52 protein-coding genes and 3 tRNA genes (2 of these 55 cut by a window edge) are annotated in these 57,671 nt (G+C 72.3%); 41 read left to right on the forward strand and 14 right to left on the reverse strand.

Annotated elements, in window-relative coordinates; translation table 11 throughout:
* Together SRB5_RS11680 and SRB5_RS11685 are read right to left on the reverse strand one after the other, a co-directional pair.
* Positions 1-119, reverse strand: the 5' portion of a protein-coding gene (locus SRB5_RS11680; RefSeq protein ID WP_323377747.1) for a GNAT family N-acetyltransferase. 2,449 nt of this gene lie to the left of the window's left edge; only the first 119 of its 2,568 coding nucleotides appear in the window; its start codon is at positions 117-119; its stop codon lies beyond the left edge, outside the window.
* A gap of 64 nt (positions 120-183) precedes the next feature.
* Positions 184-2,115: a TerD family protein gene (locus SRB5_RS11685; RefSeq protein WP_153451725.1), complete on the reverse strand. Its 1,932-nt coding sequence runs from the start codon at positions 2,113-2,115 to the stop codon at positions 184-186.
* Between the two features lie 219 nt (positions 2,116-2,334).
* On the opposite strand from SRB5_RS11685, the gene SRB5_RS11690 reads away from it, so the two are divergent.
* Positions 2,335-3,207, forward strand: coding sequence for a universal stress protein (locus SRB5_RS11690; protein ID WP_153451562.1), 873 nt, complete (start codon positions 2,335-2,337; stop codon positions 3,205-3,207).
* 67 nt (positions 3,208-3,274) lie between these two features.
* Here the strand turns inward: SRB5_RS11690 and SRB5_RS11695 are convergent.
* From SRB5_RS11695 to SRB5_RS11720, 6 genes are all read right to left on the reverse strand, one after another.
* Positions 3,275-3,347: transfer RNA gene (locus SRB5_RS11695), tRNA-Glu, on the reverse strand.
* A 66-nt stretch (positions 3,348-3,413) separates the two neighbouring features.
* Positions 3,414-3,486 (reverse strand) — tRNA-Glu (locus SRB5_RS11700).
* Positions 3,487-3,520: 34 nt separating this feature from the next.
* Positions 3,521-3,592: transfer RNA gene (locus SRB5_RS11705), tRNA-Gln, on the reverse strand.
* A 203-nt stretch (positions 3,593-3,795) separates the two neighbouring features.
* Positions 3,796-5,313 carry a glutamate--tRNA ligase gene (gene gltX, locus SRB5_RS11710; protein WP_323377748.1) on the reverse strand — a complete coding sequence of 506 codons (1,518 nt, stop codon included), beginning with the start codon at positions 5,311-5,313 and terminating at the stop codon, positions 3,796-3,798.
* Positions 5,306-6,067, reverse strand: coding sequence for a fumarylacetoacetate hydrolase family protein (locus SRB5_RS11715; protein WP_323377750.1), 762 nt, complete (start codon positions 6,065-6,067; stop codon positions 5,306-5,308). Before SRB5_RS11715 ends, gltX begins: the two co-directional genes overlap by 8 nt.
* 120 nt (positions 6,068-6,187) lie before the next feature.
* Positions 6,188-6,361, reverse strand: a complete 174-nt coding sequence (locus tag SRB5_RS11720; RefSeq protein ID WP_194292901.1) for a hypothetical protein — start codon at positions 6,359-6,361, stop codon at positions 6,188-6,190.
* Between the two features lie 581 nt (positions 6,362-6,942).
* On the opposite strand from SRB5_RS11720, the gene SRB5_RS11725 reads away from it, so the two are divergent.
* From SRB5_RS11725 to SRB5_RS11760, 8 genes are all read left to right on the forward strand, one after another.
* Positions 6,943-10,506, forward strand: coding sequence for a sensor histidine kinase (locus tag SRB5_RS11725; RefSeq protein WP_153451565.1), 3,564 nt, complete (start codon positions 6,943-6,945; stop codon positions 10,504-10,506).
* 9 nt (positions 10,507-10,515) lie between these two features.
* A complete protein-coding gene (locus tag SRB5_RS11730; RefSeq protein WP_165239165.1) occupies positions 10,516-10,929 on the forward strand; it encodes a roadblock/LC7 domain-containing protein in 414 nt (137 codons plus the stop codon).
* Between the two features lie 25 nt (positions 10,930-10,954).
* Complete coding sequence (locus SRB5_RS11735) at positions 10,955-11,362, forward strand: DUF742 domain-containing protein (RefSeq protein ID WP_153451569.1); 408 nt, start codon at positions 10,955-10,957, stop codon at positions 11,360-11,362.
* Positions 11,343-11,951, forward strand: a complete 609-nt coding sequence (locus SRB5_RS11740) for a GTP-binding protein (RefSeq protein WP_323377751.1) — start codon at positions 11,343-11,345, stop codon at positions 11,949-11,951. Before SRB5_RS11735 ends, SRB5_RS11740 begins: the two co-directional genes overlap by 20 nt.
* A 303-nt stretch (positions 11,952-12,254) precedes the next feature.
* Positions 12,255-15,245 (forward strand): sensor histidine kinase, encoded by a 2,991-nt coding sequence (locus SRB5_RS11745; RefSeq protein ID WP_323377752.1) that lies wholly within the window; start codon positions 12,255-12,257, stop codon positions 15,243-15,245.
* Between the two features lie 10 nt (positions 15,246-15,255).
* Positions 15,256-15,669, forward strand: coding sequence for a roadblock/LC7 domain-containing protein (locus SRB5_RS11750; protein WP_153451728.1), 414 nt, complete (start codon positions 15,256-15,258; stop codon positions 15,667-15,669).
* Between the two features lie 92 nt (positions 15,670-15,761).
* Positions 15,762-16,376, forward strand: coding sequence for a DUF742 domain-containing protein (locus SRB5_RS37475; RefSeq protein WP_323377753.1), 615 nt, complete (start codon positions 15,762-15,764; stop codon positions 16,374-16,376).
* The gene (locus SRB5_RS11760) at positions 16,357-16,953 is read left to right on the forward strand and encodes a GTP-binding protein (protein WP_323377754.1); all 597 of its coding nucleotides are present in this window, start codon (positions 16,357-16,359) and stop codon (positions 16,951-16,953) included. The genes SRB5_RS37475 and SRB5_RS11760 overlap by 20 nt, the downstream gene beginning before the upstream one ends.
* Positions 16,954-17,096: 143 nt before the next feature.
* Here the strand turns inward: SRB5_RS11760 and rpmB are convergent, their stop codons facing one another.
* Entirely contained in the window at positions 17,097-17,282 is a 186-nt protein-coding gene (gene rpmB, locus SRB5_RS11765; RefSeq protein ID WP_323377755.1) for a 50S ribosomal protein L28, read from the reverse strand.
* A 224-nt stretch (positions 17,283-17,506) separates the two neighbouring features.
* On the opposite strand from rpmB, the gene SRB5_RS11770 reads away from it, so the two are divergent.
* Complete coding sequence (locus SRB5_RS11770) at positions 17,507-19,129, forward strand: DAK2 domain-containing protein (protein ID WP_323377756.1); 1,623 nt, start codon at positions 17,507-17,509, stop codon at positions 19,127-19,129.
* 6 nt (positions 19,130-19,135) lie between these two features.
* On the opposite strand, the gene SRB5_RS11775 is transcribed toward SRB5_RS11770, so the two are convergent.
* Together SRB5_RS11775 and SRB5_RS11780 are read right to left on the reverse strand one after the other, a co-directional pair.
* Complete coding sequence (locus SRB5_RS11775) at positions 19,136-21,931, reverse strand: tetratricopeptide repeat protein (protein WP_153451573.1); 2,796 nt, start codon at positions 21,929-21,931, stop codon at positions 19,136-19,138.
* A complete protein-coding gene (locus tag SRB5_RS11780; protein WP_153451575.1) occupies positions 21,924-23,744 on the reverse strand; it encodes an HSP90 family protein in 1,821 nt (606 codons plus the stop codon). Before SRB5_RS11780 ends, SRB5_RS11775 begins: the two co-directional genes overlap by 8 nt.
* 198 nt (positions 23,745-23,942) lie before the next feature.
* Between SRB5_RS11780 and recG the strand changes: the two genes are divergently transcribed.
* The 8 genes from recG to mutM all read left to right on the forward strand — a co-directional run bounded on the left by recG (position 23,943) and on the right by mutM (position 30,995).
* A complete protein-coding gene (gene recG / locus SRB5_RS11785) occupies positions 23,943-26,138 on the forward strand; it encodes an ATP-dependent DNA helicase RecG (RefSeq protein ID WP_153451577.1) in 2,196 nt (731 codons plus the stop codon).
* 27 nt (positions 26,139-26,165) lie between these two features.
* The gene (gene rsmD, locus SRB5_RS11790) at positions 26,166-26,732 is read left to right on the forward strand and encodes a 16S rRNA (guanine(966)-N(2))-methyltransferase RsmD (RefSeq protein ID WP_153451579.1); all 567 of its coding nucleotides are present in this window, start codon (positions 26,166-26,168) and stop codon (positions 26,730-26,732) included.
* A 50-nt stretch (positions 26,733-26,782) separates the two neighbouring features.
* Positions 26,783-27,262, forward strand: coding sequence for a pantetheine-phosphate adenylyltransferase (gene coaD, locus SRB5_RS11795; RefSeq protein WP_323377757.1), 480 nt, complete (start codon positions 26,783-26,785; stop codon positions 27,260-27,262).
* Positions 27,263-27,326: 64 nt separating this feature from the next.
* Positions 27,327-28,397, forward strand: a complete 1,071-nt coding sequence (locus tag SRB5_RS11800) for an ATP synthase F0 subunit B (protein WP_153451583.1) — start codon at positions 27,327-27,329, stop codon at positions 28,395-28,397.
* A gap of 127 nt (positions 28,398-28,524) precedes the next feature.
* Entirely contained in the window at positions 28,525-29,130 is a 606-nt protein-coding gene (locus tag SRB5_RS11805) for a YceD family protein (protein WP_194292903.1), read from the forward strand.
* A gap of 2 nt (positions 29,131-29,132) precedes the next feature.
* Positions 29,133-29,306, forward strand: coding sequence for a 50S ribosomal protein L32 (gene rpmF, locus SRB5_RS11810; RefSeq protein ID WP_003951102.1), 174 nt, complete (start codon positions 29,133-29,135; stop codon positions 29,304-29,306).
* A 22-nt stretch (positions 29,307-29,328) separates the two neighbouring features.
* Positions 29,329-30,066, forward strand: coding sequence for a ribonuclease III (gene rnc, locus SRB5_RS11815; protein WP_153451584.1), 738 nt, complete (start codon positions 29,329-29,331; stop codon positions 30,064-30,066).
* A 71-nt stretch (positions 30,067-30,137) separates the two neighbouring features.
* Positions 30,138-30,995 carry a bifunctional DNA-formamidopyrimidine glycosylase/DNA-(apurinic or apyrimidinic site) lyase gene (mutM, locus tag SRB5_RS11820; protein ID WP_323377758.1) on the forward strand — a complete coding sequence of 286 codons (858 nt, stop codon included), beginning with the start codon at positions 30,138-30,140 and terminating at the stop codon, positions 30,993-30,995.
* Between the two features lie 32 nt (positions 30,996-31,027).
* On the opposite strand, the gene SRB5_RS11825 is transcribed toward mutM, so the two are convergent.
* Positions 31,028-31,888, reverse strand: a complete 861-nt coding sequence (locus SRB5_RS11825) for a CAP domain-containing protein (RefSeq protein ID WP_153451586.1) — start codon at positions 31,886-31,888, stop codon at positions 31,028-31,030.
* A gap of 142 nt (positions 31,889-32,030) precedes the next feature.
* Here SRB5_RS11825 and SRB5_RS11830 point away from each other — a divergent pair, with 142 nt between their 5' ends.
* The 4 genes from SRB5_RS11830 to ftsY all read left to right on the forward strand — a co-directional run bounded on the left by SRB5_RS11830 (position 32,031) and on the right by ftsY (position 37,968).
* On the forward strand, positions 32,031-32,330 hold the full coding sequence (locus SRB5_RS11830; protein ID WP_323377759.1) for an acylphosphatase: 300 nt from the start codon (positions 32,031-32,033) through the stop codon (positions 32,328-32,330).
* 326 nt (positions 32,331-32,656) lie between these two features.
* Positions 32,657-32,863, forward strand: coding sequence for a hypothetical protein (locus SRB5_RS11835; RefSeq protein ID WP_153451733.1), 207 nt, complete (start codon positions 32,657-32,659; stop codon positions 32,861-32,863).
* Between the two features lie 255 nt (positions 32,864-33,118).
* Positions 33,119-36,676: a chromosome segregation protein SMC gene (gene smc / locus SRB5_RS11840; RefSeq protein ID WP_323377760.1), complete on the forward strand. Its 3,558-nt coding sequence runs from the start codon at positions 33,119-33,121 to the stop codon at positions 36,674-36,676.
* A gap of 71 nt (positions 36,677-36,747) precedes the next feature.
* The gene (gene ftsY, locus SRB5_RS11845) at positions 36,748-37,968 is read left to right on the forward strand and encodes a signal recognition particle-docking protein FtsY (RefSeq protein ID WP_153451590.1); all 1,221 of its coding nucleotides are present in this window, start codon (positions 36,748-36,750) and stop codon (positions 37,966-37,968) included.
* Between the two features lie 33 nt (positions 37,969-38,001).
* On the opposite strand, the gene SRB5_RS11850 is transcribed toward ftsY, so the two are convergent.
* Complete coding sequence (locus tag SRB5_RS11850; protein WP_153451591.1) at positions 38,002-38,658, reverse strand: bifunctional DNA primase/polymerase; 657 nt, start codon at positions 38,656-38,658, stop codon at positions 38,002-38,004.
* Positions 38,659-39,049: 391 nt separating this feature from the next.
* Between SRB5_RS11850 and nsdA the strand changes: the two genes are divergently transcribed.
* The 5 genes from nsdA (at position 39,050) to ffh (ending at position 46,671) form a co-directional block, all read left to right on the forward strand.
* Entirely contained in the window at positions 39,050-40,516 is a 1,467-nt protein-coding gene (gene nsdA, locus SRB5_RS11855; RefSeq protein ID WP_323377761.1) for a transcriptional repressor NsdA, read from the forward strand.
* 198 nt (positions 40,517-40,714) lie between these two features.
* A complete protein-coding gene (locus SRB5_RS11860; protein WP_153451593.1) occupies positions 40,715-42,076 on the forward strand; it encodes an ammonium transporter in 1,362 nt (453 codons plus the stop codon).
* On the forward strand, positions 42,073-42,411 hold the full coding sequence (locus tag SRB5_RS11865) for a P-II family nitrogen regulator (RefSeq protein ID WP_153451594.1): 339 nt from the start codon (positions 42,073-42,075) through the stop codon (positions 42,409-42,411). The genes SRB5_RS11860 and SRB5_RS11865 overlap by 4 nt, the downstream gene beginning before the upstream one ends.
* Positions 42,412-42,449: 38 nt before the next feature.
* Entirely contained in the window at positions 42,450-44,933 is a 2,484-nt protein-coding gene (locus SRB5_RS11870; RefSeq protein ID WP_323377763.1) for a [protein-PII] uridylyltransferase, read from the forward strand.
* A 190-nt stretch (positions 44,934-45,123) separates the two neighbouring features.
* The gene (gene ffh / locus SRB5_RS11875; protein ID WP_323377764.1) at positions 45,124-46,671 is read left to right on the forward strand and encodes a signal recognition particle protein; all 1,548 of its coding nucleotides are present in this window, start codon (positions 45,124-45,126) and stop codon (positions 46,669-46,671) included.
* 55 nt (positions 46,672-46,726) lie between these two features.
* Here ffh and SRB5_RS11880 read toward each other — a convergent pair whose 3' ends face one another.
* Positions 46,727-47,515 (reverse strand): class I SAM-dependent methyltransferase, encoded by a 789-nt coding sequence (locus tag SRB5_RS11880; RefSeq protein WP_153451596.1) that lies wholly within the window; start codon positions 47,513-47,515, stop codon positions 46,727-46,729.
* Positions 47,516-47,653: 138 nt separating this feature from the next.
* Here SRB5_RS11880 and proS point away from each other — a divergent pair, with 138 nt between their 5' ends.
* From proS to SRB5_RS11950, 14 genes are all read left to right on the forward strand, one after another.
* Entirely contained in the window at positions 47,654-49,069 is a 1,416-nt protein-coding gene (gene proS, locus SRB5_RS11885; RefSeq protein WP_153451597.1) for a proline--tRNA ligase, read from the forward strand.
* Positions 49,070-49,341: 272 nt separating this feature from the next.
* Entirely contained in the window at positions 49,342-49,932 is a 591-nt protein-coding gene (locus tag SRB5_RS11890) for a hypothetical protein (protein WP_323377765.1), read from the forward strand.
* A gap of 439 nt (positions 49,933-50,371) precedes the next feature.
* The gene (rpsP, locus tag SRB5_RS11895; protein ID WP_323377766.1) at positions 50,372-50,809 is read left to right on the forward strand and encodes a 30S ribosomal protein S16; all 438 of its coding nucleotides are present in this window, start codon (positions 50,372-50,374) and stop codon (positions 50,807-50,809) included.
* 2 nt (positions 50,810-50,811) lie between these two features.
* Positions 50,812-51,051 (forward strand): RNA-binding protein, encoded by a 240-nt coding sequence (locus tag SRB5_RS11900; RefSeq protein ID WP_153451599.1) that lies wholly within the window; start codon positions 50,812-50,814, stop codon positions 51,049-51,051.
* Positions 51,052-51,156: 105 nt separating this feature from the next.
* On the forward strand, positions 51,157-51,696 hold the full coding sequence (gene rimM, locus SRB5_RS11905; RefSeq protein ID WP_323377767.1) for a ribosome maturation factor RimM: 540 nt from the start codon (positions 51,157-51,159) through the stop codon (positions 51,694-51,696).
* Complete coding sequence (trmD, locus tag SRB5_RS11910) at positions 51,693-52,526, forward strand: tRNA (guanosine(37)-N1)-methyltransferase TrmD (RefSeq protein ID WP_323377768.1); 834 nt, start codon at positions 51,693-51,695, stop codon at positions 52,524-52,526. The genes rimM and trmD overlap by 4 nt, the downstream gene beginning before the upstream one ends.
* 159 nt (positions 52,527-52,685) lie before the next feature.
* Positions 52,686-53,036, forward strand: coding sequence for a 50S ribosomal protein L19 (gene rplS / locus SRB5_RS11915; protein ID WP_153451603.1), 351 nt, complete (start codon positions 52,686-52,688; stop codon positions 53,034-53,036).
* A gap of 46 nt (positions 53,037-53,082) precedes the next feature.
* A complete protein-coding gene (lepB, locus tag SRB5_RS11920) occupies positions 53,083-53,817 on the forward strand; it encodes a signal peptidase I (protein WP_153451605.1) in 735 nt (244 codons plus the stop codon).
* A complete protein-coding gene (gene lepB, locus SRB5_RS11925) occupies positions 53,810-54,853 on the forward strand; it encodes a signal peptidase I (RefSeq protein WP_153451606.1) in 1,044 nt (347 codons plus the stop codon). Before lepB (SRB5_RS11920) ends, lepB (SRB5_RS11925) begins: the two co-directional genes overlap by 8 nt.
* The gene (lepB, locus tag SRB5_RS11930; RefSeq protein ID WP_323377770.1) at positions 54,786-55,745 is read left to right on the forward strand and encodes a signal peptidase I; all 960 of its coding nucleotides are present in this window, start codon (positions 54,786-54,788) and stop codon (positions 55,743-55,745) included. Before lepB (SRB5_RS11925) ends, lepB (SRB5_RS11930) begins: the two co-directional genes overlap by 68 nt.
* Before the next feature lie 153 nt (positions 55,746-55,898).
* Positions 55,899-56,609, forward strand: coding sequence for a signal peptidase I (gene lepB / locus SRB5_RS11935; RefSeq protein ID WP_153451608.1), 711 nt, complete (start codon positions 55,899-55,901; stop codon positions 56,607-56,609).
* Positions 56,602-57,111 carry an NUDIX hydrolase gene (locus SRB5_RS11940; RefSeq protein ID WP_323377772.1) on the forward strand — a complete coding sequence of 170 codons (510 nt, stop codon included), beginning with the start codon at positions 56,602-56,604 and terminating at the stop codon, positions 57,109-57,111. Before lepB (SRB5_RS11935) ends, SRB5_RS11940 begins: the two co-directional genes overlap by 8 nt.
* 37 nt (positions 57,112-57,148) lie before the next feature.
* Complete coding sequence (locus tag SRB5_RS11945; protein WP_153451610.1) at positions 57,149-57,469, forward strand: DUF2469 domain-containing protein; 321 nt, start codon at positions 57,149-57,151, stop codon at positions 57,467-57,469.
* A 100-nt stretch (positions 57,470-57,569) separates the two neighbouring features.
* Positions 57,570-57,671 carry the start of a YraN family protein gene (locus SRB5_RS11950; protein WP_323377773.1) on the forward strand. 261 nt of this gene lie beyond the right edge of the window, so the window shows 102 of its 363 coding nt (coding positions 1-102); the start codon lies at positions 57,570-57,572; its stop codon lies beyond the right edge, outside the window.

Here is a 57,671-nt window from a genome sequence, read left to right on the forward strand (position 1 = left end):
TCGAGCTGCCAGGCCCGGTCGAGGGCGGCGTCACGCCCCTGCGCGAACACCAGCGCGTGCGGATCCGCGGCCCGCAGATGGGGGATGCCCCAGGCGTCCCGGTAGACGTCGGCTGCCACCCGCGCCTCCTTGCTTCACGTAGAGATTAGGTAAGGCTGCCCTAACCTAATCTCCGCGCCCGTGCTACGCAATCTCCAGCTGGGCGACGACCCCGGTGTAGAAGCGGTTCACCGCGTCATCGACGCTGCGGATGAACCCGCTGTCCGCGTTGCCCCGCGAGCTGCCCATCCCCTTGAGCAGCGACAGCCGGAACCCCGTGATCCGCGCCCCGCCGCGCGGCAGCAGATCCCCCGGTTCGGGCCGCAGCCGCTCCAGGGTGCCCCGCGGGCCCGCCCCGGAGTCGACGAGCGTCTCGACGTGCAGATCGGCCGGGGCCTGGGCCAGCCGCCGGATCAGCCGTTTGGCCCACGTCAGCGGATACCCCTGGTCCGGGGCGGGCACCTCGACGGAGGTCCGCAGCCGGCCCGTACGCAGATCGGCGCTGATCGCGAGCACCCCCGGCAGGCTCTCGATCCTCAGCTCCGCCTGCAGCCGCCCGTCGGCGCACAACCGGTCGGCGAATTGCCGGCGCCGGTCGCCGGGGTCCTCCCCGCGCCTGCTGCGCTGTACGGGCAGCACCTTGCGCCCGAGCTCGCCGCCGAGCCGCAGACAGACCTGGCGGATGAGCCGCTCCCAGCTCTCGACGACCTCCAGGGCGCGCGGATCGCCCTGGCAGAGGGTCTCGTCGTCGATGCCGTTGCGTACGGGGACCCAGGACCGGCCCATGTTCTGGAAGCCGTGGCAGCCGGAGTTCTCGTGCTGCAGATAGTGCAGGAGCTCGTGCAGCAGCCAGGCGTGGGCGGCGTTGCCCACCCCCTCGTGCCGGATCAGCAGCTGGGCCTGATGGGTGACCTCGGCCCAGGACAGATGCCACAGCGCCACCTTGTTCCGGCGCCGGCCGTCGGTCTTGACGTCGACGAGCGGACTGCCCTCGAGGGCCACGTCGTTCGTCAGCGTGACGACCGCCTCGTACCCGCGGCGCGCGGCGATGTCCAGATACGCCTGCACCTGCTCGGCCCGCAGCGGGTTGGCGTTGGTCTTGGTCTCGACGAGCGCCGTCCACAGCTTGCCCGCCCGCTCGACCCGGATCACCCCGTCCGGCCGCCGCGGCCGGTCCCCGAACGGCAGGGAGACCTCGGTGAACGTCTCCATCCGCCCGGCGGGCGCCCCGAACCCGGCGGTCAGCCGCCGGCCGAACTCGGGCACCTGCGCCATCACCGACAGCAGCACGGACGTCGCCCGCGTCTCGCGCTCGCGGTCGCTCTTGAGCGCCGGGACGGGGAAGAGCCGGGCGCCCTTCCACGACTCGTGGTCCGCCAGGGACTTCCGCGCGGCCGCCGGCAGCGTGATCTTCTTCTTGGCGGTCCGGGGCCGCTTCGGTACGGGGGCCGCCTCGGCCGGCGCGGCGGGCGCCGGTACCCGCGCCGCCTCCCCGGGCGGGTCGTCCGGGGCCGCCGCCACCGCCTCCTCCGTGGCCGCGTCGTCGTCGACGTCGACCCCGAAGTCCGTCGCCAGGCCCGCCAGCCCCGAGTCGTACCCCTGGCCGACGGCGCGGAACTTCCACCGGTCGTCCCGGCGGTAGAGCTCGCCGAAGATGACGGCGCTCACCGGCCCCGGGTCCTCGATGACATACCGCAGCAGATCCTCCCCGACGGCGTCGGTCAGCGTGACCCGCAGATCCTCCAGCTCCCCGAACCCCGCCCCGTCGTACCTGCTCGCCGCGACCACGATCCGGTCCACGGCGTCCGGCACGGCCGTCAGGTCGAAGCCGATGCGGTCCTCGCTGCCGTCCCGCGCCGGGGCCTTGCCGAGCAGCTGCACGCTGCCGTCGGCGGCGACGGGGTGGTTGTAGAAGTAGAAGTCGCCGTCGTCGCGCACCTTGCCGTCCGCGTCCAGGAGCAGCACCGACACGTCCGCGTCCCCGTCACCGGCCGGACTGCTCCAGCCCAGGTTGACGATCAGCGAACCGGTGTTCTCGCTCATGGACGCCAGCGCCACGTTGGCGCCCTTCACCATCTCGTACACGAAATCCCCCAAGACCCGTACCCGTTCGTGGCGCGGAACTGTAGTGCCGGATCCGGGCCGTACGGATGGGGCCGTACGGGACAACATCACGTCCGGTGGGGGGCGCGCGGGCGCACCCGTGTCACCCGCGTGCGGGCGGACCGCTGGCGGGGGGCGGGGGCGTGACCGAGGCTCGGGGGGAGGTTCGCGGCGTGGAGGAGGAGCGTGGTGATGGAGACCGGACCGGTTTTGGTGGGCGTGGACGGTTCCGAGGCCGGACTGGAGGCGGTCACCGTCGCCGCGCACGAGGCACGGCTGCGCGGCTGCCCGCTGCGCGTGGTGCACGCGTTCCTGTGGCCGCCCTCGGGCGTTTATCTCGGCGCCACCATGGTCGGCACGGAGTACACGGTGTTCCGGGAGCAGGCGGACAAGCTGGTCAAGGACTCCGTGCAGCACGCGCACGAGGCGGAGCCGGGGATCGAGATCGAGGGGATCGTCGTCACCGGCGAGTCCCTGCCGGTCATGGTCCAGGAGACGGAGAGCGCCCGGCTGGCGGTCGTCGGCAGCCGGGGCCACGGCGCGTTCGCCCGGCTGCTGCTGGGCTCCACGGCGACCCATCTGAGCGCCCATGCCCGGTGCCCGGTGCTGGTCGTACGGGGCAGGCCCGACCCGGGCGGTCCCGTCCTGCTGGCCGTCGACGGCTCGGCCGCCGGCGAGGCGGCGGTGGACTACGCCTTCGCCGAGGCGGACCGCCGGGGCACCGGCGTCGTCGCCGTCCACATCTGGAGCGCCTGGGACAGCCAGGCCCCGCGCCCCTCGGACGCCGCGCTCCCGGAGGGCGCCAACCCGGGCGAACTCGTCCTGGCGGAGGCTCTCGCCGGCCCCCTGGAGCAGTACCCGGATGTGTCGGTCGAACGCCGCTCGATCAAGGGCTCGGCCCGCGAGTTGCTCATCGACGCGAGCGGGAGCGCCGGCCTCGTGGTCGTCGGCGCCCGCGGCCACGGCGGCTTCACGGGCATGCTCCTCGGCTCGGTGAGCCAGGCCCTGCTGAACCACGCCCACTGCCCGGTGATCGTGGTCCGCGGCACGGACCCGGACGCCTGACGGCGGCGGACATACGTCTGAGGCCCGACCCTCGGAAGGGTCGGGCCTCAGACGATGTTCCGTGACGTACCCCCGACCGGATTCGAACCGGCGCTACCGCCTTGAGAGGGCGGCGTGCTAGGCCGCTACACAACGGGGGCCTTTGGCGATCCTCTACGTCGCTGCCTCTGGGTGCGACCCAGATGGAAACGGAAGGAAAGGATCTGTACCCCCGACCGGATTCGAACCGGCGCTACTGCCTTGAGAGGGCAGCGTGCTAGGCCGCTACACAACGGGGGCTTCGATCTTTCGATCTGATCACTGAAGTGATCTGCTGGGGTACCAGGACTCGAACCTAGACTAACTGAACCAGAATCAGTCGTGCTGCCAATTACACCATACCCCACCAAAACGCAACCCCCTGGGGGGTCTTCGTTCGGGTGATCGCCTCGCTCCGGGCTTCTGCCCCGCTCGGCGACAGACAGAACATTACCTGATCGTGGGCAGTGCACCAAAACCAGTTTGGCCGTTGGGGCGTCACCCGGCCGTCAACCCCCCAAGGACGCAGTCCCCGGGCCCTCGCCCGAGGACCCGGGGACGAGTGAGCCGTCAGCCCTCGGCGGCGAGCCGCGACAGGGCGGCGTCCACCCGGGCCAGGGTGCGCTCGCGCCCCAGCACCTCCAGCGACTCAAAGAGCGGCAGCCCGACGGTGCGGCCCGTGACGGCCACCCGGACCGGCGCCTGGGCCTTGCCCAGCTTCAGCCCGTGCGCCTCGCCCGCGGCCAGCACGGCCTCCTTCAGCGGCTCCGCCGTCCAGTCCGCCGTCGCCGCCAGCTTCTCGCGGGCGGTGCGCAGCAGCTCGTCCGCGCCCGGCTTCATGGCCTTCGCCCACGACGCCTCGTCGGAGACCGGCTCGGGCAGGAAGAGGAAGTCGACGTTCGCGGTGATGTCGGAGAGCACCGTCAGCCGGCTCTGCGCCTGCGGGGCGATGGCCTCCCACGCCGCCCGGTCGAACGCCTCGGGGGCCCAGGGGGCGTGCGGGGCGGCCAGCCACGGCGTACAGGCCTCGGTGAAGGCCGCGACGTCCAGCCGGCGGATGTGGTCGGCGTTGATCGCCTCGGCCTTCTTCAGGTCGAAGCGCGCCGGGTTCGCCACCACGTCGCCGATGTCGAACGCCGCCACCATCTCGTCCATGGTGAAGACGTCCTGGTCGGCGGAGAGCGACCAGCCCAGCAGGGAGAGGTAGTTGAGCAGGCCCCCGGGGAGGAAGCCGCGCTCGCGGTAGAGGTTCAGCGAGGACTGCGGGTCGCGCTTGGACAGCTTCTTGTTGCCCTCGCCCATCACGTACGGCAGATGCCCGAACTCCGGGACCGTGCCGTTGCCCACACCGATGGAGGCCAGCGCCCGGTAGAGGGCGATCTGCCGCGGGGTGGAGGACAGCAGGTCCTCGCCGCGCAGTACGTGCGTGATCTCCATCAGGGCGTCGTCGACCGGGTTGACCAGCGTGTACAGCGGGGCGCCGTTGGCCCGGACGATCCCGTAGTCCGTCACGTTCTCCGGCCGGAAGGTCAGCTCGCCGCGGACCACGTCGGTGAACGTGATCGTCTCGTCCGGCATCCGGAAGCGGACGATGGAGTCCCGCCCCTCCGCCTCGTACCCGGCGATCCGCTCGGGCGACAGGTCGCGGCAGTGGCCGTCGTAGCCGGACGGCTTCCCGGCGGCGCGGGCGGCCTCGCGGCGCTCCTCGAGCTCCGCGGCGGTGCAGTAGCAGCGGTACGCGTGCCCGGCGGCCTGCAGCTTCGCGGCCACGTCGGCGTAGATGTCCATGCGCTGCGACTGGCGGTACGGGGCGTGCGGGCCGGGCGCGGCGGACGCGGCGGGGTCGAAGGGGGCCGGGCCCTCGTCCCAGTCCAGGCCGAGCCAGCGCATCGAGTCCAGGAGCGCCTCGTACGACTCCTCGGAGTCGCGCGCGGAGTCCGTGTCCTCGATCCGGAAGACCAGGGTGCCGCCGTGGTGGCGGGCGAAGGCCCAGTTGAACAGGGCGGTGCGGATCAGACCGACATGCGGATTGCCGGTGGGGGAGGGGCAGAAACGGACGCGGACGTCCTTCAGGGGTGCGCTAGCCACGCTTGATCACCTTGTTGGTGAGAGTGCCGATGCCTTCGATGGTGACGGCGACCTCGTCGCCGACGTTCACGGGTCCGACACCCGCGGGGGTGCCGGTGAGGATGACGTCCCCGGGGAGGAGCGTCATCGCCTCGGTGATGTGCGCGATCAGCTCGGGGACCGTGCGGATCATGTCGGCCGTACGGCCGAGCTGGCGCTGTTCACCGTTGACGGTGCACTGGATGCCGAGGTCGGCGGGGTCCAGCTCCGTCTCGATCCACGGGCCCAGGGGGCAGGCGGAGTCGAAGCCCTTCGCCCGCGCCCACTGTCCCTCGCTGCGCTGGATGTCGCGGGCGGTGAGGTCGTTGGCGCAGGTGTAGCCGAGGATCACCTCGGCGGCGCGCTCCACGGGGACCTCGCGGCACAGCCGGCCGATCACGACGGCCAGCTCGGCCTCGTGGTGCACGTCGGAGGAGAACGCGGGGTAGGTCACCGGGTCGGCCGGGCCGACGACGGACGTGGAGGGCTTGAAGAAGGTGAGGGGTGCCGCGGGCACCTCGTTGCCCAGCTCGGCGGCGTGTTCGGCGTAGTTGCGGCCGACCGCGACGATCTTGCTGGGGAGGGCCGGGGGCAGGAGCCGCACCTGGGCCAGGGGGATCAGCCGTCCCGACCGTTCGACCTCGCCGAAGGGGTGGCCGACGATGATGTCGATCTGGTCGCGCTCTAGGACGCCGAAAGCGACGTTCCCCTCGAGGGAGAACCTGACGATGCGCACGGGATGCCGCTGCCTTTGCTAGCCGGGGATCTGGTCACTCCAGGCTATCGGCCCCGGACACGAAGAAAGGCGCCCCCGGCGGGGGCGCCTTTCTTCGTGGTGCCGGGCGGCGGGGGCGGCTCAGGCCTGCGGCGCGTCCACCAGCACCGTGCGGCGCGGGTTCGCCGTCTGCTCCGGAAGGGTCAGCGGGTGCTCCGCCGGCGCCGGGCGCAGCTCGTCCGCGCTCCCGAGGTCCTCGAGATGGGCCAGGGTGGTCCGGCGCGGGTTGGCGGTGCTGGCTATGTTCCGGAACATCGGGCTGCTCTCCCTATGCATGTGTACGGCGGCTGCAATCGTGTAAAGCACCAGGCTAGCCCGCCCTTCCCCGGCCTCGAACGCGTCATCCGCCACTGCAGTGTGAAGTTGGTCACTCTCTGGAGATCAAACCATGTGAATTCGACCCCATTCTCGATCGCCGAAATCGGTCATTCCGCCTCCCATTGGTCTATTCCACACCTGAGAGGCGGTGCCGAAGTGTCGTGCGGGGTTCATTGATTAGTCAGCAAATGTCCGAAATCTCGACGGCGTAATTGAACCCCCCGTACCTGCCGCATCACACAGGGTCATGCTCGTCACACTGTTACCCCCGGGCCTTGTTGGAGATCCGGCACTGTGCTGGAATTCCACGGACCGTCGCTGGACTGCAGCCGGCTGCGGGCGCAAAGGGGCGCCATGTTGGTGGGCTGCACGGGGAAGATGCGCCGGTTACGAAGGACACACCGACAGCGGGGCTTTGCGGTTCCCGCACGACTTGATCGTCGTTTCCGGCATCCAGGTGCCGGGGACCTGGTCCAGAGGTTGCGACGCCAGTGCAGGGACGTTTCAAGAGGGATGGCATGGGGCATCCCCAGGGGCCCGGTGCCCGTGGGGACGTTTCGGGCGAGCCGGAACCGCGTGGGATGACCACCCGCGACGGCGCCTCCGGACCCCAGGGCACGCCCGCGGCCGGCCCCGCGCCGCGCCCCGGCGGCCAGGCCGAACCCGCGCCGCGGATACCCACGCCCGAGGCCGGCGGTTATGCCGCCCCCAGACTGCCGGCCGGCGCCCACGTCAAACCCGGTTCCCGGATAGCCCTGCGCAACTGGCGGATCTCGACCCGCCTGGTGTCCCTCCTCGCCCTGCCCGTGGTCGCCGCCACGACGCTGGGCGCGCTGCGTATCGAGTCCTCCTGGAAGGACATGCAGCAGCAGGAGGACATGAAGCTCCTCACCGAGATGACGCGGCAGGCCACCCAGCTGGCCACGCAGATCCAGGAGGAGCGCGACCTCTCCGCCGGTGTCGTCATCGTCGAGGGCGCCAAGGACCTCGAGGTCGTCGACAGCCGGGACAAGACCACCGACGTGGTCAAGCGGTTCGAGAACGCCACCCGCAAGATCGAGGCCACCAACGCCGGCTCCCTGCAGGGTGTGCGAAGCAGCCTCGTGCGGATCTCGGAGAAGCTGCGGGACCTCGACGACATCCGCCAGGACGCGTACACCGGCAAGGGCGCCAACGCCCTGCAGACGGTGCAGCGCTACGGCGAGGTCATCGACGCGCTGATCGCCCTGTCCGGCGACATGGCCGCCGCGACCAACAACTCCGACATGATCGAGGCCACCCGCGCCCTGGCGATCTTCTCCTCCGCCAAGGAGAACGCCTCGATCCAGCGCGCGGTGGTCACCGCGGCGCTCGCGAGCAAGAACAAGCTCTCCCCGGACGAGGTGTCCATGGTGGAGAGCGCGCGGGAGTCCGAGAAGGACGACATCAAGCAGTTCACCAACCTCTACGGCTCGGACGCGGCCGAGGAGAAGCTCCAGGCGCTGGACACCAACAACGCGATCCAGCAGGCCAACGAGACCGTCAAGGGACTGCTCGACCATCCCACCGATCCCAAGCGGGCGCACGTCTCCTCGCACCAGAACTGGTACGAGACGTACGAGCCCCGGATCGACGAGATGATCAAGATCGAGTCGTCGCTCCTGCAGGGTCTGCAGCAGAAGTCCCGCCAGCTGGCCGCCGAGGCCGAGCAGGACGCGCTGATCTCCGGTGCCCTGATCGTGCTGGTCCTCGGTATCTCGCTGGCCGGCGCGTTCGTCGTGGCCCGCTCCATGGTGCGCTCGCTGCGCCGGCTGCAGGACACGGCCGAGATCGTCGCCCAGAAGCGGCTGCCCGAGCTGGTCAAGCAGCTCTCGGAGACCGACCCGCAGGACGTCGACACCTCCGTGGAGTCCGTGGGCATCCACAGCCGGGACGAGATCGGCAAGGTGGCCGCGGCCTTCGACGACGTTCACCGCGAGGCGGTCCGGCTGGCCGCCGAGCAGGCCCTCCTGCGAGGGAACGTCAACGCGATGTTCACCAACCTCTCGCGCCGTTCCCAGGGTCTGATCCAGCGCCAGCTGTCCCTGATCTCCGAGCTCGAGTCCCGTGAGGCCGACCCGGACCAGCTGGCCTCGCTCTTCAAGCTCGACCACCTCGCCACCCGCATGCGCCGTAACGGCGAGAACCTGCTGGTCCTCGCCGGTGAGGAGCCGGGCCGCCGGTGGACCCGCCCCGTCCCGCTGGTCGACGTGCTCCGTGCCGCCGCCTCCGAGGTGGAGCAGTACGAGCGCATCGAACTCAGCGCGGTGCCCGCGACCCAGGTCGCCGGCCGCGTCGTCAACGACCTCGTCCACCTGCTGGCCGAGCTGCTCGAGAACGCCACGTCGTTCTCGTCGCCGCAGACCAAGGTCAAGGTCACCGGTCACGCCCTGCCCGACGGCCGGGTGCTGATCGAGATCCACGACACCGGTATCGGCCTGTCGCCCGAGGACCTCGCGGCGATCAACGAGCGCCTCGCGTCGCCGCCCACCGTGGACGTCTCGGTCTCCCGCCGCATGGGTCTGTTCGTGGTCGGCCGGCTGTCCCTGCGGCACGGCATCCGCATCCAGCTCCGCCCCTCCGACTCCGGTGGTACGACGGCGCTGGTCATGCTGCCCGTCGACGTCACCCAGAACGGCCAGGCCGGCGGCAAGCAGGCCCCGGCGGCGAGCGGTCCCACCAAGGGCTCCGCCACCAGCCGGCTCTCCGCCGCCCAGCAGCGCGGTCAGCTCGGCCGCGGCGCCGGCGACCAGCCCCGGCCGGCCCTGCCGAGCCGCGGCGAGGGTCCCGGCCAGCCCGGCCAGCCGTCCCTGACGAGCCGCCCGAGCATGGGCCCCGGCCCCGGTGCCGCGCCCGACGTCCAGCACGGATCGCAGGACGACCGCCCCGCGCGGATGGGCGACACCGGCCGGATGCCCCCCGTGACGGACGGTCCGCGCGGCCACGAGGAGCCCGTGGAGTCCACGGCGCAGTTCTCGCGCCCCGACTTCTCCGGCCCGCCGCCGCAGGACAAGCCGCGCGGTGCGCACGGCCGCCCCTCCGCGCCGCAGGGCCTGCCGGCCGGTTCGCCGCAGACCCCGGTGCCCGGACAGTCCGCGTCGTACGGCGGCCCCCAGGACACCGGGCAGTTCCCGGTGCCGGGTCCGCAGGACACCGGCGCGTTCCCGGTCCCGCCGCGGCAGCAGCCGCAGGACACGGGCGCGTTCCCGCGTCCGCCGCAGCCGCAGGACACCGGGCAGTTCCCGGTGCCGGGTCCCCAGGACACCGGCCAGTTCCCGGCACAGCACACGGGCCAGTTCCCGGTCCCGCAGGACACCGGCCAGTTCCCGGTGCCGCAGCCGACCGGCGAGTACCCGCGCCCGCAGCAGCCGCAGGACACGGGGAGCTTCCCCGCCGCGCCGCAGCTGCAGCCGCAGGCCACCGGTGAGTACGAACTTCCGCAGGACACCGGGCAGTTCCCGGCGTACCCGCAGTCGCAGCCGGCGGGCGCGCCCGCCGCGCCCCGCGGCAACGAACGGACCCCGATCTTCGAGGAGATGGAGTCCGACTGGTTCCGCGGTACCCGCGGCGGCCGGGTGCCGCCGCCGGCCGGAGCGCCGGCGGCCCCCCCGCCGCCGTCCCGGGCACCGCGTGTTCCCGAGCCCGCCCAGCAGCGCGTCGCCACCGCGGCGCCCGCCATCCCGCCCCGCCCCAGCCGCGGTCCGTCACCGATCACGACGGCCGGCCAGAACGGGCAGCGGCAGGCAAGCGACGGGCAGGACAGCGCGCCGTGGCGCCAGTCCCCGAACGACGCCGTGTGGCGCCGTGCGGAGCAGCTGCGCTCCGGCCCGACCGCGGGCGGTATCACCACGTCCGGTCTGCCGCGCCGGGTACCCCGGGCGAACCTCGTCGAGGGTGCCGCGCAGCAGCAGACGAACCAGAGCGGTCCCCAGGTCTCCCGCGCCCCCGACCAGGTGCGCGGGCGTCTGACCAGCCTGCGACGGGGCATTCAGCAGGGCAGGCAGGCAGGCGGTACAGGTAGTGACAACAGCGGCTACGGCCCCACCTACAGCCAGGAGCGTTAGTTGAGTCCGATGAGCCAGGCGGCGCAGAATCTGAACTGGTTGATCACCAATTTCGTGGACAACACCCCCGGGGTGTCGCACACGGTGGTGGTCTCCGCGGACGGACTCCTCCTCGCGATGTCCGAGGGCTTCCCGCGCGACCGCGCGGACCAGCTCGCCGCGGTGGCCTCGGGGCTGACGTCCCTGACGGCCGGTGCCTCCCGCATCTTCGAGGGCGGCAGCGTGAACCAGACCGTGGTGGAGATGGAACGGGGGTTCCTGTTCATCATGTCGATCTCCGACGGCTCCTCGCTGGCCGTACTCGCCCACCCCGAGTGCGACATCGGCCTCGTTGGCTACGAAATGGCGCTGCTGGTCGACCGGGCGGGCGCGGTGCTCACCCCGGACCTGCGCGCCGAACTGCAAGGCAGTCTGCTCAACTGAAGATCGATTCCGCTTCGGAGGATCCATGACCCCGCCACCCGCCTCACCCGATGCATACGGCGGTGCGCATGCACCGTACGAGGGTGATGGCGACCAGCCCCTGGTCAGGCCGTATGCGATGACAGGCGGCCGGACCCGGCCCCGCTATCAGCTCGCCATCGAGGCGCTGGTCAGCACCACGGCCGACCCGATGCGGCTGCAGGGTCTGCTCCCTGAGCACCAGCGGATCTGCCATCTCTGCCGTGAGATCAAGTCGGTGGCCGAGGTGTCGGCACTGCTCGCCATCCCCCTCGGTGTGGCGCGCATCCTCGTGGCCGATCTCGCCGAGGCCGGACTGGTGGCGATCCACCAGCCGGGCGGCGGCAGCGAGGCGGACGGAACCCCAGATGTGACTTTGCTCGAAAGGGTGCTCAGTGGACTTCGCAAGCTCTAACGCCGGATACGGGGGAGGCCCGGGACCAGCCGGCCCCACCCGTTCCACGACCTCCGCGAAGATCGTGGTGGCGGGTGGCTTCGGCGTGGGCAAGACCACGTTCGTCGGTTCCGTGTCGGAGATCAATCCGCTGCGGACGGAGGCGGTGATGACGTCGGCGTCGGCGGGGATCGACGATCTGTCGCAGGTGGCGGACAAGACCACGACGACGGTGGCGATGGACTTCGGCCGTATCACGCTGGACCAGGATCTGATCCTGTATCTGTTCGGTACGCCGGGTCAGGACCGTTTCTGGTTCATGTGGGACGACCTGGTGCGTGGTGCGATCGGTGCCGTGGTGCTGGTGGACACCCGCCGGCTCGCGGACTGCTTCCCGGCGGTGGACTACTTCGAGAACTCCGGGCTGCCGTTCATCATCGCGCTCAACGGGTTCGACGGTAACCAGCCGTATCAGCCGGAAGAGGTGCGTGAGGCGCTGCAGATCGGCCCCGAGACGCCGATCATCACCACCGACGCCCGTCAGCGGGCCGAGGCGAAGTCCTCGCTGATCACCCTGGTCGAGCACGCCCTCATGGCGCGGCTCAAGTAAGCGTTCACTGTCTGTAGTCGAGTTGGGCGGATCGTGCGGTTCAGCACGGTCCGCCCTTCGCGTTTCCGGGAGATGTTCATAACGTTTCGAACGAGAATTGCAGGTCGGGCACAACATTGTGTTGGCGGACGGTTCCGTTCTGCTCATCCACGGGCAGGCATATGGAGGCCCATGACCACAATGTCCTGTTTTTTACGGAGCGTGATGCGGAGGATCCGCTTCCGCGAGACGTTTGTTAACCGTGGCGGACCGTGCTGGAATTCCCTGAACTGACTGCAGAGTAGGCCGGAAGGTTGTTGGTCCGTGAGGCGCACTAAGGGCACCCCGCACCAGGAGCGGGGCAACTTCACCCCGCCACCGCGTGCGGCAGCGGCTTCCCCCGTGAGCGCGGTCGCCCCCGTGGCCGAGCCGCTTCCGGCGAGCGGGAGCGCGCTCTCGCCCCGCAACTGGCGGGTGCGTACCCGGCTGAACGCGATCCTGCTCATCCCCGTGGTGATCGCCCTGGTCTTCGGCGGTCTGCGGGTCAACTCCTCCATCGACACCTGGCAGCAGGCGCAGGACGCCGAACGCGTCGCCCATGTCGTGCAGGCGGCCAACACCTACGCGTTCGCCATCATGAACGAGCGCGACGCCAGCGCCGCCCCGCTGCTGGCAGGCAAGGGCGACAAGAACGACACCGTCGTCAAGGCCCGCGCCGCCACCGACGAGGCGGCCGAGGCCTTCCGCGCCGAGCTGCACGACATCCCGGACACCGAGGCCCTGCGCCGCCGCGTCACCGCCATCGACGAGGCCGAGGCCAAGCTGCCCAAGCTCCGCCAGGCCGCGTACACGGCGGCGCTCAAGGGCGTGGACACCGAGGACGGTTACGCCCTCATCTACCGCCCGCTGCTGGCGCTCACCAACGAGCTGGGCCTGGGCACGTCGAACATCACCGGCTTCGGCAAGTCCCTGTACGCCATCACCCTGACGGAGTCCGCCGCCTCCCTCGACCGCGCGATCGGCATGCACCTGCTGCTCGCCGACCCGGTCAAGGACGAGAAGCAGCTGCCCGCGATCCGGATGGCCTTCGCCTCGTACGCCCGGCTCGAGGCCATCGCCTCCGAGGAGTTCAACTTCGGCAGCCGGCCCAAGGACGGCGAGCGCCTGCAGCAGCTGCTGCAGGAGGCCCAGGCCGAGGGCGAGCGGCAGATCAAGGAAGCCGCCGCGAAGGCGCAGCAGCGCAACCAGCTGTTCGTCGCCCCGCCCGAGTTCACGATGATGGTCGGCGACATGGTGTCCCCGCTGGCCACCCCGGACAACCTGTCGGCCAAGGGCATCACCCCGCAGAGCTGGTGGGCGTCCTCGACCTCCAAGGTCGACGTCTACCGCCAGGCGGAGAAGGAACTCGCCCAGGAGGCCGTCGACGAGGCGAACCGCATCGCCGACAACGCCCGCACCGACGCCTTCGTCAACTCCGGCGTCGCCGTCGGCGCCCTCTTCGTCGCCTTCCTCATCGCCGCGCTGATGGCCCGCCAGATGGCCCGCAGCCTGCGCCGCCTGCGCAACGCCGCCTTCGGCGTCGCCGAGCAGCGCCTGCCGATGCTGGTCGACCAGCTCTCCCGTACCGACCCCGGACAGGTCGACACCCGCGTCAAGCCCATCCCCGTCACCTCCCGCGACGAGGTCGGCGAGGTCGCCCGCGCCTTCGACCAGGTCCACCGCGAGGCCGTCCGGCTCGCCGCCGAGCAGGCCCTGCTGCGGGGCAACCTGAACGCGATCTTCACCAACCTCTCGCACCGCAACCAGGGCCTCGTCGAGCGCCAGCTGGAGCTCATCTCCACCCTGGAGGAGGGCGAGGCGGACCCGGACCAGCTGGAGAACCTCTTCCAGATGGACCACCTGGCCACCCGTATGCGCCGCAACGGCGAGAACCTGCTGGTCCTCGCCGGCGAGGAGATCGGCCGCAGCTGGGACTCGCCCGTCCCGCTGCTCGACGTGGTGCGCGCCGCCACCTCCGAGGTGGAGCAGTACGAGCGCATCGAGGTCACCGGCGTACCGGACTGCCAGATCCACGGCACCGCCGTCACCGACCTCGTCCACCTCCTCGCCGAGCTGCTGGAGAACGCCACCACGTTCTCCTCCCCGCAGACCAAGGTCCGCGTCACCGCGACCCGGCTGCCCGACCGCCGCGTGATGATCGAGATCCACGACAAGGGCATCGGCCTCACCGCCGAGGACTTCGCGGACATCAACCACCGCCTCGCCAACCCGCCCGCCGTGGACGCCGCGATCTCCCAGCGCATGGGCCTGTTCGTGGTCGGCCGGCTCTCCGACCGGCACGGCATCCGGGTCCAGCTGCGCCCCTCCGGCGAGCAGTCCGGTACGACCTCGCTGGTCATGCTGCCCGAGGCGATCACCTTCGGCGGCGCCCCGGAGGCGATGACGCCGGAGGAGGAGTTCACGGTGTCCCGCATCATCGACAACCGGCCCGCCTTCCAGCCCCGGCACGCCGCGGGCCAGACCCCGGCCGCCGACCTCGGCTTCGACGACTCCCGCTACGGGGCCGGCTACGGCCAGGCCCCGGCGCCCCAGAGCCCGCCCGCCCCCGGTCACGGCCTCGCCGGCCGGGACCAGGACACCGAGATCCTCGACCCCGTCAGCCGCTCGCTGGCCCGCGAGGAGCGCCGCCAGGCGCTGGAGGCGCGGGTCGGCCGCCCGAACCGGCCCCTGTTCCGCGACGAGGCGCCCGCGCCCGACGGCCTGGCCCCGGCGGATCCCGCCGCCGCGCTGCCCCCGGCCGGCGGCCCCCAGCAGGCCCTGCCGCAGCAGCCGGTGCCGCAGCCCGGCCAGCAGCCCCCGTACGACGACGGCGGCCGCTCGGCGCTGCCCCGCCGCGGTGACTTCGGCGCCCCGCAGGACCCGTACGCGCAGCAGCCGCAGCAGCACCAGCAGCCGCAGCAGCCTCCCCTCTCGCCCACGGGACCCCAGCAGCCAGTAGGATTCGACCCCCTGCCGGCCGACGACAACAACCGCTGGGATCGCGCGTCGGGACTGCGCGCCCCCCAGACCGGAGGCACCACGCAGTCCGGTCTGCCCAAGCGGGTGCCCCGGGCCAACCTCGTCGAGGGCACGGCCCCGCAGCCGCCGCAGAGCGGCCCCCAGGTCTCCCGGTCCCCCGAGGACGTCCGGGGCAGGCTGAGCAACCTGCGCCGGGGTGTGGAGCAGGGACGCGGTCAGGGATCGCGCCCCGAGCAGAATGACAGCAGCTTCAACCAGGACTTCGGTCCTGGCAGTACCTACGATCAGGAGCGTTAGTGTGAGCGCGATGAGCCAGGCGGCGCAGAACCTGAACTGGTTGATCACCAATTTCGTGGAGAACACCCCGGGTGTGTCGCACACGGTGGTGGTCTCCGCGGACGGACTCCTCCTCGCGATGTCCGAGGGCTTCCCGCGCGACCGCGCCGATCAGCTGGCCGCGGTGGCCTCGGGGCTGACCTCCCTGACCGCCGGCGCGTCGCGCATCTTCGAGGGCGGCGCCGTCAACCAGACCGTGGTGGAGATGGAGCGCGGCTTCCTCTTCATCATGTCCGTCTCGGACGGCTCCTCGCTGGCCGTCCTCGCCCACCCGGAGTGCGACATCGGCCTCGTGGGCTACGAGATGGCGCTCCTGGTCGACCGGGCGGGTACGGTTCTGACGCCTGACCTGCGAGCAGAGCTCCAGGGCAGCCTTCTCAACTAACAGACAACCGATGCGCTTTCCATCCGAAGAGGGCTAAGGTTCGTCAAGCGCATTACCGCGTACCGACGGGGACGGGTCGGAAGGGGAAACAAGTGGCAGCGCAGCACCAGGGCGGGCCGTACGGGCCCGGAGGGGATTGGCCGTACGGCGGCGGTGGCTACGGCCGGCCGCCGCACCGGCCTGCCCCCGGAGCTCCCGCGGAGCAGCCGCTCACGCAGTACGACTTCCCCTCCGCCCCGTCGCCCGCGCCGCGGCCGGGCCAGCACGCGGGGGCCCAGGCGCCGGCGGCGATGCCGCAGCACCAGGGGCACGGCGGTGACCGGGGCGGCGGCCAGGGGCACGGCGGCGGCAGCGCGAGCCGTACGCAGTCGCGGCTGGTCAGACCGTACGCGATGACGGGCGGCCGGACCCGGCCGCGCTATCAGCTCGCCATCGAGGCGCTGGTCCAGACGACCGCCGACCCCGGCCGTCTGCAGTCCCAGCTGCCCGAGCACCAGCGCATCTGCCAGCTCTGCTACGAGATCAAGTCCGTGGCGGAGATCTCGGCGCTGCTGACCATGCCGCTGGGGGTGGCCCGGATCCTCGTGGCCGACCTGGCGGAGGCGGGCCTGGTGACCATCCACCAGCCCGGTGGGGACGAATCCGCGGGGGGACAGCCAGATGTGACGTTGCTCGAAAGGGTGCTCAGTGGACTTCGCAAGCTCTAACGCCGGCGGGGGCAATACCGCCCCGGTCCGCTCCACGACCTCCGCGAAGATCGTGGTGGCGGGTGGCTTCGGCGTGGGCAAGACCACGTTCGTCGGTTCCGTGTCGGAGATCAATCCGCTGCGGACGGAGGCGGTGATGACGTCGGCGTCGGCGGGGATCGACGATCTGTCGCAGGTGGCGGACAAGACCACGACGACGGTGGCGATGGACTTCGGCCGTATCACGCTGGACCAGGATCTGATCCTGTATCTGTTCGGTACGCCGGGTCAGGACCGTTTCTGGTTCATGTGGGACGACCTGGTGCGTGGTGCGATCGGCGCCGTGGTGCTGGTGGACACGCGGCGGCTGGCGGACTGCTTCCCGGCGGTGGACTACTTCGAGAACTCCGGGCTGCCGTTCGTCATCGCGCTGAACGGGTTCGACGGCAATCAGCCGTATCAGCCGGAAGAGGTGCGTGAGGCGCTGCAGATCGGCCCCGAGACGCCGATCATCACCACCGACGCCCGCCAGCGCGGGGAGGCCAAGTCCGCGCTGATCACCCTGGTCGAGCACGCCCTCATGGCGCGGCTGCGGTAGCCGTCAGGCACGAACGAACCCCGTCACCCGGGTGGGTGGCGGGGCTTTTCGTGTGCCGGCCGGGCCGTGCGTACGCATGCAAAGAGGCCGGCCCGCCCCGGAGGGTGGACCGGCTCAAAGCGTCCGGAAGGCTGCGCGCGGCGTCAGCGCGAGACCTTGCCGGCCTTGATGCACGAGGTGCAGGCGTTGAGGCGCTTCGGCGTACCACCGATCACCGTACGGACCGTCTGGATGTTGGGGTTCCAACGACGGGGGGTACGGCGGTGCGAGTGGGAGATGCTGTTGCCGAAGCCCGGCCCCTTGCCGCAGACGTCGCAGTTGGCAGCCACGGGTCACTCCAAAGACTTCAGATGCGGTTCCTCGGCCCGGAAGACTTCCGGGACGGAATGGCCCGACGAGGTGCCGGGCAACCTGAGCAGCATACTACGGCCGCCGTGACCGTACGAAATCAGCTCCCGCCCCCCGGCCCGCGCCCGGCGGCCGCGCACGCATTACGCTGCCGACTGCACGCCGTCCGTCCGTCACCGCCCGTTCACCCAGCGAGGAGGCCCCGGTGCTCGACGCCGCTTCGGTACGGGTCTGGTGTTCCCTGGCCCTGCAGGCACTGGGCAGTACCCGGGCGGAGATCGACGCGATCAACGTCTTCCCGGTGCCCGACGGGGACACGGGCACCAATCTGTATCTGACCGTGGAGTCCGCCGGGACCGCGGTGGAGGCCGTCTGGTCGGCGCACGGCGACGCCGCGCCCGCCTTCTCCGATGTGATGCACGCCATGGCCCACGGCGCCCTCCTCGGCGCGCGCGGCAACTCCGGCACGATCCTGGCCCAGCTGCTGCGCGGCATGGCGGCGGTGCCGGCCGGCCCGGAGACGGCCGGGGGGCCCTGGCTGCGGGAGGCTCTCGTACGGGCGGCCGCCGCGGCGCGGGAGGCCGTGGCGCATCCCGTGGAGGGCACGATGCTCACCGTCGCCGCCGGCGCCGCCTCGGCCGCGGCCGCCGTGGACGGCGACGCGACCCTGCCGGTGGCCCGGGCCGCCCACGCGGGCGCCCGGACCGCGCTGGAGGCCACGCCGGGGCAGCTGGCCGCGCTGGCCCGCGCGGGGGTGGTGGACGCCGGGGGGAGCGGTCTGGTGACGGTGCTGGGGGCGCTGGTGGACGCGCTGGAGGGGGACGCGTCGCGGCTGCGGCTCGCGCCCGTCGCGCGGCCTCCGGCGCGGACGCCGGTGGTGGCCGCGGCGGTGGCGGGGGCCGATCCGCATATGACGGAGGGCGGGCCCGCGTACGAGGTGATCTATCTGCTGGACGCCGGCGACGCGGCGGTGGCCACCCTGCGGGAGCGGCTGGACGGGCTCGGGGACTCGCTGGTGATCAGCGGCGGTGACGGGCTGTGGCGGGTGCATGTGCACGTCGACGACCCCGGGGCCGCGATCGAGGCGGGGGGTGAGGCGGGGCGGCCGCACCGGATCCAGGTCACGCACTTCTGCGGTGAGCCCCCGGCGCCCGAGGCCGTGCGCGACGGGCGGGCGGTGGTGCTCGTCGTACCGGGGCAGGGGCTGGCGGACCTGTGCGCCGAGGCCGGTGCCTCGACGGTGGTGGCTCCCGCCGGGCAGCTCCCGGCCAGCGGGGAGATCGCGGCGGCGATCGGCGCCACGGGAGCGAACGAGGTGATCCTGCTGCCCAACGACCCCGCGCTGCGGCACGCCGCCGCCGTCGCGGTCGAGCAGGCCCGTACGGCCGGCCGGCAGGTCGCCCTGATCCCGACGCGCGCCGCCGTCCAGGGGCTCGCCGCGCTCGCCGTGCACGAGCCGGAGCGGCGCTTCGACGAGGACGTGGTCGCGATGACGTCCGCCGCCGGCGCCACCCGGCACGCGGAGCTGCTGGTTGCCCGGGAGCGGTCGTGGACCACCGCGGGGATCTGCGAGCGCGGGGACATCCTCGGGCTGATCGAGGGCGATGTGGCCGTCATCGGCCAGGACGTCGCCGCCACCGCGCAGGACGTGCTGGACCGGATGCTGGCGGCGGGCGGCGAGCTGGTCACCCTCGTCGTGGGCCCCACCGCCCCCGAGGGGCTGGCGGAGGGGCTCCAGGCCCATGTCCGCCGCAGCAGGCTGGCGGTGGACACGGTGGTCTACGAGGGCGGCCAGGAGGGCGCCTGCCTGCTCATCGGGGTGGAGTAGACCCCCTTACGACGCCACGTAGCCGATGACGTTCTCCGCCTCCTCGCACAGCTCCCGCGCCTGCTCGCTGTCGTCGCCGGCGTAACCGTCGATCACCCGCCGCGCCCGCTCCCGCGCGGCGTCGCCCCGGTCCGCGTCGGACTCGATCCACGCCGCGAGGATCTCGGCGGAGGCGGCCTTGCCCGCGTCCCCCGCGGTGCGGTGCGCGGCGGCGGCCCGTTCCGCGTACGCCAGGGCGCGCAGATGGCCGGCCTCGTCGCCGGCGTCCCGGTAGAGCAGCTCGGCGGCCTGGCGCAGGGTGTCCCCGAGCATCCCGTCGGGGGTGTCCGCGCACTCCGTCACCGCCTGCTCCATCAGCGCGAGCCCCGCGGCGGTGTCCTCGCGGGCGGCCAGCCAGGCCCGCGCCCGGATGGACTTGACCAGCCCGGCGGCGTCCCCGACGGCCCGCCACAGCTCCCCGGCGCGTTCGAACGCCTTCAGCGCCTCGTCGTCCAGCCCCGCGCCCTCCAGCGCGCCCGCCGCGAGATGGGCCAGCCGCGCGTGGTCGGTCTGCTCCGGCCAGCCCTCCGCGATCGCCGCGCCGCGCAGATAGTGCTCGGCGGCCTCCCGGTGCCCGCCCCGCTCCACCAGACAGTCACCGAGCCACCAGTGGGCCTGTACGACCGCCCCGTCGCCGTGCGTCTCGGGCGTCAGGTCGACCAGCGCGGCCTCCAGCACGGCCACCGCCTCGTCGAGCCGCCCGAGGTGCCGGTAGAGCCCGCCGAGCCGGAACCGCGCCCACGCCCCGGGGCCCTCGCTCAGTCCCGCCTCGTCCGCCCAGTGCGCGGCGCTCAGGGAGTGTTCGACGGCCTCCCGGGGGCGGCCGGTGTCGGCGTACAGGTCGGCGAGCAGGCCGTGGAGGCGGGCGAAGCCGGCGGGGGCGAGCAGGGCGGCGCCGTGCTCCAGGGCGGCCAGGGCGGAGCGTTCGGCGGTCTCCGGGTCGTCCAGATGTGCGCTGACCTCGGCCAGCTGGGCGTGCGGTGCCACGGCGAGCCACGCCAGGCCGGCGCCGTCGGCGGCCTCGGCGGCGCGCCGGTAGCAGGCGGCGGCCTCCGCGAGGTCCTCCCGGCGGCCGGCCAGGTCCCCGAGGCGGGTGTACGCCTCGGAGGCCCGCGCGGCGGCGTCGGCCTCCCCGGACCCGGCCGCGGCGATCAGCTCGCGCAGGGCGTCCGCCGCGTCCGGGGACTCCTGCGCGCACAGGATCCGCGCCCGGGCCGTCAGCGCCGTCCGTACGTCCCGGGCCTCCGCCCCGCCCGCCGCGTGCAGCGCGCGGACGGCGCCGAGCGCCGCCGTGCAGGCGTCGAGCGCCCGCTCGCTCTCCCCGGTGAGCGCCCGCGCGTACGCCGCCCGGGCCCGGGTCGCCGCCGCCTTCCCGGGCGCCTTCGCCTCCTCGTACAGCCCCGCCGCGGCGTCCAGCAGCTCCGCCGCCTCGGTGTCGCCGACCTCGGGCCGCGCGGCGCGGTGCGCCGTGAGCTCCGCCCGCTCGAGGGGGCCGAGGTCCGCCCCCTCCCGCTCGGCCGCCCGCTCCGCCGCCGCCCAGGCGTCGTCCGCCCCCGGCCGCAGCTCCGCGGACAGCCGCCGCGCCTCGTCGTACAGCGTGGCGAAGTCCCGCACCGGTGACGGGGCCGGCGCGGCGACGGCCGCCGGGGACAGCCGTGTCGCCCGTACCCCCAGCGGCAGCCGCTCCACCAGCGGCGCGCGGTCCAGCCGCTGCCGCAGCCCGGCGGACACCCGGTCCGTGCCGTTGCGCGCGTCGAACCGCGCCGCCAGCGCCAGGGCCTCGCGCCGCGCGTGCCCGGCGAGCGCGTCCGCCGTCCACTCCCGGCCCGCCGGCCCCGGCACCGGCTGTCCGCCGTGGCCGAGGGCGACGAGGCGGTCCATCAGCAGTGCGGCGACGGCGAGATACGCCATCTGGCTCTCGGGGTCGCCGCTGTCGGTGAAGTACGCCGGCCGCTCGGCCAGCAGCTCCAGCCCGCGCGCCTCGTTCCCGGTGAGCGCGCAGAACTCCACGTGGTCGGCGACGGCCCCGCGCATCGAGTCCGTCTGCCGCACCAGCCGCCAGCCCCGCAGATGGTGCGAGCGCGCCTCGTCCGCCCGCCCCAGCCGCAGCAGCGGCAGCAGGGAGGACGCCAGGACGGCGTGCGGCTCGTGCAGACAGGTGAACTGCCCGTCGAACACCGGCTGCCACGCCGTCAGCGCCTGCTCGTACCGCTCCCGCTCCGCCAGCCACGACCCCTGCAGATGCAGTTCGCAGGCGTGGCAGTCGGCCATCTGGTCCCGGTCGGCGGCCTGCCAGGCGTCGTACGCCGCCTCGGCCCGCGCCAGGTCGCCGACGTGGCGGGCGATCCGCAGATCGCCCTGGCGCACGGCCCGCTCCGAGTGCCCGGCGAGCCGGTAGCGGTGCTCCATCTCCGTCTGCCACTTCTCGACGGAGGCGAGCGGGATGTGCGGCTGGTCCAGCATGTCGGAGGAGACCCACTTGAACACCCAGTGCAGATGGTGCGTCTCGTACCAGCCGAAGTCCTCCGGCCGTTCGTCCCACATCCGCAGCACACGCGCGAAGGGGACGAACATCTTGTCCTTCTCCAGGCTGTACGTGTACGCCGACAGCAGGTTGAACAGCGCCGTCACCAGCAGCGGGCGGTCGCCCGTCTCCTCCGCCTCGGCCAGCAGCCGCTCCGCCCGCGCGTTGCGGGCCGGGCCCTCCGGCTCCTGGTCGTTCTCCCGGACGGCCGCCCGGATCTCTTCGATACGGTCACTCATCGCCCGCCCCCTCCTCGTGCGCCCGCACCGGGGTCGCCCAGTCCAGCAGTCCCAGGAACGCCCTGTTCAGCAGGGCCGAGTCCGCCGGCCGCAGCGGCCGCTGCGCCATCAGCAGCGCCTGCCCGTACAGCGCCTCGACGGCCGTGCCCGCCAGCTCCGGGTCCGTCAGGGCGGCGATGCGGCGGATCAGCGGGTTGTGGTGGTTCAGTACGAGCCGGGTGCGCGGCGCGCTGCCCCGCAGCGAGCCGAGGATCCCGGCCCACAGGTCGTCCGCCTGCCCGGCCTCCTCCGCGCGCGCCTTCTCGTGCCGCGACGCCCGGTCGTCCAGATGCAGCGCGGGCACCGTCACGGGATGGAACGCGCGCAGCGCCACGTCGCAGTCCAGCGTCCGCAGCCGGTCCCGCGCCACGGCCAGGAACGCGCCCAGCGCCAGCTCCTCGCCGGCGTCCACGGCGTCCAGATGGGCGGTCACCGTGTCGGCGTCCAGCTCGGCGACCGCCGTGCCCGGACGCACCCGGGGCAGCAGCTCGACGAGCTCCGCGTCGTACGTGTAGCCGCCGTTGACCACCCCGATGCCCTGCGCCTGCGCGATGGGCGCGACCTGGCGGAACTCCTCCACCGTCCGCGTGAAGTGCACGGTGGGGTGGCGCTGCGCGAACTCGGCGAGCGTCAGCTGCCCGTCCGTGGTCTCGAACGGCAGCCAGGGCAGCATCAGGCCCAGCAGCTCCGGGTCGTGCCGGACGAGGGACTTCACGCCCAGATAGTGGACGTTCAGGAACTGCGCCAGCCGCTCCGGGTCGCTCGCCGCCAGATCCGCGAGCCACGACCGGATCCGCCCGCCGAGGGCGTCGCGTACGGCGGCGAGGGTCTCGTCCTCGTACAGCGACTCGCGCGAGGCGGTGGGCCGCAGGCTGTCGGTGTCGACCACGCAGCGGACGAAGAACGCCCACTCCGGCAGCAGCGCGTCCGCCCGGTCGGTGAGCAGCATGCCCTTCAGATGCACGCGGTGCCCGGCGCGCTGCGCGGGCGAGACGGCGGACGGCAGCACGTACGCGACCCCGCTCACCCCCGCGAGCGGTACGTCCAGGCCGATCGCGTCCAGCGGGGTGAAGCCGAACGTCTCGTGGCAGTGCCCGGAGAGGGCCACCCGCCGCGCCCCCGGGCTCGGATACGGCCGCGCCCACGGCGCCGGCAGCTCGCCGATACGGCCCTCGCCGACGCGCACGTCGTACGGCAGCAGCGAGCCGAAGTCCCGGGCCAGCTCCCGCACCCGCCCCTCGGCCAGCCAGTCGGCGCAGCCGGGGCGCGCGGTGAGATACACGGTGGTGCCCGGCTCGGGGCGCTCCCCCTCGGGGAGCGTGCGCACCGTGTACGAACCGTCGTCGCGCGCCGTCCACTCCACGGGCGGCGCCAGCGGATCGCGCGCGGACCGGCTGACGACCCGGATCCGCTCGGCGACGACGAAGCACGCCAGCAGGCCGATGCCGAACTGGCCGAGGAACTCCGAGCGCGCGGACTCCAGTCCGCCGTCGCCGCGCTTGGAGCTGCGCCCGATCGTGGCGAGGAGAGTGTGCACGTCGGTCTCGGTCAGCCCGACCCCGCTGTCCTCGACCCGCAGCGAGCCGTCCCCGGCGTACAGCCGCACCCGGTCCGGGGCGTCCGGCTCCAGGGCGCGGCGGGCGGTGATCGCGTCCACGGCGTTCTGCAGCAGCTCGCGCAGATAGACCTTGGGACTGGAGTAGAGGTGGTGGGAGAGGAGGTCGACGAGGCCACGCAGATCGACCTGGAAGGTGTGCTGGTTCTGGTCAGTCATCCATCACCGGGAGGCGCCGGTGGGGCCCGGGCAGGGGCGGCGCGGGTAGGGCGGGTCCCGGGGGCCTGCACGGCGTGCAGATCCGCGCGCGGGCGGCCGCGGAAAACGTTCGGGGGAGCGTCATCGTAGGCCGGTCGCGGGCCTTTCCACCAGGGAATTCGCGGTGCTGTCCCGGCCCTGTCGGAGCCATGGTGTGCAATGGACGACGTGTCAGTGCTGGATGAGCCCCTGAAGAAGACCGTCGGACCGCCCACCGCGAAGGTGATGGCGGAGCAGCTCGGCCTGCACACCGTCGGCGACCTGCTGCACCACTATCCCCGGCGGTACGCGGAGCGCGGCGAGCTGACCCGCCTGGGCGAGCTGCCGCTCGACGAGCACGTCACGGTGGTGGCCGAGGTGGAGAAGGCGGGCATACTCGGCACCGGCCGCGGCAAGCGGCTGGAGGTCGTCATCACCGACGGCAGCGGGCGCCTCACGCTGGTCTTCTTCGGCCGCGGCGCCTTCACGCCGCAGAAGCAGCTGCTGCCGGGCCGGCGCGGCCTGTTCGCCGGGAAGGTCACGGTCTTCAACCGCAAACGCCAGCTGTCCCACCCCGAGTTCAAGCTGCTGGACGCCGACAGCGGGTCCGCGGCGGCCGAGGAGTGGGCGAACAAGCTGATCCCGATCTACCCGGCCTGCGCCAAGCTCGCCTCCTGGCAGATCGACCAGTCGGTGGAGATGGTCCTCGGCGTGCTGGAGGCCTCCCGCTGGGAGGGCGTTGTCGACCCGGTGCCGCGCACGCTGCGCGAGTCCCGCGGCCTGACCACGCTGCCGGAGGCGCTGCACAAGGTCCACCGCCCCCGTAGCAAGGCGGACATCGAGGTCGCGCGCGAACGGCTCAAGTGGGACGAGGCGTTCGTCCTCCAGGTCGCCCTGGCCCGCCGCCGCCTCGCCGACAGCCAGTCCCCGGCCGTGCCCCGGCTGCCGAGCCCCGAGGGCATCCTCGCCGACTTCGACGCCCGGCTGCCCTTCACCCTCACCGAGGGCCAGCAGCAGGTCTCCGCCGAGATCTTCGCCGACCTCGCGACCGAGCATCCCATGCACCGGCTGCTGCAGGGCGAGGTCGGCTCCGGCAAGACGCTGGTGGCGCTGCGGGCCATGCTCGCCGTCGTGGACTCCGGCGGCCAGACCGCGCTGCTGGCGCCGACCGAGGTGCTCGCCCAGCAGCACCACCGGTCGATCACCGAAATGATGGGCGACCTCGCCGAGGCCGGCCTGCTCGGCGGCTCGGCGCACGGGACGAAGGTGGTGCTGCTCACCGGCTCGATGGGCGCCGCCGCCCGCCGCCGCGCACTGCTGGACCTGGCCACCGGGGAGGCGGGCGTCGTCATCGGCACGCACGCGCTCATCGAGGACAAGGTGCGGTTCCACGACCTGGGCCTGGTCGTCGTCGACGAGCAGCACCGCTTCGGCGTCGAGCAGCGCGACGCCCTGCGCGGCAAGGGCAAGCAGCCGCCGCATCTGCTCGTCATGACGGCGACACCCATCCCGCGCACGGTCGCGATGACCGTCTTCGGCGACCTGGAGACCTCCGTCCTGGACCAGCTCCCGGCCGGCCGCTCGCCGATCGCCAGCCATGTCGTCCCGGCCGCGGACAAGCCGCACTTCCTGGCCCGCGCCTGGGAGCGCGTCCGCGAGGAGGTCGCGGCCGGACATCAGGCGTACGTGGTCTGCCCCCGGATCGGCGACGAGGAGCCGGACGCGAGGAAGAAGGCCGCTCCGGAGGACGAGGCGGAGAAGCGCCCGCCCCTGGCCGTGGTCGAGATCACCGAACAGCTCACCGCCGGCCCTCTCGCGGGCCTGCGCGTCGAGATGCTGCACGGCCGGCTGCATCCCGACGCCAAGGACGACGTCATGCGCCGCTTCGCCGCCGGCGAGGTGGACGTCCTGGTGGCCACGACGGTCATCGAGGTCGGGGTGAACGTCCCCAACGCCACCGGCATGGTGATCATGGACGCCGACCGCTTCGGCGTCTCCCAGCTTCACCAGCTCCGCGGCCGCGTCGGCCGGGGCGCCGCCGCCGGCCTGTGCCTGCTCGTCACGGAGATGCCCGAGGGCTCCCCGGCCCGCGCCCGGCTGGACGCCGTGGCGGCCACCCTCGACGGCTTCGAGCTCTCCCGTATCGACCTCGAGCAGCGCCGCGAGGGCGACGTGCTGGGCCAGGCCCAGTCGGGCTCCCGCTCCTCGCTGCGGATGCTCGCCGTCATCGACGACGAGGAGGTCATCGCCGCCGCCCGCGAGGAGGCCACCGCGATCGTCGCGCGGGACCCGGAGCTGACCGCGTACCCGGAGCTGCGCGGCGCCCTGCAGTCCCTGCTGGACGCGGAGCGGGAGGAGTACCTCGACAAGGGCTGACGGGCACCCCTCCTCTACGCTGGCCCCATGACGCGTGTGATCGCCGGGACGGCCGGAGGACGACGGCTGGCGGTGCCGCCCGGCACCGGGACCCGGCCGACGTCCGACCGTGCGCGCGAGGGCCTCTTCTCCACCTGGGAGGCGCTGCACGGCCCGCTCGCCGGCCGCCGCGTCCTGGACCTGTACGGCGGCTCCGGCGCGGTCGGGCTGGAGGCCCTGTCCCGCGGCGCGGCGCACGCCCTGATCGTCGAGGCCGACGCCCGCGCGGTCCGTACGATCCGCGACAACGTCCGCAGCCTCGCCCTCCCCGGCGCCGAGGTCCGCGCGTCGAAGGCCGAGCAGGCGATCGCCGGCGCGCCCCCTGGCACCCCCTACGACGTGGTCTTCCTCGACCCCCCGTACGCGGTCACCGACGACGCGGTCCGGGAGATCCTCCTCACACTCCGCACTCAGGGGTGGCTCACGGCCGACGCGCTCGCCACCGTGGAACGCAGCACGCGGGGCGGCGAGTTCCGCTGGCCGGACGGTTTTGTTCCGCTGCGCTCGCGCCGGTACGGCGAGGGCACCCTCTGGTACGGTCGCGCCGCCTCATGACCAGCTCGAAGAGCGACGGAAAGACACCTCCCACCGGAAAGGCAGGACACGTGCGCCGCGCAGTCTGTCCCGGGTCCTTCGACCCCGTCACCCACGGACACCTCGACATCATCGCCCGCGCGTCGAAGCTGTACGACGAGGTGTACATCACCGTCATGATCAACAAGTCCAAGAAGGGCCTGTTCACCGTCGACGAGCGGATCGACCTGATCCGCCAGTGCACCGCTTCCTACGGCAACGTCCGGGTCGAGGCCTACCACGGCCTCCTCGTGGACTTCTGCAAGCAGCGCGACATCCCCGCGATCGTCAAGGGCCTGCGCGCGGTCTCCGACTTCGACTACGAACTGCAGATGGCCCAGATGAACCACGGCCTCTCGGGCGTGGAGACCCTCTTCATCCCCACCAACCCGCTGCACAGCTTCCTCTCCTCCAGCCTGGTCAAGGAGGTCGCGGCCTGGGGCGGCGACGTCTCCGACCACGTCCCGCCGGTGGTCCAGCGGGCGCTGGCCGACCGGCTGGCGAAGAAGTAGCGCTCCCGGGGGGCGAACGGGTCCGGCGCCCGCAAACAAATGAAAAGCCGTAGAGTTCCCCACCATGGACGTACAGAAGAGGCTCGACGAGATCGTCGCCGCCGTTGCGGGCGCCAGGTCCATGCCCATGTCCGCATCCTGCGTGGTCAACCGCACCTCCCTGCTGGAGATGCTGGAGGACGTGCGCGAGGCCCTGCCCGGCTCGCTGGCCCAGGCGCAGGAGCTGATCGGCGGCCGTGAGCAGATGGTGGAGCAGGCCCGCCAGGAGGCCGAGCGCATCATCGGCCAGGCGCACTCGCAGCGCGGCGAGCTCCTCTCCCAGACGGAGGTCGCCCACCGCGCCAAGGAGGAGGCCGAGCGGATCCTCGCCGAGGCCCGCCAGGAGGCCGATCAGATCCGCGCCGAGGCCGACGACTACGTCGACAGCAAGCTCGCCAACTTCGAAGTGGTCCTCACCAAGACCATCGGCTCCGTCGACCGGGGCCGCAGCAAGCTGCTGGGCCACGACCCCGGGTACGACCCGGCGTACCAGAGCGGCGACGGCTTCGACGAGGCCCCCGAGCGCAGCTCCGACCCGATGGAGCAGCGGCGTCGCGCCGACGACTACATCGAGGCGCAGTTCAAGGCCTTCGAGAACGTGCTGAGCAAGACCCTGGAGGCCGTCGGCCGCGGCCGGCAGACGCTCGAGGGCAAGGTCAAGCCGATCGACGAGCTGGCCGCGCACATCGCCGGCCAGGAGGACGGCCCGGGCATCCCGCACCAGATGACCGACGAGGGCTATCTCGCGGACCTGGCGGCCACCCAGCAGCCGTCCGCCGCGCCGGTGCCCGAGCCGCAGTACTTCGACGCGCAGGACTACGGGCAGCAGCAGCCCGACCCGTACGCCGCGCAGCAGCCGTACCAGCAGCCCGATCCCTACGCCGCGGCCGCGCCCCAGCCCCAGTACTCCGAGGCGCAGGCGGCCTACCAGCAGCAGCCCGACCCGTACTGGCAGCCGCAGCCCCAGCAGCAGCCGGCCCACCCGCAGGCGGGCGGCTACCAGCAGGGCGGGGCCGCCCTGGACGAGACCAGCCTGTTCGACACCAGCATGATCAATCTCGACCAGCTGAGGCAGTACGACGACCAGGGCCGCTGACCCGCGGACGGTCCCGTCCGCCGGCCCGGTCCCCGGATTGGGTCCTGGCGGGATCGTCCAGTATCCTGATTGTTCGCGTCGCCCTTCCCTGCCTTCGACCCGGTGGGGAGTACGAAAGCAGGAAGCTCTGAACGCCCGACTGGATCACCGCGCACCTCTCGTGTTCGACACGCGGGAGCTCGGTCGCCGACCCGGTGCGATGAAGAAGCTGACCCGCTCCGTGGCGGCCCCCGCCGATCTCGGCATCGAGGTCATCGGGGTGCCCGGGGGCGCGGCCGTCGAGCTCGACCTGAGGCTCGAGTCGGTCATGGAAGGGGTGCTCGTCACAGGCACCGCCCATGCGCCGGTGACGGGCGAATGCGTAAGGTGTCTGGAGCCGATCGAGCAGGAGCTCGATGTGGACTTCCAGGAGTTGTACTCCTACCCGGAGGCCGATCACCGGGGCCGTGTCTTCGACACGGAGCCCGGCGACGAGGAGTCCGAGCAGGAGACGTACTACCTCGAGGACGACCTGTTCGACCTCGAGCCCGTGCTGCGTGACGCGGTGGTGCTTGCACTGCCGCTGCAGCCGGTGTGCCGGGACGACTGCCCGGGCCTGTGCTCCGAATGCGGAGCCCGGCTCGCGGACGACCCGGACCACCACCATGAGGTCACCGACATCCGTTGGGCGGCCCTGAAGGACATCGACGTCAGCGGTGCCGCAGGCGGTGCCGACGAGAACCAGGAGAAGTAGCCGTGGCTGTTCCCAAGCGGAAGATGTCGCGCAGCAACACGCGCCACCGCCGTTCGCAGTGGAAGGCTGCGGTTCCGACTCTTGTGGCGTGCGAGCGCTGCCACGAGCCGAAGCAGCAGCACATCGCGTGCCCGAGCTGCGGCACCTACAACAAGCGTCAGGTCCTCGAGGTCTGACGGCGAGAGGGAAAAGGCTGCCATGTCGTCCGACAACAAAGCCTCGTCCCACACGCTTCTGGAAGGGCGGCTCGGCTACCAGCTCGAGTCCGCCCTTCTGGTGCGTGCGCTGACCCACCGCTCGTACGCCTACGAGAACGGCGGGCTGCCGACCAACGAGCGGCTGGAGTTCCTCGGGGACTCCGTGCTCGGCCTGGTCGTCACGGACACGCTCTACAACACTCATCCCGAGCTGCCGGAGGGCCAGCTGGCCAAGCTCCGCGCGGCCGTCGTCAACTCCCGTGCGCTGGCCGGCGTCGGCCGCGGTCTGGACCTCGGCTCCTTCATCCGCCTGGGCAAGGGCGAGGAGGGCACCGGGGGCCGCGACAAGGCGTCGATCCTCGCGGACACGCTGGAGGCGGTCATCGGGGCGGTGTATCTGGACCAGGGTCTGGATGCCGCCTCCGAGCTGATCCACCGGCTCTTCGACCCGCTCATCGAGAAGTCGTCGAACCTGGGCGCGGGGCTGGACTGGAAGACCTCGCTGCAGGAGCTCACGGCGGCCGAGGGCCTCGGCGTACCGGAGTATCTGGTCAGCGAGACCGGACCCGACCACGAGAAGACCTTCACGGCTGCAGCTCGCGTCGGTGGTGTCGCGTACGGCACTGGCACTGGCCGCAGCAAGAAGGAAGCGGAGCAGCAGGCCGCGGAGACCGCCTGGCGGGAGATCCGCGCCGCGGCGGACGCCCGCGAGGCGGCTGCCGCCGAGGCCTCCGCGTAGGTCCTCCGGGGGCCGCCCCTTGCGGGGGTGGCCCCCGTTTTCTCACGTGAACCGACCCCGAAGGATCAGCCGTGCCCGAACTGCCGGAGGTCGAGGTCGTCCGCCGGGGCCTCGCCCAGTGGGCGGCGCACCGTACGGTCGCCGGGGCCGAGGTGCTGCACCCCCGTGCGGTACGGCGCCATCTCGCCGGCGGGGACGACTTCGCCGGCGCGCTGAAGGGCCGTACCCTCGGCGAACCGATGCGGCGGGGCAAGTATCTGTGGATCCCCCTGGCCGGTGAGGGCCGCGACCTCCTGGCGCATCTGGGCATGAGCGGCCAGCTGCTGGTCCGGCCCGAGAGCGCGCCGGACGAGAAGCATCTGCGCATCCGGGTCCGCTTCGACGACGACCGGGGCACCGAGCTGCGCTTCGTCGACCAGCGGACGTTCGGCGGCCTGTCGCTGCACCCGGAGACCCCCGAGGGACTGCCCGACGTCATCGCGCACATCGCCCGCGACCCGCTGGACCCGCGGTTCGACGACGCGGCGTTCACCGCTGCGCTGCGCCGCAAGCGCACCACGATCAAACGGGCGCTCCTGGACCAGTCGCTGATCAGCGGCGTCGGCAACATCTACGCCGACGAGGCGCTGTGGCGCTCGCGCGTGCACTACGAGCGCGAGACGTCCGGCTTCACCCGCCCCGCCACGGCCACGCTCCTCGGCCACGTCCGCGACGTCATGAACGCCGCCCTGGCCCAGGGCGGCACGAGCTTCGACGCGCTGTACGTCAACGTGAACGGCGAGTCGGGATACTTTGACCGCTCGCTGGACGCGTACGGCCGCGAGGGCGAGGCATGCCACCGCTGCGGCACGCCGATCCGCCGCCGCCCGTGGATGAACCGCTCCAGCTACTACTGCCCGAACTGCCAGCGCCCGCCGCGGGCCCGCTGAGCCCGCGGCTTCCCCGCCTCCGGCGGTCGTCCTCAGTAGCCGAAGCTCTGCGTCCACCAGGGGCCGCCCGACGCGAAGTACGCGCCGACGCCCAGGGTCTTGAAGTCGCAGTTCAGTATGTTCGCCCGGTGTCCCTCGGACGCCATCCACGCGTCCATCACGGACTGGGCGTTCGCCTGCCCGCGGGCTATGTTCTCGCCGCCCACGTTCGACACGCCCGCCGCCTCCGCGCGCTCCCACGGGTCGTCGCCGTCGGGGTCGGTGTGGTCGAAGAACCCGCGCGCCGCCATGTCCGCGCTGTAGGCGCCCGCCAGCGCGGCCAGCTCCGCGTCGGCGGTGACCGGCTGACAGCCCGCCTTCGCCCGCTCCTGGTTCACCAGCCGCAGGACCTCGGCCTCCGCGGCCGTGGCGGTGTCCACGGGCTTGGCGGTGGGCTTCTCGGCCGGCTTGCTCGCCTCGGGAGCGGGGGCCTCGGTGCTGGGCGCCGGCGCCGCGGTGGTGGGCGCGGGGGCCTTGGTCGAGGGCTTGGGGGCCGGGGCCTTGGCCGACGGCTTCTTCGACGGGGTGGCCTTCTCGGTGGGGGAGGCCGAGGGCGACTCGCTGGGCCCGGACGTCGGCTTCTGGCCCCCGGACTGGGGCTCCAGCGACGCCGCTCCGTCGGCCCGTGCGCTGGGCCCGCCGGAGTCCGGACCCTGCCCGCCGGCCAGCCCGCTGCCGACGGCGCCGCCGCCGATCGCGAGCGCGCCGACGGCCACCGCCGCGGAGGCACCGAGCATCCCCACCCGGGCGGGGTTGTGCCGGCGGTGCTGACCCCGGCCCGTGGAACCGGCCTCCTGATGGGCCGGCACGGAGATCGTTCCGGTAGCGTCTGCGGAGCGTCGATGGCGACCCATACGACTCATCCCTCACGCGGCTAGACGTCAATTGCGTTAATGACCATCACCCACACGGGTGATTAATCATTGACCCGGGACTCTAACGCATGCCCCCGGCCGCCGACCCGGCCCGAAGAATTGTCCGCATGAACGTGGAGAGGTGGACGAACCCGTGATTGATCATGCCCCGGTACGGCTCACCGCCTGGATTCGCGGCCGTGTGCAGGGAGTTGGCTTCCGCTGGTTCACCCGCGCCACGGCCCTGGAGATCGGCGGCCTGACCGGCTTTGCGACGAATCTCACTGACGGCCGGGTACAGGTGGTGGCCGAGGGGCCCAGGGAGTCCTGTGAGGCGCTGCTCGTGTGGTTGACAGGAACCGACACGCCCGGCCGGGTCGACGGGGTCACCGAGATATGGGACAGCCCGCGCGGCGGTTATCCGACTTTCGAGATCCGGTGACGCTCCGCCGCTGCCGTCCGCCACGACTGCTGTGACCTGCTGGTTGCCAAGTCGGCCCGGTCGTGGAAAGCTGCGATCCACTGATCGGTCCACACGCCCCCTGGCGCGCGTACGAGGTGACGCGCCCATGGATACGGGGCGTGATCGTGTTGACCGTCAAACTATTTGGTGAGACGCTGGAAGCCCCGCGCACCCTAGCTGTCTGCGCCGGCCTTTCGGCTCAGGTCTCACCTGATCACACGAGCGGCGGAGCAGAGAACCGCGGGTGCCAATCCCTCACGACCCACACCGCTCGGTCGGTCACTCAGTGTGGAGGACCATCAATCATGGCAAAGGCGCTTCTCGGTTACGTCGGCGGCACCGACCCGCGACTGATCGCCGAGATGCGACGGCTGCAGCAGCGTGTCCAGGACCTGGAGTCCGAGCTCGTCCGCATCCAGGCCGAGAACGACATGCTCGCCGCCGCCGCCCATCACGGCGACATGGTGCTCGACAACGTCGACGTACCCCAGGCGGAGCCTGCGCTCACCTGACCGGGGCCGACATCCGTCGGTGCCGGGCAGCGTGTTCACGTTAGCCGCTTCGGGAATGCTTCAAGGGACGCTTCGGCGTCCCTTCGTCGTTTCGCAAAGCTTTTGATTCGAGGCCGCACAAAGGTTTCCCGTGCCCAAGCACGGTGACCCTTACATCTGATGTGCCCTGCACGTTACCCGGTGAAACGGACGGGAGCGATAGAGTCTCCGGCGGGTAAGCAGTCGTATCGATTCATCGCCGGAGGAGAGCTCAGCGTGCATCTGAAGAGCCTCACCCTCCGGGGCTTCAAGTCGTTCGCGTCCGCCACGACCCTGCGCTTCGAGCCGGGGATCACCTGCGTCGTCGGGCCCAACGGCTCCGGGAAGTCCAATGTCGTCGACGCCCTGTCCTGGGTGATGGGCGAGCAGGGCGCCAAGTCGCTGCGCGGCGGCAAGATGGAGGACGTGATCTTCGCCGGCACCACCGGCCGCCCCCCGCTGGGCCGGGCCGAGGTGTCGCTGACGATCGACAACGCGGACGGCGCGCTGCCCATCGACTACGCCGAGGTGACCATCACCCGGATCATGTTCAGGAACGGCGGCAGCGAATACCAGATCAACGGCGACACCTGCCGGCTGCTGGACATCCAGGACCTGCTCTCCGACTCCGGCATCGGCCGCGAGATGCACGTGATCGTCGGCCAGGGCCAGCTCGACTCCGTACTGCACGCCGACCCGATGGGCCGCCGGGCGTTCATCGAGGAGGCCGCGGGGGTCCTCAAGCACCGCAAGCGCAAGGAGAAGGCGCTGCGGAAGCTGGACGCCATGCAGGCCAACCTCGCCCGCGTCCAGGATCTCTCCGACGAGCTGCGCCGCCAGCTCAAGCCCCTGGGCCGGCAGGCCGCCGTGGCCCGTAAGGCCGCCGTCATCCAGGCCGACCTGCGCGACGCCCGGCTGCGGCTGCTCGCCGACGACCTGGTCGCCCTGCGCCGGGCGCTCGCCGCGGAGATCGCCGACGAGGCCGCCCTCAAGCAGCGCAAGGAGAGCGCCGAGGCCGAGCTGAACGCCGCCCGTGAACGCGAGGCCGTGCTGGAGGCCGAGGTCCGCGCCCTCACCCCGCGCCTGCGCCGGGCCCAGGCCACCTGGCACGAGCTCGGCCAGCTCGCCGAACGCGTCCGCGGCACCGTCAGCCTCGCCGAGGCCCGTGTCCGCAGCGCCACCGCCGCCCCCGCCGAGGAGCGGCGCGGCCGTGACCCGGAGGACATGGAGCGCGAGGCACAGCGGGTCCGGGAGCAGGAGGCCGAGCTGGAGGCGGCGCTGGAGGCAGCCCAGCACGCGCTGGAGGACACCGTCGCGCACCGGTCCGACCTCGAGCGGCAGCTGTACGACGAGGAGCGCCGCCTCAAGGACGCCGCCCGCGCCATCGCCGACCGCCGCGAACGCCTCGCCCGCCTCAGCGGCCAGGTCACCGCCGCCCGGGGCCGGGCCGCCTCCGCCCAGGCCGAGATCGACCGCCTCGCCTCCGTCCGCGACGAGGCCCGCGACCGCGCCGTCACCGCCCAGGAGGCGTACGAGCGGCTCAAGGCCGAGGTCGACGGGATCGACGCCGGGGACGTTGAGCTGGCGCGGGAGCACGAGACGGCCAAGGCGGCCCTGCGGGAGGCCGAGGCAGCGCTGACCGCCGCCCGCGACGCCGTCACCGACGCCGACCGCCGCCGCGCCGCCACCCGCGCCCGCCACGACGCCCTGGCCCTGGGCCTGCGCCGCAAGGACGGCACCGGCACCCTGCTGGACGCCGGGGACCGCCTCACGGGACTGCTGGGCCCCGCCGCCGAACTCCTCACCGTCGCCCCCGGGTACGAGGTCCCCGTGGCCGCCGCGCTGGGCGCCGCCGCCGACGCCGTGGCCGTCGCGGGACCGGGCGCCGCCGCCGAGGCGCTGCGCCTGCTGCGCAAGCACGACGCCGGGCGCGCCGCGCTGCTCCTCGCCGGGGCGCCGCTGCCCTCCGAGTCGTACGGGGAACCGCCCGCCGGCGCCCGCTGGGCCGCCGCCCTGGTCGGCGGTCCCGACGAGCTGCTGCCCGCCGTCCGCCGGCTGCTGCGGGGCATCGCCGTCGTCGGCACCCTCGAGGACGCCGAGGACCTGATCGCCGCCCGCCCCGAGCTGACCGCGGTCACCGCCGAGGGCGACCTCCTCGGCGCGCACTACGCCACCGGCGGCTCCGCCGGAGCGCCCAGCCTGCTGGAGGTCCAGGCCTCCGTCGACGAGGCCGCCGCCGAGATCGCGGAGCTCGACCTGCGCTGCCGTGAGCTGGAGGACACCCGGCGCACCGCCGAGGAGGTCCGCCGCTCCTGCACCGCCGGTGTCGAGGAGCTGGGCGCCCGCCGCAGCGCCGCCGACCGGGAGAAGACCGAGGTCGCCGGCGAGCTCGGCCGGCTCGGCGGCCAGGCCCGCGCCGCCGCCGGCGAGGCCGAGCGTATGACGGCCGCCGTCGCCAAGGCCCAGGAGGCCCTCGTACGGGCCACCGAGGAGGCGGCGGAGCTGGCCGGGCGGCTGGAGGTCCTGGAGGAGACCGACGTCGAGGAGGAGCCCGACTCCACCCTGCGCGACCGGCTCTCCGCCGACGGCGCCAACGCCCGCCAGACGGAGATGGAGGCGCGCCTGCAGGTCCGTACGCACGAGGAGCGCGTCAAGGGACTCGCCGGCCGCGCCGACGGACTGGACCGGGCCGCCAGGGCCGAGCGCGAGGCCCGCGCCCGCGCCGACCGGCTCAAGGCCCGCCGGCGGCACGAGGCGGAGGTGGCCCGGGCGGTTGCCGACGGCGCCCGGCAGCTCCTCGCGCACGTCGAGGTCTCCCTGGCCCGCGCCGAGGAGGAGCGCGCCGGCGCCGAGCAGGCCCGCGCCGTGCACGAGCAGGAGCTGGGCCGTCAGCGCGGCGCCGCCCGCGAGATCAGCCAGGAGCTCGACAAGCTCACGGACTCGGTGCACCGCGGCGAGGTCCTGGGCGCCGAGAAGCGCATGCGGATCGAACAGCTCGAGGCCAAGGCGATGGAGGAGCTGGGCGTCGAGCCAGTCGCGCTGGTCGCCGAGTACGGCCCCGACCAGCTCGTACCGCCGTCACCGCCCGCCGAGGGCGAGACGCTGCCGGAGGACCCGAAGCATCCGCGCAACACGCCGCGGCCGTTCGTGCGTACCGAGCAGGAGAAGCGGCTGCGGTCCGCGGAGCGCGCGTACCAGCAGCTCGGCAAGGTCAACCCGCTCGCGCTGGAGGAGTTCGCGGCGCTGGAGGAGCGGCACAAGTTCCTCTCCGAGCAGCTCGAGGACCTGAAGAAGACCCGCGCCGATCTGCTGCAGGTCGTCAAGGAGGTCGACGAGCGCGTCGAGCAGGTCTTCACGGAGGCGTTCCACGACACGGCGCGCGAGTTCGAGGGCGTGTTCTCCCGGCTCTTCCCCGGCGGTGAGGGGCGGCTGATCCTCACCGACCCCGACGACATGCTGCACACCGGCGTCGAGGTCGAGGCGCGGCCGCCGGGCAAGAAGGTCAAGCGGCTGTCGCTGCTCTCCGGCGGCGAGCGGTCGCTGACGGCCGTCGCGATGCTGGTGTCGATCTTCAAGGCGCGGCCGTCGCCGTTCTACGTGATGGACGAGGTCGAGGCCGCCCTCGACGACACCAACCTGCAACGGCTGATCCGGATCATGCGGGAGCTGCAGGAGTCCTCGCAGCTGATCGTGATCACGCACCAGAAGCGGACCATGGAGGTCGCCGACGCGCTGTACGGCGTGTCGATGCAGGGTGACGGTGTGTCAAAGGTGATCAGCCAGCGGTTGCGATAGCACACCGTTTCCCTTTCGGCGCGGTGCCGGACCCGCCCCCCGGCGGGGTATGAGGCGATACTGGTGCCGTTATGGAAATCGTCATCCTCATCATCGCCATCGCCGTGATCGCGGTGGGCGCCGCGAGCGGGCTCGTGATCAGCGGGCGTCGCAAGAAAGCGCTCCCGCCACCGCGTGAAACCCCCACTGTCACCGCGCCGCCCGCCGAGCCCTCGGTGGGCGAGGAGTCGGTGCCCGCCGCCGAAGAAGACGTCCGGCGCACCATCGAGGAGGTGGAACTCCCCGGGGGCGAGGCCCCCGTCGTGGAGGAGACCGGGGTCCCGGTGCCCCCGTCCCCGGTCGTCGAGGTGCCCGCGCCGACCGCCGGCCGGCTCGTCCGGCTGCGCACCCGGCTCGCCCGCTCGCAGAACGTGCTGGGCAAGGGCCTCCTCGGCCTGCTCTCCCGGGACCATCTCGACGAGGACACCTGGGACGAGGTCGAGGGCACGCTGCTCACCGCCGACCTCGGTGTCGCCCCCACGCAGGAGCTCGTCGCCCGGCTGCGCGAGCGCGTCAAGGTGCTCGGCACTCGCACCCCCGACGAGCTGCGCACCCTGCTGCGCGAGGAGCTGCTGGCCCTCGTCGACCCCGGCATGGACCGCGAGGTGCACACCGAGCCCGGTGTCTCCGCGGACGGCGCCGAGGTCCCCGGCGTCGTGCTGGTCGTCGGGGTGAACGGCACCGGCAAGACCACCACCACCGGCAAGCTGGCCCGGGTGCTCGTCGCCGACGGCCGGTCCGTCGTGCTGGGCGCCGCGGACACCTTCCGCGCCGCCGCCGCCGACCAGCTGCAGACCTGGGGCGAGCGCGTCGGCGCCCGCACCGTACGCGGTCCCGAGGGCGGTGACCCGGCCTCCGTGGCGTTCGACGCCGTGAAGGAGGGCATCGAGGAGGGCGCAGACGTGGTGCTCGTCGACACCGCCGGGCGGCTGCACACCAAGACCGGGCTGATGGACGAGCTGGGCAAGGTCAAGCGGGTCGTGGAGAAGCACGGCCCGGTGGACGAGGTGCTGCTGGTCCTGGACGCCACGACCGGGCAGAACGGCCTGGTGCAGGCGCGGGTCTTCGCCGAGGTCGTGGACATCACCGGCCTGGTGCTCACCAAGCTCGACGGGACGGCCAAGGGCGGCATCGTCGTGGCGGTGCAGCGGGAGCTGGGCGTACCGGTGAAGCTGGTCGGACTGGGCGAGGGCCCGGACGACCTCGCGCCGTTCGAGCCGGAGGCGTTCGTCGACGCGCTGATCGGCGACTGAGGGCCACGCGCGTCCGTGCCACCGGGACGGGGGTCAGACCCCCGACCGGTGGCACGCGTACGCCAGGGTCCCCAGCAGCAGCCGCGCCTGCGGCAGACCGGCCGCGGACCCCGGCGCCGGCGGGCGCAGCCACCGTACGGGCCCCATCCCCCGGTGGTCCGACGGCGGCGCCGTGAAGTGGTCCCCGGGGCCCAGGCAGCGCAGGTCGAGGTCGGCGTAGTCCCACCCGGTGCGGTACAGCAGCTGGGGCAGGTCCGCCGCGGCGCCGGGCGCGACGAGGAAACGCGCCCGCCCGTCCGGGGTGACCGCCACGGGGCCCAGCGGCAGGCCCATCCGCTCGAGCCGCACCAGCGCGCGCCGGCCGGCGACGGCGCCGACCTCGATGACGTCGAAGGAACGGCCCACGGGCAGCAGCACCGCGGCGCCGGGGGTGCGCGCCCAGGCGGCGCCCGCTGCGTCCAGCGTGGTGCCCGCGGGGACCACCGCGGCGTACTCCAGCGGATGGTCGCCGGGGGAGGGGCAGGCGGGGCTGCCGCAGGAGCACTCGCCGCGCGTCAGCCGGGCGCCGGCGACGACGTCCCAGCCCCACAGCCCCGTGTACTCGGCGACCGCGGTGCACTCCGTCCCGCGGCCGCGCCTGGTCCCGCGCGCCGGGCGGAAGTCGCGGATGCCGCCGATCGTGAAGCCCATGCCCCCTCCAACGGGTCTCCGGGCCGGTGGTTACCGCGGTCCCGCGAGCCACCGGCGAATTCTTACGTACAGCATCTTCGCGGTAACACAGCGTTGCCGGAGGATGGCTTCGGCGGCGTGCTGTGGCGAAGGGGGGTGGCGTGGGGAACGGCGTGCGCCGCTTTCCGACCCGTTGCACCCGACCCGCGAACTGCCCTTGTCAAGTCAACCGTGCGAAGCCGGGGGGATGTTCACCCGTGGGGGTGGCGAATGGTGGCGTTTCAGGGATCGCGCTCGCGTGGGAGGTGATCGTAGGATTACTTTCAGTGCACAGGCCCCACCGGTATGCGTCATCGGACTATGCCGGGGGCAAGGAAAACGCCAGGGGCCGCAGCAGGATGGGGGCCACGACGTGGACGGCACGAGCAGCAGCCGGGCCGGCGGCGACAAGCACCCGAACGAACAGCTGACTTCGTGGTTCATGCGCAGCGGCTGGTCCAAGGGTGAGCTCGCACGCCAGGTCAACCGTCGTGCCCGCGTGCTGGGCGCGCACCACATCAGCACGGACACCTCCCGGGTGCGCCGCTGGCTCGACGGGGAGAACCCGCGCGAGCCCATCCCGCGGATCCTCTCCGAGCTCTTCTCCGAGCGCTTCGGCACCCCGGTCGGCGTCGAGGACCTGGGGCTGCGCACGGCCCGGCCCACGCCCTCCGGCGGCGGCGTCGACCTGCCCTGGGCCGCGGACCAGACCGTCCAGCTGATGAGCGAGTTCTCCCGCAGCGACCTGATGCTCGCGCGCCGCGGCTTCCTCGGCAGCTCCCTGGCCCTGTCCGCCGGCCCCGCCCTGATCGAGCCCATGCAGCGCTGGCTGGTCCCCGGCCCGGCCGGCGCGGGCGTGCTCCCCGACGAGGAGCCGCCGGCCGCCGGCCGGCCGCACCGGATCTCGGGCCCCGAGCTCGACCTCCTGGAGTCCACCACGGCGATGTTCCGCCAGTGGGACAACCAGTGCGGCGGCGGCCTGCGCCGCAAGGCCGTCGTCGGCCAGCTGCACGAGGTGACGGACCTCCTCCAGGAGACCCAGACGTCCGCCGTCGCCCGCCGCCTCTTCCGCTCCGCCGCCGAGCTCGCCCAGCTCGCCGGCTGGATGAGCTACGACGTGGGCCTGCAGCCCACCGCGCAGAAGTACTTCGTCCTCGCCCTGCACGCCGCCAAGGAGTCCGGCGACAAGCCCCTGGGCGCGTACGTCCTGTCCGCCATGGCCCGCCAGATGATCCATCTGGGCCGCGCGGACGACGCCCTGGAGCTCATCCACCTCGCGCAGTACGGCAGCCGGGACAACGCGACCCCCCGCACCCAGTCCATGCTGTATGCGATGGAGGCCCGCGCGTACGCCAATCTGGGCCAGCCCGACCGCTGCCACCGCGCCGTGCGGATGGCGGAGGACTGCTACTCCGACATCGCCCGCGGCGACGACGAGCCCGGCTGGATCCAGTTCTTCGGCGAGGGCGAGCTGAGCGCCGAGAACGCCCACTCCTACCGCGACCTCGCCTACGTCGCCGGCCGCTCGCCCACCTACGCCGCGCTCGCCCGCCCGCCCATGGAGCGGGCCGTGGAGCTCTTCGCCGCCCAGCCGGACTACACCCGGTCGTACGCGCTGAACCTCGTCGGCATGGCCACCGTGCATCTGCTGGAGCGCGAGCCCGAGCAGTGCGCCGAGCGCACCGGCGAGGCCATCGCCGTCGCCCGCAGCATGCGCTCCGAGCGCGTCAACACCCGCATCCGCACCACCGTGGACCTCGCCCTGCGCTCCTACGGCAGCGTGGCCGACGTCGTACGCCTCGCCGACCGGCTCCAGCAGGAGCTCCCCGAAACCGCCTAGCCCCCCGCGGACGCCGCCCGCCCCGCGACGGCAGTTCACCGCCCCGTAACACCCTCCCCGTCTTCGTCACGGCCGCGAAACATCGCGCGGTAACGGCTGAAACCCCCCTGCGACACCGTCTGGTCGCATCAACGGCTCACCCGCGAAGACCGCACCGGCGCTCACCCGCACGGGCCGCACGACGACGAGGAGACGCAGATGCCAACAGGCATCACGCTGGCACAGGACGCTCCCACGCTGTCCGCAGCCAACACCGGATTCATGCTCATCTGTTCCGCCCTGGTAATGATCATGACGCCGGGCCTGGCCTTCTTCTACGGAGGCATGGTCCGCGTCAAGTCGGTCCTCAACATGCTGATGATGAGCTTCATCAGCCTCGGCATCGTCACCGTCCTGTGGGTGCTCTACGGCTTCTCCATGGCCTTCGGCACCGACAAGGGCGGCGTCGTCGGCTGGGACGGCGACTTCCTCGGCCTCAGCGGGCTGGGCATCGTCCAGCTCTGGGACGGCTACACCATCCCGGTGTACGTCTTCGCCGTCTTCCAGCTGATGTTCGCGATCATCACCCCCGCGCTGATCTCCGGCGCCCTGGCCGACCGCGTCAAGTTCACCGCCTGGACGCTGTTCATCGCCCTGTGGGTGACCGTGGTCTACTTCCCCGTCGCCCACTGGGTCTGGGGCGCCGGCGGCTGGGCCTTCGAGCTCGGCGTGATCGACTTCGCGGGCGGCACCGCGGTGCACATCAACGCCGGCGCGGCGGCCCTCGGCGTGATCCTCGTGATCGGCAAGCGGGTCGGCTTCAAGAAGGACCCGATGCGGCCGCACAGCCTGCCGCTGGTCATGCTGGGCGCCGCCCTGCTGTGGTTCGGCTGGTTCGGCTTCAACGCCGGCTCGTGGCTCGGCAACGACGACGGCGTCGGCGCGGTGATGTTCCTCAACACCCAGGTCGCCACCGCCGCCGCCATGCTCGCCTGGCTCGCCTACGAGAAGATCCGCCACGGCGCCTTCACCACCCTCGGCGCCGCCTCCGGCGCGGTCGCCGGCCTCGTCGCCATCACCCCCTCCGGCGGATCCTGCTCCCCGCTCGGCGCCCTCGCCATCGGAGCCGTCGCCGGTGTCCTGTGCGCGCTGGCCGTGGGCCTGAAGTACCGGTTCGGCTACGACGACTCCCTCGACGTCGTGGGCGTCCACCTGGTCGGCGGCGTCGTCGGCTCGCTGCTCGTCGGCCTCTTCGCCACCGGCGGCGTACAGTCCGACGCGAAGGGCCTGTTCTACGGCGGCGGACTCGACCAGCTCGGCAAGCAGGCCGCCGGCGTCGGCGCCACCCTCGCGTACTCCCTGGTGGCCTCCGCCGTCCTGGCCCTGATCATCGACAAGACGATCGGGATGCGGGTCGACGAGGACGTCGAGGTCGCCGGCATCGACCAGGCCGAACACGCGGAGACCGGCTACGACTACAGCGGCGTCGGCAGCTCCGCGGGCCACTCCGCCGCTCTCCCGGCCCCCGCCCCCGCGGCCCCGGCCGCCCAGGACGCAGCGACGAAGAAGGTTGACGCATGAAGCTCATCACCGCAGTCATCAAGCCCCACCGCCTCGACGAGGTGAAGGAGGCCCTCCAGGCCTTCGGCGTCCAGGGCCTGACGGTGACCGAGGCCAGCGGCTACGGCCGCCAGCGCGGCCACACCGAGGTCTACCGCGGTGCGGAATACACGGTTGACCTTGTGCCCAAGGTCCGGATCGAGGTCCTCGTCGAGGATGATGACGCCGAGCAGCTCATCGACGTCGTCGTCAAGGCGGCCCGGACCGGCAAGATCGGCGACGGCAAGGTGTGGGCCGTACCGGTCGAGACGACGGTACGGGTCCGCACCGGCGAACGCGGACCGGACGCCCTCTGACGGGCGACCGTCCCCTCGACGGCGAAGGAGTACGGCGGGTGACCGAAGGCCTGGAAGCATCCACGACCGGATCCGGCACGGCGCCCGGCAGCTACGCGGCGGCCCGGCTGAGCCTCCTCTCCCCGGAGGCGCAGCCCGGGCCGCCGCGCCGCAGCGGCCTCGCCCAGGTCACCGACCGGTGGCTGGCGGGACTGCTGCACACGGCGGCCGGCGAACCCGACACCCCCGCCGTCCGGGGGCTCTCCCTCGTCGCCGTCGGCGGCTACGGACGCGGCGAGCTGTCCCCCCGCAGCGACCTCGACCTCCTCCTGCTCCACGACGGCTCCCGCGACGCCCGCCGGCTCGCCGGGATCGCCGACGGCCTCTGGTACCCCGTCTGGGACCAGGGCCTGGCCCTCGACCACTCCGTACGCACCGCCCGCGAGGCCCTCACCACCGCCGCCGAGGACCTCAAGGTCCAGCTCGGCCTCCTCGACGCCCGCCACCTCGCCGGCGACCCCGCGCTCACCGCCTCCCTGCGCAGCGCCGTCCTCGCCGGCTGGCGCAACCAGGCCCCCCGACGCCTCCCCGAACTGCGCGACATGTGCGCCGCCCGCGCCGAACGCCACGGCGAACTGCAGTTCCTGCTCGAACCCGACCTCAAGGAGGCCCGCGGCGGACTGCGCGACATCACCGCACTGCGCGCCGTCGCCGCCTCCTGGCTCGCCGACGCCCCCCGCGAGGGCCTGGAACGCGCCCGCGTCTGCCTCCAGGACGTACGCGACGCCCTCCACCTCGCCACCGGCCGTGCCACCGACCGGCTCACCCTCCAGGAACACGACCAGGTCGCCGCCGGCCTCGGCCTCCTCGACGCCGACACCCTGCTCCGCGAGGTGTACGAGGCCGCCCGCACCGTCTCCTACGCCTGTGACGTCACCTGGCGCGAGGTCGACCGCGTGCTCCGCGCCCGCGCCGCGCGCCCCCGCCTGCGCACACTCCTGGGGCGCACGGCCGTCGAACGCGCGCCGCTCGCCGAGGGCGTCGTCGAACAGGACGGGGAGGCCGTACTCGCCCTCGGCGCCCGCCCCGACCGCGACCCGGTACTCCTGCTCCGCGCCGCGGCGGCCGCCGCCCAGGCGGGCATCCCGCTCTCCCGGCACGCCGTGCGCCGGCTGGCCGCCACCGTGAAGCCCCTCCCCGTACCGTGGCCGGCGCCCGCCCGGGAGGAACTCGTGACCCTCCTCGGCGCCGGCCCGCCCGCCGTCGACGTCTGGGAGGCGCTGGAGGCGGAGGGCCTCGTCACCCGGCTGCTGCCCGACTGGGAACGGGTGCGCTGCCGCCCCCAGCGCAACGCCGTACACCGCTGGACGGTCGACCGGCACCTCGTCGAGACGGCCGTCCAGGCATCCGCCATGACCCGCCGCGTCGGCCGCCCCGACCTGCTGCTCGTCGCCGCCCTGCTGCACGACATCGGCAAGGGCTGGCCCGGCGATCACTCCGTCGCCGGCGAGACCATCGCCCGCGACATGGCCCGCCGGATGGGCTTCCCCCCGGCCGACACGCAGACGCTCGCCCTGCTCGTACGCCACCACCTCCTCCTCGTCGAGACGGCCACCCGCCGCGACCTCGACGACCCGGCGACCGTCCGCGTGATCACCGACGCCGTACGCGACACCGGGACGCTGGAGCTGCTGCACGCCCTCACCGAGGCCGACGCCCTGGCCACCGGCCCCGCCGCCTGGTCGGCGTGGCGCGGGTCCCTGGTCGCCGACCTGGCCAAACGCGCGGCCGCGGTCCTCGCCGGCACCGCCGCTCCCGCGACGGCCGCCCCCGCCGCACCCACCGCCGACGAGGAACGCACGGCGGTCGAGGCCTGGCGCACCAAGGCCCCGGCCCTGAGCCTGCGAGCCCGGGCGGAGGAGGCGATGGGGGACCCCGGGGAGGACGGCGGCGGCCCGGTCGGCGTGGAGCTGCGCATCGCGCTCCCCGACCGCGCCGGCGTGCTGCCGGCCGTCGCCGGGGTGCTGGCCCTGCACCGCCTCACGGTCCGCGCGGCGGAGCTGCGGCCCCTCGAGCTGCCCGAGGAGATCACCGGCGCCGGAGCCAGGGTGCTGCTCCTGAACTGGCGCGTCGCGGCGGAGTACGGCTCCCTCCCGGAGGCCGGCCGGCTGCGCGCCGACCTCATCCGGGCCCTGGACGGCTCCCTCGACATCCCGGCCCGCCTCGCCGAACGCGAACAGGCCTACCGCCCCGGCCGCCGCCGCGGCACCACAGCCCCGCCCCCACGGGTGACGGTGGCCCGCGTCGGCTCCTCGGTCGCCACGGTCCTGGAGGTCCGCGCCCAGGACGCCCCCGGCCTGCTCCACCGCATCGGCCGGGCACTGGAGACGGCGGGGGTGCACGTCCGCTCGGCGCACGTGTCGACGCTGGGGGCGAACGCGGTGGACGCTTTCTACGTCACGGGCCCGGACGGCGCCCCCCTGGGCGACCTGGAGGCGACGGAGGCGGCACGGACGGTCCAGGAGGCCCTGACGCCCCGCTAAGCGGTCCCCACCCGCCCGGGGGACGAGCCCTTCTCAGGATATCGACCCGCCCCGACAACTCCCCAGGTTATCCACAGCTCTGCCCTCCCGCAGGCTTCTGTCCACAGGCCGGGCCCGTCCCGCCGCCGCGGGCGGATACCCTGGAGGGCAATCCATCGTGAGCCCCCCGAGCTGAGGATCGACGACCGCCGTGTTCGACACTCTTTCCGACCGCCTCGAAGCAGCCTTCAAGTCCCTCCGGGGCAAAGGCCGCCTGTCCGAGGCGGACATCGACGCCACGGCCCGTGAGATCCGCGTGGCCCTGCTCGAGGCCGACGTCGCCCTGCCCGTCGTCCAGGCCTTCATCAAGCAGGTCAAGGCGCGGGCCACCGGCGTGGAGGTCTCCAAGGCCCTCAACCCCGCCCAGCAGGTCATCAAGATCGTCAACGAGGAGCTCATCGGCATCCTCGGCGGCGAGACCCGCCGGCTGCGCTTCGCCAAGACCCCGCCGACCGTCATCATGCTCGCCGGCCTCCAGGGCGCCGGTAAGACGACCCTCGCCGGAAAGCTCGGCAGGTGGCTCAAGGGCCAGGGCCACGCCCCGCTGCTCGTCGCCTGCGACCTCCAGCGCCCCAACGCCGTCAACCAGCTGAGCGTCGTCGCCGAGCGCGCCGGCGTCGCGGTCTTCGCGCCCGAGCCGGGCAACGGCGTCGGCGACCCGGTCAAGGTCGCCGAGGACTCCATCGTCTACGCCCGCGAGAAGCAGTACGACGTGGTCGTCGTCGACACCGCCGGCCGCCTCGGCGTCGACACCGAGATGATGCGGCAGGCCGCCGACATCCGCGACGCGGTCCGCCCGGACGAGATCCTCTTCGTCGTCGACGCCATGATCGGCCAGGACGCGGTGAACACCGCGGAGGCCTTCCGCGACGGCGTCGGCTTCGACGGCGTGGTGCTCTCCAAGCTCGACGGCGACGCCCGCGGCGGCGCGGCGCTGTCCATCGCGCACGTCACCGGCCGGCAGATCATGTTCGCGTCGAACGGCGAGAAGCTGGACGACTTCGACGCCTTCCACCCCGACCGGATGGCGTCCCGCATCCTCGGCATGGGCGACGTCCTGTCGCTCATCGAGAAGGCGGAGCAGACCTTCAGCCAGGCCGAGGCCCAGAAGATGGCCGAGAAGCTGGCGAAGGGCCCCAAGGAGTTCACCCTCGACGACTTCCTGGCGCAGATGGAGCAGGTCCGCAAGATGGGCTCCATCTCCAAGCTCCTCGGCATGATGCCGGGGATGGGCCAGATCCGCGATCAGATCAACAACCTCGACGAGCGGGACGTGGACCGCACCGCCGCGATCATCAAGTCGATGACGCCCGGCGAGCGCCACGACCCGCTGATCATCAACGGCTCCCGCCGCGCCCGTATCGCCCGCGGCTCCGGCGTCGAGGTCTCCGCGGTGAAGAACCTGGTGGAGCGGTTTTTCGAGGCCCGCAAGATGATGTCCCGCATGGCCCAGGGCAAGGGCATGCCGGGCATGCCCGGGATCCCCGGCATGGGCGGCGGCGCCGCCACCAAGCGCAAGGGCAAGCCGGCGAAGAAGGCCAAGGGCAAGCAGCGCTCGGGCAATCCGATGAAGCGCCAGGCGGACGAGCGGGCCGCCCAGGCCAAGCGCGAGGAGACCGCGGGCAACGCCTTCGGCCTCCCGGCCGGCCAGGACGCGTCGGACTTCGAGCTGCCGGACGAGTTCAAGAAATTCATGTGAGCAGCGGCTGTCCGGCGGGACCCCCGTACCGCGGGGGTCCCGTCCGGCACGGAGCTCAGCCGCGCGGATCCTGGACGTACGCGATCAGATACCGGAGTACGTTCGGCATCCACACCGTGCCGTCGGTCCGCCGGTACGGATGGAGTGCCTCCGTCAGCTCCTTCGTCACCCGTGCCTCGTCCAGGGCCCGCAGCGCCCCGTCGAAGTACCCCGTCGACAGCAGGCCCCGTACCGCGCTGTCCGGGTCGGCGTAACCGAAGGGGCACGCCACCCGGCCCGCCCCCGCCGGTCGCAGCCCCGCCGCCCGCGCCACGTCCTCCAGGTCGTCGCCGCCCGGCGGAAGCCACGCCGGCCCCGGATCGCCCAGCCGCAGCACCGGCGCCGTCGCGCAGCGCTCCGCGAGGACCACGGGGCTGCCCCGTTCGGCGACCGCCGCCGCCCCGGCGAGGGCGCGGGCCCGGGGCCGTTCGAAGGACGTGATCAGGGTGAAGGGCCGCGCCGGGACGCCGGGGAGTTCGCCGCCGGGGAGGGAGTGCTCGTACCGCAGCCCCGCCGTCAGCCGCGCGCGGGCCAGCGCCAGCCGCGGCGGATCGCCGTCGAGCCCGGTGACCGCCGCCCCGCGCCGCGCGGCGAGCAGCAGCGCCAGCCCGGAGCCGCAGTCCAGGCCCAGCAGCCGGGTGCCGGCGTCGACCTCGAGCCGCTCGTACACCGCCTCGTACAGGGGTACGAGCATCCGCTCCTGGATCTCCGCCCAGTCCCGCGCCCGGCTACCGGGCACGTCCGGGCGGGGCGTCCGGGGAAGCGGCCGGTGGGGAGCCCCGGTCCGTACGAGCGCGGCTGTCATCGTGTCAACGCCCCCATCCACCGGATCACCCGTGTCCGACTCCCCGTATCTCCCCCTGTACGTCAGACAACTGCGCATCCGTCCGGGCGTCCAGGGGCGATTCGGCAAAGTCCGGGCCCGGGCCGTACCATCTGCGCCATGGCAAAGGCACCCGTTCTCACTCCCCAGGCGGAAGACTTCCCGCGCTGGTACCAGGATCTGATCAACAAGGCCGAGCTGGCCGACAACGGCCCGGTGCGCGGCACCATGGTGATCCGACCGTACGGGTACGGGCTGTGGGAGCGGATGCAGCAGGACATGGACCTGCGGATCAAGGAGTCGGGGGCGCAGAACGCGTACTTCCCGCTCTTCATCCCGCAGTCCTATCTGACGCGCGAGGCCGAGCACGTCGAGGGCTTCGCCCCCGAGCTCGCGGTCGTCACCCACGGCGGCGGCAAGCAGCTCGAGGAGCCGGTCGTCGTCCGGCCCACGTCCGAGACGATCATCAACGAGTACTTCTCGAAGTGGGTGCAGAGCTACCGCGACCTGCCGCTGCTGATCAACCAGTGGGCGAACGTGGTCCGCTGGGAGATGCGCCCCCGGCTGTTCCTGCGCACGTCGGAGTTCCTCTGGCAGGAGGGCCACACGGCGCACGCGACGTACGAGGACGCGCGCGACTACGCGGCGCACATCCACCGCAACGTCTACGAGGCGTTCATGCGCGACGTCCTCGCGATCGACGTGGTGCCCGGCCGCAAGACCGCCAAGGAGCGCTTCGCCGGCGCCATCAACACCCTCACGCTCGAGGCGATGATGGGTGACGGCAAGGCCCTGCAGATGGGCACCAGCCACGAGCTGGGGCAGAACTTCGCCAAGGCCTTCGACACCACGTACCTGTCGAAGGAGGGCAAGCAGGAGCTGGTCTGGCAGACCTCCTGGGGCTCCACGACCCGCATGATCGGCGCGCTGGTCATGTCGCACGGCGACGACAACGGCCTGCGGGTGCCGCCGCGGCTGGCGCACATCCAGGTCGTGGTCATGGCCATCAAGGGCGACGACACGGTCGTCGCCAAGGTCCGCGAGATCGGCGACCGGCTGACGGCGGCGGGCATCCGGGTGAAGGTCGACGACCGCACCGACACCCCCTTCGGCCGGCGCGCGGTGGACTGGGAGCTCAAGGGCATCCCGGTGCGCGTCGAGATCGGCCCGCGCGACCTGGAGAACGGCACCGCGATGGTCGCCCGGCGGATCGCCGGCGGCAAGGAGCCGGTCGCGCTGGACGCGCTGGAGGCGCTGCTGCCGAAGCTGCTGGAGGAGGACCAGGAGCTGCTGCTGACCCAGTCCCGGGAGCGCCGCGAGTCGCGTACGAGCGAGGTGGCGACCCTGGAGGAGGCGGCCGAGGTCGCCGTGGGCGGCGGCTGGGCCCGTATCCCGTGGGCCGACCTCGGCCCCGAGGGCGAGGAGAAGCTGGGCGAGCAGTCCGTTTCCGTACGGTGCCTGGTGGCCGAGGACGGGTCCGTGCCCGTCGCCGACGACGCCCCGGGTACGGTGGCGATCGTGGCCCGTTCCTACTGAGGACGGCGTTCCGGTTCCCCGGGGAACCGTATCGGTGTACAACCCGTCGTATACATGAGCTGTCCCCGGCGCGCCCGTCGAGCGCGCGCCGGGGGGTACACGCCGGGTTTGTGTCAGCTTGTAGTGAGCCATGCCCGTACGAGCTGCAATCCCCGTAGTTCTGCGTACCTGCCCTCGTCACGACGTATGAGTAGTGAACTGACTGGTAGGGGCAAATCATTTCGGATGCCGGGAATCGGAACACCGGCGGGCACTCGCTCGTTATTCACGACGTGAGCACGACACCACCTGTACTGGCAGCGGAGCTGGCACTCGCGTGGGCCGAAATCCAGCGGCACCACCCCGAGCTGCCTGATCTTGCCGCGCCTGAAGCGCTAATCGGGGAGTCCTCGTCCGCCTGTGGCGGGGAACTCTCCTTCGAACGGCTCCTGCATGAAGCTGTCCACGGCGTGGCAGCGGCCCGCGGCATCCGCGACACCTCGCGGGCGGGCCGCTACCACAACCGCCGATTCCTGGCCATCGCCGAAGAACTCGGGCTCGAACATGCGGATGAGCCGCATGCGAGCAGCGGGTTCTCGCTGGTGACCCTCACCCCCGAGACAAAGAAGCGGTACCGGCCGGCGATGGAACGCCTGTCGCGTGCCCTGAAGGCGCACACGGTGGCCACGACGGCCGAGACCACCCGTGCCTTCCGGGGACCAGCCGCCAGACACGGCTCATCCGGCGGAGGCGTCCGGGTGAAGGCGGTCTGCGACTGCGGGCGCAACGTACGCGTTGTCCCGTCCGTCCTCGCGCAAGCCCCGATCGTCTGCGGCGGCTGCGGAAAGCCCTTCCGCATCCCGGAGACGGCGGCCGCGGCCTAACCCGGAGCTCCAGCAGGGACTGCAGCTGCTCGAGCCCCGACGGCCATACATGGCCGGGTGCCCATGGGGTCACCCGGCCATGTAGGCGTGCCCAAAACCCGGACACTGCCGGGCGGCCGACGGCGCGAAGAACGCCGTTTCCGTCCCTGTCCGGCGGCCGACAGCGCGAAGAGCGCCATTTCCAGCCCGTCCGGCGTTTGAGGACAAGGCGCGAAGCGCCGGCGAAGGGGGCCCGGGGGCGAGGCCCCCGCAGCACGACCGGCGCCGGACACCGTGACCCGCCCCCGCGAGGCTGTGGCACAATGGGACGCTGTACTCGACAGTCGCACAGGACCCCTCTCTCCTCCGGCTGACGCGTCCATCGGGCACCTCGGATGCCGCAACCCCACGCAGCACCCCGCCGAGCCCACCCACGTCAAGTTCAGGAGACACCACTCCCGTGGCAGTCAAGATCAAGCTGAAGCGTCTGGGCAAGATCCGTTCGCCTCACTACCGCATCGTCGTCGCCGACTCCCGCACCCGCCGTGACGGCCGGGCCATTGAGGAGATCGGCCTGTACCACCCGGTGCAGAACCCCTCCCGCATCGAGGTCGACTCGGAGCGCGCCCAGTACTGGCTGGGCGTCGGCGCGCAGCCGACGGAGCCCGTCCTGGCCATCCTCAAGGTCACCGGCGACTGGCAGAAGTTCAAGGGCCTGCCGGCCCCGGCGCCGATGCAGGTCGCCGAGCCGAAGGCCGACAAGCGCGCCCTCTTCGAGGCCGCCGCCAAGGAGTCCGGCGACGAGCCCAAGGGCGAGGCCGTGACCGCCAAGGCGAAGAAGACCGAGAAGAAGGCCGAGGCCGCCGCCGACGCCCCGGCCGAGTCCACCGAGGCCTGAGGATGCTCGAGGAGGCCCTCGAGCACCTGGTGAAGGGCATCGTCGACAATCCCGACGAGGTGCAGATCGCCCGCCGCAGCCTGCGCCGCGGCACCGTGCTGGAGGTCCGGGTGCACCCCGACGACCTCGGCAAGGTGATCGGCCGCAACGGCCGTACGGCCCGGGCCCTGCGCACCGTCGTCGGTGCGCTCGGCGGGCGTGGCATCCGCGTCGATCTGGTTGATGTGGACCAGATCCGCTGACGCATCCGCCGCCTCCTGACGGGGCGGCGCGGCACGGGCCGGGAAGGCTTGGACTCCAAGCCTTCCCGGCCCGTCGTCGTCATCCGAGACACCGAGGAATTCACCGTGCAGCTGGTAGTCGGGCGTATCGGCCGTGCCCACGGCATCAAGGGCGAGGTCACCGTCGAGGTACGGACGGACGAGCCGGAGCTGAGGCTCGGCCCCGGCGCGGTCCTGGCCACCGATCCCGCCGCGGTGGGCCCGCTCACGATCGAGACCGGCCGCGTGCACAGCGGCCGGCTGATTCTGCGCTTCGAGGGCGTACGCGACCGCACGGGCGCCGAGGCCCTGCGCAACACCCTGCTGATCGCCGAGGTCGACCCGGACGAGGTGCCGGAGGACCCCGAGGAGTTCTACGACCACCAGCTGGCCGACCTCGACGTGGTCACCGTGGACGGCGCCGAGGTGGGCCGGATCGCGGAGATCGCCCATCTGCCGGGCCACGACCTGCTGATCGTACGGACGCCCGAGGGCGCCGAGGTCATGATCCCGTTCGTGGCCGAGATCGTCCCGGAGATCGATCTGGAGAAGCAGCGCATCGTGATCGACCCGCCGCCCGGTCTGCTGGCGGACACCGACGAGGCGGCGAAGGACTCCGGCGCGTGAGGCTCGACGTCGTCACGATCTTCCCCGAGTACCTCGCCCCGCTGAACGTCTCCCTGGTCGGCAAGGCCGCCGCCCGCGGTCAGCTCGACGTACGCATCCACGACCTGCGCTCCTGGACCCACGACCGGCACAACACCGTCGACGACACCCCGTACGGCGGCGGCCCCGGCATGGTGATGAAGCCGGAGCCGTGGGGCGAGGCGCTGGACGAGATCATCGCGTCCGGCGACGGCGACGCCCCCGTGATCGTCGTCCCCACCCCCAGCGGCCGCCCCTTCACCCAGGAGCTGGCCGTGGAGCTGTCCGCGAAGCCCTGGCTCGTCTTCACCCCCGCCCGCTACGAGGGCATCGACCGCCGCGTCATCGAGGAGTACGCCGACCGCTGCGACCTGCGCGAGGTGTCCGTCGGCGACTACGTGCTGGCCGGCGGGGAGGCCCCCGTACTGGTGATGGTCGAGGCCATCGCCCGGCTGCTGCCCGGCGTCCTCGGCAACGCCGCCTCCCACCAGGACGACTCCTTCGCCCCCGGCCCCATGGCGAACCTCCTCGAGGGCCCCGTCTACACCAAGCCCCCCGAGTGGCGCGGCCGGGGCATCCCCGAGGTGCTGCTCAGCGGACACCACGGGAAGATCGCCCGGTGGCGCCGCGACGAGGCGTTCCGCCGGACGACGGCCAACCGGCCGGAGCTCATCGAGGGCGCCGACCCGGCCGCGTACGACAAGAAGGACCGGGAGATCCTCGTCGCCCTGGGCTGGGTCCGGGACGAGGACGGGGGCTGGCGGCCGGCCGGGAGCCGATTTGGGCGATCGCAGCAGGCCGTGGAAGAATAGTCCGGCTGCCCTCCGTCCGGCGTGCGCCCCTGCCACAGGGGGAACGACGCCCGTCCGACGCGGCAGCCGTGTCAGATCCACACACCCGCGCCGCGGTGACCACGCGGTGCGTCCACGTACCGCTGATGACCTGTGGCATCGGCGAAGAAAGCAGACATCATGTCGCACCTTCTCGACAGCGTCGACGCAGCCTCCCTGCGCACCGACATCCCGCCGTTCCGCCCCGGCGACACGGTCAACGTCCACGTCCGCGTCATCGAGGGCAACCGCTCCCGTGTGCAGCAGTTCAAGGGCGTCGTCATCCGCCGTCAGGGCTCCGGCGTGCGCGAGTCCTTCACGGTCCGCAAGGTCAGCTTCTCCGTGGGCGTCGAGCGGACGTTCCCGGTGCACACCCCGGTCGTCGAGAAGATCGAGCTCGTGACCCGCGGCGACGTCCGGCGCGCCAAGCTCTACTACCTGCGTGAGCTGCGCGGCAAGGCCGCGAAGATCAAGGAGAAGCGCGACAACTGAGCCGGCGCGTCCACGGGGCGCAGACGGGCGGCTACGCTCGTCCCCGATGGACACGCACGCACAGCTTTCGGAGCGCGACAGCCCTTCCTCCCCGTCCGAGGTCCTTTCGGACGCCGGCGAGGAGGAGCTGTCGCGCTCCTCGCGTTATGTCCGGCTGCTGCGGCCCGCCGCGGCGCTGACCGCCGTCTGCCTGGTGACGATATTGCTGGTCAGTACGTTCGTGGTGCAGCCCTTCCTGATTCCCAGCGGATCGATGCAGGGGACGCTGCGGCCCGGCGACCGGGTGCTCGTGAACAAGCTGGCGTACTCCTTCGGCGGCGAGCCCAGGCGCGGTGACGTGATCGTCTTTGACGGTACGGGATCGTTCGTCGAGGACACCGGCGGGAACAAGGTGCGGCGGCTGCTGCGCCAGGCGGCCTCGTCCGTGGGGCTGGCGGAGCCCGTCGAGACGGATTTCGTCAAGCGGGTCATCGGGGTCGGCGGCGACCGCGTGCGCTGCTGTGACCTCCAGGGGCGGCTGACGGTCAACAGCATGCCTCTTGACGAGGCCGGTTACCTTTATCCGGGGGATACGCCGTCCCGCGTACCGTTTGACGTCGTGGTGCCGGAAGGGAGGCTCTGGGTCATGGGGGATCACCGGAGTGACTCCCGGGATTCGCGCGATTATCTGGGTGCGCCCGGCGGCGGCACCGTGCCCGTGGACCGGGTGATCGGACGCGCCGACTGGATCGGCTGGCCGGCTGGACGCTGGGCGTCGATCGGGCGGCCGTCGTATGGGTAGCCACGCCAGAGTCGACGTCGTGCCCGGCGGGCGGGTGGAGCGGCGGCTGCGGGAGAAGAAGATCAAACGCAAACGGCGCCGCTCGGCGGTCCGCGAGGTGCCGATCATCATCGGGGTGGCGCTGGTCATCGCCCTGGTGATCAAGACCTTCGTGCTGCAGGCCTTCGTGATCCCGTCCGGGTCCATGGAGCAGACCATCAAGATCGGCGACCGGGTCGTCGTGAACAAGTTCTCGCCCTGGTTCGGCGCGAAGCCGGAGCGCGGCGACGTGGTCGTCTTCAAGGACCCCGGCGGCTGGCTGCAGGGCGACACCACCTTCCGGGAGAACGACGACCCCCCGGTCGTCAAGCAGGGCAAGGAGTTCCTCACCTGGATCGGCCTGCTGCCCTCCGACCGGGACCAGGACCTGATCAAGCGGGTCGTGGGCGTGGGCGGCGACCGGGTGGTGTGCTGCGACAAGCAGGGGCGGATCACGGTCAACGGGGCGCCGATCGTGGAGCCCTATCTGTATCCCGGCGACGTTCCGTCGACCGAGCCGTTCGACGTACGGGTGCCGGAGGGACGGATCTTCGTCCTGGGGGACCACCGGTCGAACTCGGCGGACTCGCGGGCGCACGGCGGGAAGAGCCCGCAGGACGGCCCGTACTACGGCACCGTCCCCGAGGATCATGTGGTGGGCAAGGCCTGGGCCATCGCCTGGCCGTTCGGCCACTGGCGGCGGCTCGAGGATCCGGACACCTACGCGTCGGTTCCCGAACCGGAGCCGGGGGACACTAGTGTGTCCTCGGCACAGATCGGTTCGCTCGTCGACGGCGTGGACAGCCCCCCGGCAGACGGTTCGCAAGTAATCGGCCCTCTCCCGACTCCTGCGGAACTCCCGCTCGTTATGGGATTGGTGGGCCTGCACCGGATCGGGTACAGGCGGCGCGACCATGGACGGCGACAGTTGAGGAGTGGATGTGGGGGACGTGGCAGTCGGCGCACGCTCCGGGCAGGACGACGAGTTCGACGAGCGCCCGCCGGCGCCCGTCGCTGACGGCGCCGGCCCGGACCCGGACGTGAGCGAACCCGACGACCCGGCGGGCCACGGCCCCGGTGGATCCGGCCCGGACGACGACGTGGACGAGCCCGACGACGAGACGCCCGCGGCGCGGCAGCACCGGTCCTTCTGGAAGGAGCTGCCGATCCTCATCGGCATCGCCCTGGTGCTGGCGCTGCTGATCAAGACGTTCCTGCTGCAGGCGTTCTCGATCCCGTCGGACTCGATGCAGAACACCCTCCAGCGGGGCGACCGGATCCTGGTCGACAAGCTGACCCCGTGGTTCGGCTCCGAGCCGGAGCGCGGCGAGGTCGTCGTCTTCCACGACCCGGGCGACTGGCTGCCGGACGCCGAGGCCCCCGAGCCGGGTCCGGTGCAGCGGGTCCTCGGCTTCATCGGCCTGTACGCGGAGGGCCAGGACCTGGTCAAGCGCGTCATCGCGGTGGGCGGTGACACCGTCGAGTGCCACGGCGACGGCCCGGTGAAGGTCAACGGGGTCGCGCTGGACGAGTCGGACTACGTGACGTTCCCCGGCACCACGCCGTGCAAGGACAAGAACTTCGGTCCGCTGAAGGTGCCCGAGGGCAAGATCTGGGTGATGGGCGACCACCGCAACGACTCGCTGGACTCCCGCTGGCACATGGAGCAGCCGGGCGGCGGTTTCGTCGACAACGACGAGGTCGTGGGCCGTGCGGTCGTCCGCGCCTGGCCGATCTCCCGCTGGGGCACGCTGCCGATCCCGGACACGTACGACCAGCCCGGCATCGGCGACCAGGTGGCCGACAAGGCGCTGGGCGCCGCCCCGGCCGGCCTGGGGCTGCTCGGCGCGGTTCCGCTGGTCCTCGTCCGGCGGCGCCGGCTGATCCGGCGGGCGGGGCTCGACGGCTGACGGCCTCTGGTGTGTGACGTCACGGCCCGGTGATCCTCACCGGGCCGTGACGCTGTGTTTTCCCGGGGGACCACCCCCGGACCACCGGCCGGGACGGGTTCCCGGACCCGGCGCGGATACCTTGCGGCAAACCTGTGAAGTAATGTGCCGCGCATGGTACGAGGATCAGCCGGCCGCAGGGCCGCGAACGTGGTGTCGAACGTGGCCGTCGCGCTGGGCTGTGTGCTGTTCCTGGGCGGTTTCGCCTGGGCGGCGGTCCTCTACCAGCCGTACACCGTGCCCACGGACTCGATGTCCCCGACGGTCGTGGGCGGCCAGAAGGTGCTGGCCGAGCGGATATCCGCCGACGAGGTCCGGCGCGGTGACGTCGTGGTCTTCCAGGACGCCACGTGGGGCACCGCTCCCGAGGTCAAGCGGATCGTCGGCCTCGGCGGCGACGAGGTGCGCTGCTGCGACGCCGAGGGCCGGCTGACGGTCAACGGGAAGCCCGTCGAGGAGCCGTATCTGGACGGCGGGGTGATGACGACGGAGCAGCACTTCTCCACCAGGGTGGAGAAGGGGAGGCTCTTCCTGCTGGGTGACAACCGCGGGATCTCGATCGACTCGGCGGACCGGCTGACCGAACAGGCGCAGGGCTCCGTCCCGGTCTCCGCGGTGAAGGGGCGGGTGGACGCCACCGCGTGGCCGCTGGGCGGGGCGGGGATGCTGCCGCGGCCGTCGGGCTTCGCGGAGCTGCCGGGCGGGGTGTCCTCGCCGGGACCGCTGGAGCCCCTGGTGTGGGCGATCATGGCGGGGGCGCTGCTGATCCTGGCGGGAGCGGCGTACGGGCCGGTGGCGCGGAAGGTGGGGGGCAGTCGTGGCTGAGGCGGTGGAGCGGCAGGTCGCGCGGGTGGTGCTGCTGGACCCGGAGGACCGGATCCTGCTGATGCAGGGGTACGAGCCGGCCGACCCGTCCGTGCGCTGGTGGTACACCCCCGGCGGCGGACTCGAGGGCGCGGAGACCCGGGAGGAGGCCGCGCTGCGGGAGCTGGCCGAGGAGACCGGGATTGCCGCCTCGGAGGTGAGCCTGGGGCCGGTGCTGTGGCAGCGGCGGTGCTCCTTCCCGTTCGACGGCCGGCGGTGGCAGCAGGACGAGTGGTACTACCTGGCCCGCGCCGGCAGCCCGGGAGCGTCCCTGACCACGTCCACGGACGGCTGGACCGAGCTGGAGCGGCGCAGCGTGACGGGACTGCGGTGGTGGACTTCCGCGGAACTGTCCGCCACGCGTGAGACCGTGTACCCGACCACACTCGCGGAACTGCTGGGGCGGCTGATCGACGAGGGACCACCGAGTCGTCCGGTCCGCCTCGTTTCCGAGCGGGTCTGACGCACAATGGGGTGACGACGGCGGAAGGGGACGCGCCATGAGCGCCGAGGACCTCGAGAAGTACGAGACCGAGATGGAGCTGAAGCTCTACCGGGAGTACCGCGATGTCGTCGGTCTGTTCAAATACGTGATCGAGACCGAGCGCCGTTTCTATCTCACCAACGACTACGAGATGCAGGTGCACTCGGTCCAGGGTGAGGTGTTCTTCGAGGTCTCGATGGCGGACGCCTGGGTGTGGGACATGTACCGGCCGGCGCGGTTCGTCAAGCAGGTGCGGGTGCTGACGTTCAAGGACGTGAACATCGAGGAGCTGAACAAGTCGGATCTGGAGCTGCCGTCCGACGAGCTCGGCAGCTAGTCCTGTTTTCCCCCTGTGGACAACTCGGTCACCCGGGTTGTCCACCAAGATCCAAAACTTGCGGATTGTCCGGGCATCGTGATGTCCGGAGGTGATCCGCGTGACGAACGCGAAACAGGCAATGGGGCGCTACGGCGAGCGCCTTGCGGAGCGCACGCTCGCGGCGGCGGGCATGACGGTCCTCGCCCGGAACTGGCGCTGC

This window comes from Streptomyces smaragdinus, from assembly GCF_009604385.1.
Classification (GTDB): Bacteria; Actinomycetota; Actinomycetes; order Streptomycetales; family Streptomycetaceae; genus Streptomyces; species Streptomyces smaragdinus.

Bases quoted from the DNA above. Each gene is read 5' to 3' on its own strand.
- SRB5_RS11835 (WP_153451733.1), top strand. From the start codon at position 32,657: ATGGCAAAGGCGCTTCTCGGTTACGTCGGCGGCACCGACCCGCGACTG.
- SRB5_RS11800 (WP_153451583.1), top strand. From the start codon at position 27,327: ATGGACGTACAGAAGAGGCTCGACGAGATCGTCGCCGCCGTTGCGGGC.
- SRB5_RS11880 (WP_153451596.1), bottom strand. From the start codon at position 47,515: ATGACAGCCGCGCTCGTACGGACCGGGGCTCCCCACCGGCCGCTTCCC.
- SRB5_RS11775 (WP_153451573.1), bottom strand. From the start codon at position 21,931: ATGAGTGACCGTATCGAAGAGATCCGGGCGGCCGTCCGGGAGAACGAC.
- SRB5_RS11780 (WP_153451575.1), bottom strand. From the start codon at position 23,744: ATGACTGACCAGAACCAGCACACCTTCCAGGTCGATCTGCGTGGCCTC.
- SRB5_RS11730 (WP_165239165.1), top strand. From the start codon at position 10,516: ATGAGCCAGGCGGCGCAGAATCTGAACTGGTTGATCACCAATTTCGTG.
- rnc (WP_153451584.1), top strand. From the start codon at position 29,329: ATGTCGTCCGACAACAAAGCCTCGTCCCACACGCTTCTGGAAGGGCGG.
- SRB5_RS11850 (WP_153451591.1), bottom strand. From the start codon at position 38,658: ATGGGCTTCACGATCGGCGGCATCCGCGACTTCCGCCCGGCGCGCGGG.
- ftsY (WP_153451590.1), top strand. From the start codon at position 36,748: ATGGAAATCGTCATCCTCATCATCGCCATCGCCGTGATCGCGGTGGGC.
- SRB5_RS11690 (WP_153451562.1), top strand. From the start codon at position 2,335: ATGGAGACCGGACCGGTTTTGGTGGGCGTGGACGGTTCCGAGGCCGGA.
- SRB5_RS11685 (WP_153451725.1), bottom strand. From the start codon at position 2,115: ATGGTGAAGGGCGCCAACGTGGCGCTGGCGTCCATGAGCGAGAACACC.
- SRB5_RS11750 (WP_153451728.1), top strand. From the start codon at position 15,256: ATGAGCCAGGCGGCGCAGAACCTGAACTGGTTGATCACCAATTTCGTG.
- SRB5_RS11865 (WP_153451594.1), top strand. From the start codon at position 42,073: ATGAAGCTCATCACCGCAGTCATCAAGCCCCACCGCCTCGACGAGGTG.
- recG (WP_153451577.1), top strand. From the start codon at position 23,943: ATGGACGACGTGTCAGTGCTGGATGAGCCCCTGAAGAAGACCGTCGGA.
- SRB5_RS11725 (WP_153451565.1), top strand. From the start codon at position 6,943: ATGGGGCATCCCCAGGGGCCCGGTGCCCGTGGGGACGTTTCGGGCGAG.
- SRB5_RS11860 (WP_153451593.1), top strand. From the start codon at position 40,715: ATGCCAACAGGCATCACGCTGGCACAGGACGCTCCCACGCTGTCCGCA.
- SRB5_RS11825 (WP_153451586.1), bottom strand. From the start codon at position 31,888: ATGGGTCGCCATCGACGCTCCGCAGACGCTACCGGAACGATCTCCGTG.
- SRB5_RS11900 (WP_153451599.1), top strand. From the start codon at position 50,812: ATGCTCGAGGAGGCCCTCGAGCACCTGGTGAAGGGCATCGTCGACAAT.
- proS (WP_153451597.1), top strand. From the start codon at position 47,654: ATGGCAAAGGCACCCGTTCTCACTCCCCAGGCGGAAGACTTCCCGCGC.
- lepB (WP_153451606.1), top strand. From the start codon at position 53,810: ATGGGTAGCCACGCCAGAGTCGACGTCGTGCCCGGCGGGCGGGTGGAG.
- SRB5_RS11945 (WP_153451610.1), top strand. From the start codon at position 57,149: ATGAGCGCCGAGGACCTCGAGAAGTACGAGACCGAGATGGAGCTGAAG.
- SRB5_RS11735 (WP_153451569.1), top strand. From the start codon at position 10,955: ATGACCCCGCCACCCGCCTCACCCGATGCATACGGCGGTGCGCATGCA.
- lepB (WP_153451608.1), top strand. From the start codon at position 55,899: ATGGTACGAGGATCAGCCGGCCGCAGGGCCGCGAACGTGGTGTCGAAC.
- rplS (WP_153451603.1), top strand. From the start codon at position 52,686: ATGTCGCACCTTCTCGACAGCGTCGACGCAGCCTCCCTGCGCACCGAC.
- rsmD (WP_153451579.1), top strand. From the start codon at position 26,166: ATGACGCGTGTGATCGCCGGGACGGCCGGAGGACGACGGCTGGCGGTG.
- SRB5_RS11720 (WP_194292901.1), bottom strand. From the start codon at position 6,361: ATGTTCCGGAACATAGCCAGCACCGCCAACCCGCGCCGGACCACCCTG.
- lepB (WP_153451605.1), top strand. From the start codon at position 53,083: ATGGACACGCACGCACAGCTTTCGGAGCGCGACAGCCCTTCCTCCCCG.